This is a genomic window from Pseudomonas sp. SWRI81 (assembly GCF_014268545.1).
Taxonomy (GTDB): domain Bacteria; phylum Pseudomonadota; class Gammaproteobacteria; order Pseudomonadales; family Pseudomonadaceae; genus Aquipseudomonas; species Aquipseudomonas hamedanensis.
In genome coordinates this window covers 1-57,661 of the sequence record NZ_JABWQS010000041.1, presented here as the reverse complement: position 1 = coordinate 57,661, position 57,661 = coordinate 1, and the positions used below count along the sequence as shown (strand labels likewise).

The 57,661-nt window shown below is 59.6% G+C and carries 55 protein-coding genes; 37 read left to right on the top strand and 18 right to left on the bottom strand.

Annotation, left to right across the window (positions count from 1 at the left end):
* Positions 1-52 precede the first annotated feature (52 nt).
* The 4 genes from HU765_RS21490 to HU765_RS21475 all read right to left on the bottom strand — a co-directional run bounded on the left by HU765_RS21490 (position 53) and on the right by HU765_RS21475 (position 3,492).
* The gene (locus HU765_RS21490) at positions 53-244 is read right to left on the bottom strand and encodes a PLDc N-terminal domain-containing protein (RefSeq protein ID WP_016773784.1); all 192 of its coding nucleotides are present in this window, start codon (positions 242-244) and stop codon (positions 53-55) included.
* Positions 245-315: 71 nt separating this feature from the next.
* Positions 316-846, bottom strand: coding sequence for a hypothetical protein (locus HU765_RS21485; protein ID WP_186622812.1), 531 nt, complete (start codon positions 844-846; stop codon positions 316-318).
* 191 nt (positions 847-1,037) lie between these two features.
* Complete coding sequence (locus HU765_RS21480) at positions 1,038-1,556, bottom strand: ankyrin repeat domain-containing protein (RefSeq protein ID WP_186622811.1); 519 nt, start codon at positions 1,554-1,556, stop codon at positions 1,038-1,040.
* A gap of 97 nt (positions 1,557-1,653) precedes the next feature.
* Entirely contained in the window at positions 1,654-3,492 is a 1,839-nt protein-coding gene (locus HU765_RS21475; protein WP_186622810.1) for a long-chain-acyl-CoA synthetase, read from the bottom strand.
* 389 nt (positions 3,493-3,881) lie between these two features.
* Here HU765_RS21475 and HU765_RS21470 point away from each other — a divergent pair, with 389 nt between their 5' ends.
* Positions 3,882-4,160 carry a DUF3509 domain-containing protein gene (locus tag HU765_RS21470; RefSeq protein ID WP_016773780.1) on the top strand — a complete coding sequence of 93 codons (279 nt, stop codon included), beginning with the start codon at positions 3,882-3,884 and terminating at the stop codon, positions 4,158-4,160.
* Positions 4,161-4,281: 121 nt separating this feature from the next.
* On the opposite strand, the gene mtnC is transcribed toward HU765_RS21470, so the two are convergent.
* From mtnC to aroC, 5 genes are all read right to left on the bottom strand, one after another.
* A complete protein-coding gene (gene mtnC / locus HU765_RS21465; protein WP_186622809.1) occupies positions 4,282-4,965 on the bottom strand; it encodes an acireductone synthase in 684 nt (227 codons plus the stop codon).
* Between the two features lie 4 nt (positions 4,966-4,969).
* Positions 4,970-5,515, bottom strand: coding sequence for an acireductone dioxygenase (locus HU765_RS21460; RefSeq protein ID WP_186622808.1), 546 nt, complete (start codon positions 5,513-5,515; stop codon positions 4,970-4,972).
* A 91-nt stretch (positions 5,516-5,606) separates the two neighbouring features.
* A complete protein-coding gene (locus tag HU765_RS21455) occupies positions 5,607-6,233 on the bottom strand; it encodes a methylthioribulose 1-phosphate dehydratase (RefSeq protein WP_186551893.1) in 627 nt (208 codons plus the stop codon).
* Entirely contained in the window at positions 6,230-7,375 is a 1,146-nt protein-coding gene (locus HU765_RS21450) for an MFS transporter (protein WP_186622807.1), read from the bottom strand. The genes HU765_RS21455 and HU765_RS21450 overlap by 4 nt, the downstream gene beginning before the upstream one ends.
* Positions 7,376-7,409: 34 nt before the next feature.
* Positions 7,410-8,501, bottom strand: a complete 1,092-nt coding sequence (gene aroC, locus HU765_RS21445; protein WP_186551895.1) for a chorismate synthase — start codon at positions 8,499-8,501, stop codon at positions 7,410-7,412.
* Between the two features lie 130 nt (positions 8,502-8,631).
* On the opposite strand from aroC, the gene HU765_RS21440 reads away from it, so the two are divergent.
* On the top strand, positions 8,632-9,585 hold the full coding sequence (locus HU765_RS21440; protein ID WP_186622806.1) for an alpha/beta fold hydrolase: 954 nt from the start codon (positions 8,632-8,634) through the stop codon (positions 9,583-9,585).
* Positions 9,586-9,684: 99 nt separating this feature from the next.
* On the top strand, positions 9,685-10,476 hold the full coding sequence (locus tag HU765_RS21435; protein ID WP_186622805.1) for a hypothetical protein: 792 nt from the start codon (positions 9,685-9,687) through the stop codon (positions 10,474-10,476).
* A 158-nt stretch (positions 10,477-10,634) separates the two neighbouring features.
* Here the strand turns inward: HU765_RS21435 and prmB are convergent, their stop codons facing one another.
* Positions 10,635-11,543 carry a 50S ribosomal protein L3 N(5)-glutamine methyltransferase gene (gene prmB / locus HU765_RS21430; protein WP_186622804.1) on the bottom strand — a complete coding sequence of 303 codons (909 nt, stop codon included), beginning with the start codon at positions 11,541-11,543 and terminating at the stop codon, positions 10,635-10,637.
* A gap of 240 nt (positions 11,544-11,783) precedes the next feature.
* Between prmB and HU765_RS21425 the strand changes: the two genes are divergently transcribed.
* The 5 genes from HU765_RS21425 (at position 11,784) to HU765_RS21405 (ending at position 14,556) form a co-directional block, all read left to right on the top strand.
* Positions 11,784-12,374, top strand: coding sequence for a cysteine hydrolase family protein (locus HU765_RS21425; RefSeq protein WP_186534065.1), 591 nt, complete (start codon positions 11,784-11,786; stop codon positions 12,372-12,374).
* A gap of 131 nt (positions 12,375-12,505) precedes the next feature.
* A complete protein-coding gene (locus tag HU765_RS21420) occupies positions 12,506-12,826 on the top strand; it encodes a hypothetical protein (RefSeq protein ID WP_186551899.1) in 321 nt (106 codons plus the stop codon).
* Between the two features lie 74 nt (positions 12,827-12,900).
* Complete coding sequence (locus HU765_RS21415; protein ID WP_071171525.1) at positions 12,901-13,458, top strand: Smr/MutS family protein; 558 nt, start codon at positions 12,901-12,903, stop codon at positions 13,456-13,458.
* A 77-nt stretch (positions 13,459-13,535) separates the two neighbouring features.
* Complete coding sequence (gene folE, locus HU765_RS21410; RefSeq protein ID WP_011062625.1) at positions 13,536-14,081, top strand: GTP cyclohydrolase I FolE; 546 nt, start codon at positions 13,536-13,538, stop codon at positions 14,079-14,081.
* Between the two features lie 103 nt (positions 14,082-14,184).
* Positions 14,185-14,556 (top strand): glutathione S-transferase N-terminal domain-containing protein, encoded by a 372-nt coding sequence (locus tag HU765_RS21405; protein WP_186622802.1) that lies wholly within the window; start codon positions 14,185-14,187, stop codon positions 14,554-14,556.
* A 156-nt stretch (positions 14,557-14,712) separates the two neighbouring features.
* Here the strand turns inward: HU765_RS21405 and HU765_RS21400 are convergent, their stop codons facing one another.
* On the bottom strand, positions 14,713-15,879 hold the full coding sequence (locus tag HU765_RS21400) for a PLP-dependent aminotransferase family protein (RefSeq protein ID WP_186622800.1): 1,167 nt from the start codon (positions 15,877-15,879) through the stop codon (positions 14,713-14,715).
* An 81-nt stretch (positions 15,880-15,960) separates the two neighbouring features.
* Between HU765_RS21400 and HU765_RS21395 the strand changes: the two genes are divergently transcribed.
* From HU765_RS21395 to HU765_RS21375, 5 genes are all read left to right on the top strand, one after another.
* Positions 15,961-16,407, top strand: a complete 447-nt coding sequence (locus tag HU765_RS21395; protein WP_186622798.1) for a MarR family transcriptional regulator — start codon at positions 15,961-15,963, stop codon at positions 16,405-16,407.
* 289 nt (positions 16,408-16,696) lie between these two features.
* Positions 16,697-18,046, top strand: coding sequence for an NCS2 family permease (locus HU765_RS21390; RefSeq protein ID WP_186551904.1), 1,350 nt, complete (start codon positions 16,697-16,699; stop codon positions 18,044-18,046).
* Between the two features lie 87 nt (positions 18,047-18,133).
* Positions 18,134-18,763, top strand: a complete 630-nt coding sequence (locus tag HU765_RS21385) for a LysE family translocator (protein ID WP_186622796.1) — start codon at positions 18,134-18,136, stop codon at positions 18,761-18,763.
* Positions 18,764-18,964: 201 nt separating this feature from the next.
* Positions 18,965-22,552, top strand: a complete 3,588-nt coding sequence (locus HU765_RS21380; RefSeq protein WP_186622794.1) for a calcium-binding protein — start codon at positions 18,965-18,967, stop codon at positions 22,550-22,552.
* Between the two features lie 74 nt (positions 22,553-22,626).
* Entirely contained in the window at positions 22,627-24,474 is a 1,848-nt protein-coding gene (locus HU765_RS21375; protein WP_186622792.1) for a hypothetical protein, read from the top strand.
* Positions 24,475-24,608: 134 nt separating this feature from the next.
* On the opposite strand, the gene uraH is transcribed toward HU765_RS21375, so the two are convergent.
* A complete protein-coding gene (gene uraH, locus HU765_RS21370) occupies positions 24,609-24,962 on the bottom strand; it encodes a hydroxyisourate hydrolase (protein WP_186551908.1) in 354 nt (117 codons plus the stop codon).
* 420 nt (positions 24,963-25,382) lie between these two features.
* Here uraH and puuE point away from each other — a divergent pair, with 420 nt between their 5' ends.
* From puuE to HU765_RS21330, 8 genes are all read left to right on the top strand, one after another.
* Entirely contained in the window at positions 25,383-26,309 is a 927-nt protein-coding gene (puuE, locus tag HU765_RS21365; RefSeq protein ID WP_101157499.1) for an allantoinase PuuE, read from the top strand.
* Positions 26,306-26,821 (top strand): 2-oxo-4-hydroxy-4-carboxy-5-ureidoimidazoline decarboxylase, encoded by a 516-nt coding sequence (gene uraD, locus HU765_RS21360; protein WP_186622790.1) that lies wholly within the window; start codon positions 26,306-26,308, stop codon positions 26,819-26,821. The genes puuE and uraD overlap by 4 nt, the downstream gene beginning before the upstream one ends.
* An 87-nt stretch (positions 26,822-26,908) precedes the next feature.
* The gene (alc, locus tag HU765_RS21355; RefSeq protein WP_186551910.1) at positions 26,909-27,904 is read left to right on the top strand and encodes an allantoicase; all 996 of its coding nucleotides are present in this window, start codon (positions 26,909-26,911) and stop codon (positions 27,902-27,904) included.
* 119 nt (positions 27,905-28,023) lie between these two features.
* Positions 28,024-28,527, top strand: coding sequence for an ureidoglycolate lyase (locus tag HU765_RS21350; protein ID WP_007913973.1), 504 nt, complete (start codon positions 28,024-28,026; stop codon positions 28,525-28,527).
* Positions 28,528-28,578: 51 nt separating this feature from the next.
* Entirely contained in the window at positions 28,579-29,892 is a 1,314-nt protein-coding gene (locus HU765_RS21345; RefSeq protein ID WP_186622788.1) for a urate hydroxylase PuuD, read from the top strand.
* A 299-nt stretch (positions 29,893-30,191) separates the two neighbouring features.
* Positions 30,192-31,550, top strand: a complete 1,359-nt coding sequence (locus HU765_RS21340; protein WP_186622786.1) for a nucleobase:cation symporter-2 family protein — start codon at positions 30,192-30,194, stop codon at positions 31,548-31,550.
* A gap of 155 nt (positions 31,551-31,705) precedes the next feature.
* Positions 31,706-32,491: an outer membrane protein OmpK gene (locus tag HU765_RS21335; RefSeq protein WP_186622785.1), complete on the top strand. Its 786-nt coding sequence runs from the start codon at positions 31,706-31,708 to the stop codon at positions 32,489-32,491.
* 372 nt (positions 32,492-32,863) lie between these two features.
* Positions 32,864-33,649, top strand: a complete 786-nt coding sequence (locus tag HU765_RS21330) for an outer membrane protein OmpK (RefSeq protein WP_186622784.1) — start codon at positions 32,864-32,866, stop codon at positions 33,647-33,649.
* 91 nt (positions 33,650-33,740) lie between these two features.
* Here HU765_RS21330 and HU765_RS21325 read toward each other — a convergent pair whose 3' ends face one another.
* Entirely contained in the window at positions 33,741-34,913 is a 1,173-nt protein-coding gene (locus HU765_RS21325) for a patatin-like phospholipase family protein (RefSeq protein WP_186622783.1), read from the bottom strand.
* A gap of 34 nt (positions 34,914-34,947) precedes the next feature.
* Positions 34,948-35,880: a lipid A biosynthesis lauroyl acyltransferase gene (locus HU765_RS21320; RefSeq protein WP_186622782.1), complete on the bottom strand. Its 933-nt coding sequence runs from the start codon at positions 35,878-35,880 to the stop codon at positions 34,948-34,950.
* 116 nt (positions 35,881-35,996) lie between these two features.
* On the opposite strand from HU765_RS21320, the gene minC reads away from it, so the two are divergent.
* From minC to HU765_RS21280, 8 genes are all read left to right on the top strand, one after another.
* On the top strand, positions 35,997-36,734 hold the full coding sequence (minC, locus tag HU765_RS21315) for a septum site-determining protein MinC (RefSeq protein WP_186622781.1): 738 nt from the start codon (positions 35,997-35,999) through the stop codon (positions 36,732-36,734).
* Positions 36,735-36,903: 169 nt separating this feature from the next.
* The gene (gene minD / locus HU765_RS21310; protein WP_007913953.1) at positions 36,904-37,716 is read left to right on the top strand and encodes a septum site-determining protein MinD; all 813 of its coding nucleotides are present in this window, start codon (positions 36,904-36,906) and stop codon (positions 37,714-37,716) included.
* The gene (gene minE / locus HU765_RS21305; protein WP_003223146.1) at positions 37,716-37,970 is read left to right on the top strand and encodes a cell division topological specificity factor MinE; all 255 of its coding nucleotides are present in this window, start codon (positions 37,716-37,718) and stop codon (positions 37,968-37,970) included. The genes minD and minE overlap by 1 nt, the downstream gene beginning before the upstream one ends.
* Positions 37,971-38,061: 91 nt before the next feature.
* Entirely contained in the window at positions 38,062-38,697 is a 636-nt protein-coding gene (locus tag HU765_RS21300) for an RluA family pseudouridine synthase (protein ID WP_039763788.1), read from the top strand.
* A gap of 247 nt (positions 38,698-38,944) precedes the next feature.
* Positions 38,945-40,234: a M18 family aminopeptidase gene (locus HU765_RS21295; protein ID WP_186551919.1), complete on the top strand. Its 1,290-nt coding sequence runs from the start codon at positions 38,945-38,947 to the stop codon at positions 40,232-40,234.
* Between the two features lie 194 nt (positions 40,235-40,428).
* Positions 40,429-40,605: a hypothetical protein gene (locus HU765_RS21290; protein ID WP_186552479.1), complete on the top strand. Its 177-nt coding sequence runs from the start codon at positions 40,429-40,431 to the stop codon at positions 40,603-40,605.
* Positions 40,606-40,679: 74 nt separating this feature from the next.
* Positions 40,680-42,833, top strand: coding sequence for a mechanosensitive ion channel domain-containing protein (locus HU765_RS21285; RefSeq protein WP_186552480.1), 2,154 nt, complete (start codon positions 40,680-40,682; stop codon positions 42,831-42,833).
* A gap of 64 nt (positions 42,834-42,897) precedes the next feature.
* Complete coding sequence (locus tag HU765_RS21280; RefSeq protein ID WP_186622780.1) at positions 42,898-44,232, top strand: amidohydrolase; 1,335 nt, start codon at positions 42,898-42,900, stop codon at positions 44,230-44,232.
* Positions 44,233-44,834: 602 nt separating this feature from the next.
* Here HU765_RS21280 and HU765_RS21275 read toward each other — a convergent pair.
* A complete protein-coding gene (locus HU765_RS21275) occupies positions 44,835-45,548 on the bottom strand; it encodes a UTRA domain-containing protein (RefSeq protein ID WP_186552482.1) in 714 nt (237 codons plus the stop codon).
* A 350-nt stretch (positions 45,549-45,898) separates the two neighbouring features.
* Between HU765_RS21275 and HU765_RS21270 the strand changes: the two genes are divergently transcribed.
* The 6 genes from HU765_RS21270 (at position 45,899) to HU765_RS21245 (ending at position 51,335) form a co-directional block, all read left to right on the top strand.
* On the top strand, positions 45,899-46,966 hold the full coding sequence (locus HU765_RS21270) for an ABC transporter substrate-binding protein (protein WP_186622778.1): 1,068 nt from the start codon (positions 45,899-45,901) through the stop codon (positions 46,964-46,966).
* 180 nt (positions 46,967-47,146) lie between these two features.
* Positions 47,147-47,953: an alkaline phosphatase family protein gene (locus HU765_RS21265; protein ID WP_186622776.1), complete on the top strand. Its 807-nt coding sequence runs from the start codon at positions 47,147-47,149 to the stop codon at positions 47,951-47,953.
* 5 nt (positions 47,954-47,958) lie between these two features.
* Positions 47,959-48,795, top strand: a complete 837-nt coding sequence (locus tag HU765_RS21260; RefSeq protein ID WP_186552493.1) for an ABC transporter permease subunit — start codon at positions 47,959-47,961, stop codon at positions 48,793-48,795.
* The gene (locus tag HU765_RS21255) at positions 48,782-49,582 is read left to right on the top strand and encodes an ABC transporter permease (protein ID WP_186552485.1); all 801 of its coding nucleotides are present in this window, start codon (positions 48,782-48,784) and stop codon (positions 49,580-49,582) included. The genes HU765_RS21260 and HU765_RS21255 overlap by 14 nt, the downstream gene beginning before the upstream one ends.
* Entirely contained in the window at positions 49,579-50,568 is a 990-nt protein-coding gene (locus HU765_RS21250) for an ABC transporter ATP-binding protein (RefSeq protein ID WP_186622774.1), read from the top strand. The genes HU765_RS21255 and HU765_RS21250 overlap by 4 nt, the downstream gene beginning before the upstream one ends.
* Before the next feature lie 113 nt (positions 50,569-50,681).
* Positions 50,682-51,335 carry an HAD family hydrolase gene (locus tag HU765_RS21245; RefSeq protein WP_186552487.1) on the top strand — a complete coding sequence of 218 codons (654 nt, stop codon included), beginning with the start codon at positions 50,682-50,684 and terminating at the stop codon, positions 51,333-51,335.
* Positions 51,336-51,449: 114 nt separating this feature from the next.
* Here HU765_RS21245 and HU765_RS21240 read toward each other — a convergent pair whose 3' ends face one another.
* On the bottom strand, positions 51,450-52,412 hold the full coding sequence (locus HU765_RS21240; RefSeq protein ID WP_186622772.1) for a zinc-binding dehydrogenase: 963 nt from the start codon (positions 52,410-52,412) through the stop codon (positions 51,450-51,452).
* A 138-nt stretch (positions 52,413-52,550) separates the two neighbouring features.
* Here HU765_RS21240 and HU765_RS21235 point away from each other — a divergent pair, with 138 nt between their 5' ends.
* Positions 52,551-54,635, top strand: a complete 2,085-nt coding sequence (locus HU765_RS21235; protein ID WP_186622770.1) for a carboxy terminal-processing peptidase — start codon at positions 52,551-52,553, stop codon at positions 54,633-54,635.
* Between the two features lie 118 nt (positions 54,636-54,753).
* Complete coding sequence (locus HU765_RS21230; RefSeq protein ID WP_186622767.1) at positions 54,754-56,544, top strand: bifunctional diguanylate cyclase/phosphodiesterase; 1,791 nt, start codon at positions 54,754-54,756, stop codon at positions 56,542-56,544.
* A 20-nt stretch (positions 56,545-56,564) separates the two neighbouring features.
* Here the strand turns inward: HU765_RS21230 and HU765_RS21225 are convergent, their stop codons facing one another.
* Both HU765_RS21225 and HU765_RS21220 read right to left on the bottom strand, forming a co-directional pair.
* On the bottom strand, positions 56,565-56,981 hold the full coding sequence (locus HU765_RS21225) for a hypothetical protein (protein ID WP_186622765.1): 417 nt from the start codon (positions 56,979-56,981) through the stop codon (positions 56,565-56,567).
* The coding region (locus tag HU765_RS21220) for an RHS repeat-associated core domain-containing protein (RefSeq protein ID WP_276569400.1) at positions 56,981-57,661 on the bottom strand (681 nt) is incomplete at its 5' end. The genes HU765_RS21225 and HU765_RS21220, both read right to left, overlap by 1 nt.

The following is a 57,661-nucleotide window of genomic DNA, read 5'->3' as shown; positions in this document are numbered from 1 at the left end:
GATAGACAGCAATCGCGAGCAGGCTCACTCCTACAATGGGATGCGGTGTTTATCAGATTCGGACGTTGCCCCGCGGCCCGGCGATCGCCCAGATGATCAGGCCCAGCACCGGCAGGAGGATGATCAGCAACACCCAGACGATTTTCATCCCGGTGGAGGCGCCGCTTTTCAGCACGTTGATGATGGCCCAGATGTCGAGGGCGAGGATGATCAGGCCGATCAGACCATTGAAGGTGGAACCCATGGTGTCGCTCCAGAATAGTGGCATGCACTTTTAGGATAGACGGTCGCGCGCAGGGTTCCCTTTTATTGCGTTCAGACGTGAACGGCGACCTTCAAGGCTTCCAGCGCTGGCGCAGCGGCGATGCCGACTTCGGCACACAACTCCAGCACCCGAGGGACGTCATTGCCGTAGACCAGCACCATTTGCAGCTCATCGTCGAGCAACTGGCTGAAGTTCATCAGCGTGTAACCGCCGTTTTCCTTGCTCAGGCTGCTCATCTGCACCTGAATGCGGTTGAGTGCGGTCAGCGCTTCGGTCCTGGCCAGTTGCTTGGGCTTGAGATTGAAGTTCACACCCGGGCCGAACGAGGCGACGATTTGCGCGAACAGATCGACGTAAGTGTCGGCCTGGAACAGCACGGTTTCCGGCAGACTGCCGACCACCACCCACTCGCCCAGCGGAATCGGGAAGGTGTCGTCGTAGTTGATATCCGGGTTGGCGGCCAGAAAAGCGTCGGCATCGGCGTAAGCCTGCGCCGCTTCATCGGCCACTGTCAGGATCTCGTCCTCGCCCATGCAGCCGGAGCTGATTTTGCTGATGAGTTCGACGAGTGCGGCTTTCATTAGGGCGGATCCTGTGGCGAAGATGGATTTCGAGGGCGCGAAGGATAACGCATTCTTCAGCGCACCCGACACCCGTGGCGAGGGAGCTTGCTCCCGCTGGGCTGCGTAGCGGCCCAAAAAAAATCCGAGGGGCCACTCTTTTTGCCAGCGCTTCGCACTGAAGCGGGAGCAAGCTCCCTCGCCACAGGCCTTCAGGCCAGCAGTTTTTCCAGCTGCGCCGTGGTGTCCACTGCGCCCATCGTACGAGCCGCATCCAGCGCCGTGACGCCATTGGCGTCCTTGGCTTTCGGATCGGCGCCTTTGCTGATCAGGTAATCCACGATTTCAACGCGGTTGAACATGGCCGCCATCATCAACGCCGTGCGGCCATCAAACGACGAGCCTTCAAGGTCAGCGCCTGCTTCGACCAGCGTCTTGACCACCGCCAGATCGCCTTTGAATGCTGCACCGGCAATCGGACTCTGGCCGTTGCCATTACGCATCTCAGGGTCGGCCTTGTGTTTAAGCAAGACCTTCACGGCATCAACATGGCCGTAGTAGCTGGCAAGCATCAGCAACGTGTCGCCCTTGCTGTTTTTCAGGTTCACCGGCAAACCGGCGGTCACCAGGCGATCGAGCATTTCGGCATCACCGTCGCGCGCCTTGTTGAAAACCTGCTCGGTGAATTCGGCAGCTTCTTCAGGGGTCATCTGGCGGCTTTGGTCGGACATGAGGCAACTCCACTTCGGTCAATCGGAAAGGCGACAGTTTCCCGAGCGCGGCGATAGCTGTCACCCCCTTTTTCTCATCACCGGGCAATAGCCAGATTCAATAACGGTATTGGCCTTGCTGAATTTCGGTTAACAATTGCTCATTGAGCTGAACGTAAGTTTCGCTGCCGGGCAACCAGGCAAAAATCGGATCGCCCCCGGTCTGGCCGGGGTCGAAGCCTTCTTTTTTCAAACGGGTTTTCTGGTATTTGAAGGTGCCGGTGGTTTCCATCTTGACCTTGACCCGCAGGAACAGCGGCACGGCGTAGGCCGGCATTCGCTGGCGGAGGAAGCTCAGCAGCTCGGCGAAATCCAGGGTCGCCAGAGATTCGGCCGGGGTAATCGCCGCCATGCCGGCGCGTCCATTGGTGTTGCAAATCTCCACGCCATACGCCACCGCCTCGGAGATCTGCGGGTGTTGCAGCAGCAGGTTTTCGACTTCGGTGGTGGAGACGTTCTCGCCCTTCCAGCGATAGGTGTCGCCCAACCGATCGACAAATTGCGCATGGCCAAAGCCAATGTTGCGTAACAGGTCGCCAGTGTTGAAAAACCGGTCACCTTTGTTGAACACGTCGTGCAGTACGACGCGGGCGGTCTTCTGCGGATCGGTGTAGCCATCGAGCGGCGCCTTTTCGTCGATCCGGGCCAGCAGCAGACCCTGCTCGCCCTTGCCAACCTTGCGCATGAAGCCGTCGTCGCTGCGCAGTGGCTCGCCACTGTCATGGTCGTACGCGACCAGCTCCCAGGCCATCAGCGAGAAGCCGACGGTGTTATCGAAGTTGAGGATGTTGGTGAATCCGATGTTGCCGTCGCTGGCCGCATACAGCTCACAAATATGGTCGACGCCGAAGCGCGTCTTGAACTCGGCCCAGGCGCCGGGGCGCAAGCCGTTGCCGATCATCTTGCGCACGTCATGCCGGTTGTCGTCGGCGCTCACTGGCTGATCGACCAGGTAACGACACAACTCGCCGACATAGCCGAGGGTCGTCGCGCGGTAGCGGCGCACGTCGCTCCAGAACTGGCTGGCGCTGAATTTGCGGCGAATCGCGAAACCCGACGCGCCGTTGATCGCCGAGCCCCAACACACACAAAGCCCAGTGGCGTGGTACAGCGGCAAGGTGCAATAGACCACGTCGTCAGGGCGCATATCGAGGGCGATCATGCCGAAGCTCGCCGAACTGCGCATCCAGCGGCCATGCTTGAATACCCCGGCTTTCGGCAGCCCGGTGGTGCCAGAGGTGTAAATATAGAAACACGGATCATCGCAAAACACCTGGCGGCTGCTCGGCGGGTTATCGCTCGGTGCGTCGGCACTGGCGCTGATCAGGTTGACGTAGCCCTCGGGCGCAATGCCCGGGTGGCTGTAGGTGTCCTGATCGGCAACGAACCAGGTGCGCTGCGGCGCAATCGACACCTGCTCGCGCACAGCAGCAAATGCCGGCACCAGCTCCCCGCCGACGATCAGGGCGACCGGCGCCACCAGATTCACACTGTGGATTAGCGTGTCGCGCGTCTGAGAGGTATTGAGCAACGCGCTGACCGCGCCGACCTTGGCCAGCGCCAGAATCGTCACCAGCAGTTCGGGACGGTTTTCGATAAACACCGCGACCACATCGCCCTTGCCGATGCCCTGCCCGCTCAGATAATGGGCGATACGGTTGGCCCACTGATTAACCTGCGCGTAGGTCAGCAGCACCTCCCCCTGCATTAACGCCGGGCCATCGGGATTGCGCAGGGTCGCTTGCTCAAAGGTCCAGCCAAGGCCACAGCTTTGGGTCGGGTCCGTGACATTCGCCACCTTCATGCCCTTGACCACCCGCGGCAGGGCCTTGGCAATCATCGGCAGCTTGCGGAGCATCATGCCCCAGGTAATCGTGTCGCTTGGCACGTGACGCATGAATGCTCCCCGGTCGGCCTTATCTCGGGCCGGTGTTCTTATTTTTTCGGGCAAAGGCTTGAGGCAACCGGCGCAGTCGCAGCGCGGTTCGAGAATGAAAATACGTCAGCCCTTCTCGGCCTGTACATGCGGTTTTTGCAATGTTTTGTATCTGCTGGTGCGCTGCCAACGCCGGAGATTCTGGTACGAGCGTTTGGTTCCGTAACGCTGGCAAGAATCACGCAAAATGCAGGATGCACGATGGCCATTCATGCAGTTTGCACGACGCCTGCAAAATGCATTGCTTGTAACTCGTTGAAATTAAAGACTTTTTAAAGTTTTCGATGCTGGCACAATCGCTGCAACTACCTCCGCATGCTTGCCATTCAAGTACACACGGAGCTGATGACATGAGCCTGATCCAAGAAAAATTTACATCGCTGTTCTCCAACTACGAAGTCAGCACTGCGCCACGTCCTGACGGTGGCATTCTGTTGACCCTGCGTAGCAGCGACGGCAAAGTCTTCAAACGTGCACTCTCGTATCAACAACTGCACGCCGGTGACCAGCTGTCGTGGGCGATCAGCGCTATCCGCCGAGACTTGGCCGAACAGGCCAGCGAACTGCCGCAAATCGCCATGCTGCAGAGCCAGCAGCGCTTTGCACTGCCGACGTATCATTCGCTGTAATTGCATTTAACAAAACGTGTGGGAGCGAGCCTGCTCGCGAAACGGTGTGTCAGTCGACAGATGCTGACTGATACACCGCTTTCGTGAGCAAGCCCACTCCCACATTTTTGTTTGAGGTGAGTCAGAAAGCTTCCGGTTCAATCCCGGTAAAGCTGTCGACTGTTACATGCCCCGCTAATTCCCCACCTTCGCGGGCCAGGCCACAGGTCTGCAGGCCGGCTGACTGGGCAGCGTCGAGTTCTTCGACGATGTCCGACAGGAACAGGATTTCTTCTGCTTCAACAGCCACCGCCTGCTGAATGTTGCGATAGGACTGCGCCTCACGCTTCGGTCCCGAGGTGGTGTCGAAATATCCGCTGAACAGCGGCGTCAGGTCTCCCGCCTCCGAGCAACCGAAAATCAGCTTCTGCGCCTGGATCGAGCCGGACGAGTAAACAAACAGTTGATAGCCCGCAGCATGCCAGCGCCGCAGCGCCTCAACGGCATCCGGATAAACGTGTCCCTTCAACTGCCCGGCCTGATAACCCTGCGCCCAGACCATCCCTTGCAAGGCCTTGAGCGGTGTGGCTTTGCGGTCTTCGGCGATCCAGCTCAACAGGATTTCAACCACCCGTTCAACATCGGCTGCCGGTTCGCTGCTGTCACGGCGTACCGCGTCAAGCTGTTCAGCGACATCGGCGCGCGAAGCGTTCTGGCGCACGAAGTCCGGCAGGTGTTTGGCCGCATACGGAAACAGTACGTCGAAAACGAAGCTGACGGCGCTGGTGGTGCCTTCGATGTCGGTGAGAATGACTTTGATCGACATCGGCTCAGTCCTCCAGACGCGGGAAGCGGCCGGCGATGTCTTCGCCAGTGAAGTTGGCCACCCAGCCTTCCGGGTTGTTGAACAGACGGATCGCGACAAAGTGCGGATGCTCGCCCATGTCGAACCAGTGTTTGGTGCCGGCGGGAACCGAGATCAGATCGTTCTTCTCACAGAGCACGGCGTAAACATAATCGTCGATGTGCAGCGTAAACAGCCCACGGCCGGCGACGAAAAATCTGACTTCGTCTTCACCATGGCGGTGTTCTTCCAGAAACCTGGCACGCAATTCGGCCTTTTGCGGGTGATCGCTGTTCAGGCTGATCACATCGACGGTGATGTAACCACGCTCGGTCATCAATTTGTCGATCTGCTCTTTGTACGCGCTGATCACTTCGTCCTGGCTGGCGCCGGGCTGAATCTTCGCGGCGGCTTGCCAGCGGTCGAAGCGCACGCCCTGCTCGGCCAGGGTCGAGGCGATGTCTTCGAAATGGGTCAGCACCTTGTTGGGAATTTCAGGGTTGGAAACGTGATAAACGGACAGGCTGCTCATGGGGCAATTCCTCGTATCGGCCTTGCCGTCCGGCTCTTGCAGACCGGTCGGGCACAACCTTCTATCAGGCAAACGGCGGCTTCTGCTGAAGTCAGCCGTGACGGTTCATGACGCTGCGGGTTTTCAACTCGCATTCAAACAGAAATTCAAAGGCCTCGATCTGCCGCAGTGCGTCGCTCATTTGCGCGCCCCAGGTGTAGAGGCCGTGGCCGCGAATCAGATAGCCGACGCAATCGGGGTGGGCGTCGAGCCACGGCTGCACCTCGGCGGCGAGGCGCGCGATGTCCTGGTCGTTGTCGAAGATCGGAACGCGCACCCGCGATTCGTGGGTGGAAATACCGCTGAAGGCTTTTTGCAGTTCGTAGTCTTCGAACTCGATGAAGTCTTGCGGGGTCAGGCGCGACAGCACCGTGGCATTCACCGAATGGGTGTGCAGCACCGCGCCGATCTCCGCGCGCCAAGCGTAGAGCTGGGTGTGCAGCAGAGTTTCGGCGGACGGCTTCTTGCCCGGTTCCAGGCTGTTACCGGACAAGTCAGTGGCGAGCACATCATCCAGACCCAACTGGCCCTTGTGCTTGCCGGAGACGGTCAGCAGCGCTTCGGTTGGCGACAGGCGAGTCGAATAATTACTGCTGGTGGCCGGGGACCAGCCGCGGCCATAAAGAAAGCGCCCGGCGTCGACGATCTGCCGGGCGAGCTGTTCACGGGTAAGGCTCATGGCCTGTCCTCTTGCATACGTGTGGCAATGATAACCGCAGCAGCGAACGCCGCGAGACTGGCAATACTAAAGGTCAATGGCGCGCCGAGGGCATTCCAGCTGTAACCGGCATACAGCGCGCCGAGCGCCCCGCCGGTGCCGGCCAGCGCCGCGTACAGCGCCTGACCCTGGCCTTGCTGGCGTGGGCCGAAGCTACGTTGCACGAAGGCGATGGCAGCGGCATGAAAGCTGCCGAACGTCGCCGCGTGCAGAATCTGCGCAAACAGCAATATCCAGAGAAATTCGGCGAACGAGCCCAGCAAGACCCAGCGCAACGCCGCCAGCAGAAAACTCGCCAGCAGCACCCGGCGCAGGGAAAACCGCGCCAGAATTCTGCTCATCGCCATAAACATCAATACTTCGGCGACCACGCCAACCGCCCAGAGCATGCCGATCACGCCACGACTGTAGCCGAGCCGCTCAAGGTGCAAGGTCAAAAACGTGTAATACGGACCGTGGCTCATTTGCATCAGCGCGACGCAAGCGTAAAACGCCAGCACCCCGGGACTGCGCAACTGCTTGAGAAACCCTTCGCCGCCAGGTCGATTGCCTTGTGGTGGCTGAGCATTCGGCACCCACAGACTGCTGAGGACGATGCCGGCCATGATCAGCACCAGCGCTGCCGGATAGATGTCCAGGCTGAGCCATTCGAACAACCGCCCCAGCGCAACCACGGTGATGATGAAACCGATCGAGCCCCACAAACGGATCTGGCTGTACCGCGAGGTCTGCCCCTGTAAGTGCGCCAGGGTAATGACCTCGAACTGCGGCAACACCGCGTGCCAGAAGAACGCATGCAACGCCATCACCAGCGCCAGCCAGGCGTAGCTCTTGCTGACGAAAATCAGCGAAAAGGTCAGCAGCGTACACACCGCGCCAAAACGCACGATCGCCAGCCGCCTGCCGGTGTAATCGCCAAGCCAGCCCCAGATATTCGGCGCGACGCAGCGCATCAGCATCGGAATCGCCACCAGTTCGCCGATACGTGCGGCGCTGAAGCCGAGGTGATCGAAGTACAGCGCCAGGAACGGCGCTGTCGAACCGAGCAAGGCGAAATAGAACAGATAGAAACTGGACAGCCGCCAGTACGGAACCGCCGCCACGCCGGTTATGCCGCGACAGCGTCAAAGCCAGCCATCAAAGCTGGCCCAGCACCGGCGTGCTGACGCGCACATCGGCGTTCTGCCCACGATGACGCAGCAGGTGGTCCATCAGCACGATGGCCATCATCGCTTCGGCGATCGGTGTCGCGCGGATGCCGACGCAAGGGTCATGGCGGCCCTTGGTAATCACGTCGACCGGGTTGCCGTGGATGTCGATCGAACGCCCCGGGGTGGTGATGCTCGACGTTGGCTTGAGCGCCAGATGAGCGACGATCGGTTGACCCGACGAGATACCGCCGAGGATGCCGCCGGCGTTGTTACTGAGGAAACCTTGCGGGGTCATCTCATCGCGGTGTTCGGTGCCGCGTTGGGCAACCGAGGCAAAACCGGCGCCGATTTCCACGCCCTTGACCGCGTTGATGCTCATCAGCGCATGGGCCAGTTCGGCATCGAGGCGATCGAAAATCGGCTCGCCCAGGCCCGGCATTACCCCTTCGGCGACCACGGTGATCTTCGCGCCGACCGAGTCTTGATCGCGCCGCAGCTGGTCCATGTAGGCTTCCAGCTCCGGCACTTTGTCCGGATCGGGGCTGAAGAAGGCATTGTCTTCCACCGAATCCCAGGTCTTGAAGGGGATTTCGATCGGGCCGAGCTGGCTCATGTAGCCGCGAATGACGATGCCCTGGCTCGCCAGATACTTTTTCGCAATCGCACCGGCTGCTACACGCATGGCGGTTTCCCGCGCCGAACTGCGACCGCCACCGCGATAATCGCGCTCGCCGTATTTGTGGTGGTAGGTGTAGTCGGCGTGGGCCGGGCGGAACAGGTCCTTGATCGCCGAGTAGTCCTTGGACTTCTGGTCGGTGTTGCGGATCAGCAGGCCGATCGCGCAGCCGGTGGTGCGCCCTTCGAACACGCCGGAGAGGATTTCGACTTCGTCGGCTTCCTGGCGCTGGGTGGTGTGGCGGCTGGTGCCGGGCTTGCGGCGATCGAGGTCGCGCTGCAAGTCTTCGAGGGAAATCTCCAGGCCCGGCGGGCAGCCGTCGACAATGGCGACCAACGCCGGACCATGGCTTTCGCCAGCGGTGGTGACAGTGAACAACTTGCCGTAGGTATTGCCGGACATGCAGGACGCTCCGTGAAATCAAACCCGAATTCGTGATGCGCGCCAGTATACGCAGGCTAACCGAGTAGTTCATCCTCGAACCTTAGCGGTGTAGGTGAGTCCAACCGGCACCTTGGCGAATGATGGCGTGATGATGCTGCGAGTTTTGATCTTGAGTCTTACCCTCTTAACGGGCTTTGCCCAGGCAACCGTCCTACAACGCCCGGTATCTCTGGATACCGGTACAGGCGAGCTTTTCGGCTCGCTATTGCTACCCAAGTCCGACAGTCCGGTGCCGATTGTTCTGATCATTTCTGGCTCGGGTCCTACCGACCGTGACGGAAACAACCCCGACGGTGGGCGCAATGACAGCCTGAAACGCCTGGCCTGGGTGCTGGCCAAACACAATATCGCCAGCGTGCGCTACGACAAACGCGGGGTCGCCGCGAGTCTGGCGGCAACACCGGATGAGCGAAATTTGTCGGTCGAAGCCTATGCGGCGGACGCCGTGGCATGGGGGCAGAAACTCAAGGCCGATCCGCGCTTCGGCCCGCTGATTCTGCTCGGTCACAGCGAAGGCGCACTGATCGCCAGCCTCGCCGCGCCGACATTGCAGGCGGCAGCGGTGATTTCCCTGTCCGGCAGCGCGCGGCCGGTCGATCAGGTGATCCGCGAGCAACTGGCGCGCAGCCTGCCGCCGCCGCTGATGCTGCGCAGCAACGAACTGCTCGACAGCCTCAAGGCCGGCCGCACCGATGACAACGTGCCGCCACCGCTGCAGGTGATTTTCCGCCCGAGCGTGCAGCCGTACCTGATTTCGCTGTTCCGCCAGGACCCGGCCAACGCCTTCGCGCGGTTGGACATGCCGGCGCTGATCGTTCAGGGCAGCAACGACATGCAGGTCGGTACGCAAGATGCGCAGCGGCTCAAGGCTGTGAAACCGGACGCGCAACTGGTGATCATCGAAGGCATGAACCATGTGTTGCGCATCGTGCACAACGACATGAAGCGGCAGTTGGCCTCGTACAAGGATCCAGATTTGCCGCTGGCAGCGGAACTTGGTTCGGCGATCATTGAATTTATTGGCGGACTTCGCACCCGTTAACTGCTTTTTGCCCTCCAGTCCCGCAGAAAACGGCCGATAAGCCTTTGTCGCCAGCGTATCGGCTGGCGACAAGCAGGGCTTGGACAGGATCTCGCCGTTATGACTGATACCCCGACTTCACCCGACACCACCGCTGAAAAAGACGCACCGCCAGTGGTCGAACTGCCGTGGGCGGACGTTCAGGCCGAGCACCACAAGATGCTCCGCCTGGCGCCGTTGCAGACCGACCGCAACACGGGTGGCCGGCCGTTGCGTTTTGTCGAATTCGGTTACGCCGAGCGCAACAGCAAAGAGCGCAGCCTGATGCGCATGGCGATCAAACTGCCGAACCAGCGCGTGCGCAAAGAGCAGAATCATCTTGATGTATGGGTCGATCACGCCAGCAAACGCGTGAGCTTCGGCCCGGACAGCGGCTTGCAGATCGAACCGCTGAATCGCGGCATCGGCCGCTTCATGGCCGCGCAAGGCATCAACTGGGCGAAAAAGCGCTGGCCCGCCTACACCGTCGACGGCATGGACCTGAACAACAAGGACGCGCTCAACGAAGACACGCGCCTGCGTCGCGATCATTTCCTGCGCGTACACGGTTTCGATGTCGCTTACGCCGATGCTCAGCATTTGAAGGGCAGCGTCAAGGCCGCGCAGGTCGGCGACTTGCTCGGCGACTGGAACAGCGAGAAGTTGCAGGTGGTCGAGATTCTGGAAGCGGCGCAGATGCTGCAGCAGGCCGAGCAGAACCTGGCCGAACAGGAAGTGAAGCTGAAAAAACAGGAGGAGAAAGTCAGCAAGTTCAAGCGTGAAGACGCCGGGCTGCGTTTCACCATTACTTGTCTGGTGGCGTTTGCGGTGTTTCAGGCGGGATTGTTGATCTGGATTGCGACACACCGCTGAAATCAGCGATGACCTGTGGCGAGGGAGCTTGCTCCCGCTCGGCTGCGAAGCAGCCGTAATCATGCACATGCGGTGTGTCTGGCTCACCTTCATTGCATGTTTGGGGCTGCTTCGCAGACCAGCGGGAGCAAGCTCCCTCGCCACATAAGTCAGTCAGGTCAGACGCGGGACGCGAACAAGGCCTGATGCGCGCGGCACTGCTCCGCCGTCAGCATGAACACGCCATGCCCGCCGCGCGCAAATTCAAGCCAGGCGAAGTCGACTTCCGGGTACAACGCTTCAACGTGCACCTGGCTGTTGCCCACCTCGACAATCAGCAAGCCCTTCTCGGTCAAGTGGTCCGCCGCTTCAGCGAGCATCCGCCGCACCAGATTCAAACCATCATCGCCACAGGCCAGGCCCAGCTCCGGTTCGTGCTGATACTCATCCGGCATGTCAGCGAAATCTTCCGCGTCGACGTAAGGCGGATTCGACACGATCAGGTCGAAACGCTGCCCCGGCAAACCATCGAAACCATCGCCCTGCACCGTGTAAACCCGCTCATCGACGCCATGGCGCTCGATGTTCTGGTTGGCCACTTCCAGCGCTTCGAACGACAGATCCGCCAGCACCACTTCGGCGTTCTGGAACTCGTAGGCGCAGGCAATGCCAATGCAGCCGGAGCCGGTGCACAGGTCGAGAATCCTCGCCGGTTCGTCGCCGATCCACGGGGCGAAGCGGTTTTCGATCAGTTCGCCAATCGGCGAACGCGGGATCAACACGCGTTGATCAACGATGAACGACATGCCGCAAAACCACGCCTCGCCCAGCAGGTAAGCGGTGGGAATACGTTCTTCGATGCGGCGCTTGAGCAGGCGCTGCAAGTTGACCAGTTCGTCATCCTCCAACGCGCAATCGAGGTAACTGTCGGCGATTTCCCACGGCAGGTGCAGCGCACCGAGTACCAGTTGCCGGGCCTCGTCCCAGGCATTGTCGGTGCCATGGCCGAAAAACAGATCCTCCCCATGGAAGCGGCTGACGGCCCAACGGATGTGGTCGCGCAGGGTACGAAGGCGGGAAGTGATCACGGCGTGCAACTCCAGAAAAAAACGACTGGCGATTCTAACAGCCAAAACCGGCGACGACGACGCAGGAAAAACATCGCGCGACGGGTAGGAGCTTTCTGTTTTTTGCATCAGCTATTGAACAGAACGTGTAACTTGACAAGGCTGCAGGCCAGCAACGACGGTGTTTACGATGGTAGCGATTCACAGAACCGCTCAGCCAGAGGACAATGTCGCAAAAGCCCCACCCCGAGGAGCCCCAGAATGTCCGTTCCAAAAACGATGTTTCAACTCAGCGGTCGCGGTTACGCAGCGGCCACACTGAGCCATGCCACCGTGGTCATCATCGATGCCCAGAAAGAATACCTCAGTGGCCCGCTGGCCCTGAGCGGCATGGACGCGGCCGTCGCGAACATCAAACAAGTGGTTGCCGCAGCCCGTGCCGCCGGTCGGCCGATCGTGCACGTGCGTCATCTCGGCACCGTCGGTGGCCTGTTCGACCCGCAGGGCGAGCGCGGTGAATTCATCCCCGGTCTCGAACCGCAGGGCGATGAAACCATCATCGGCAAATTGCTGCCGAGCGCGTTCCATGGCACCGAGCTGCTCGATCGCCTGCAAAACCTCGGTTCGCTGGACCTGATCGTGTGCGGTTTCATGAGCCATTCCAGCGTCAGCACCACCGTACGCGCGGCGAAGAACCTCGGTTTCCGCTGCACCCTGGTCGAAGACGCCTGCGCCACGCGTGACCTGCCGTTCAAGGGCGGCGTGCTCAGCGCCGAACGCGTGCAGGAAGCGGAAATGGCGATCATGGCCGACAACTTCGCGACACTGGCCAAGACCCAGGATCTGGTCTGAGCCTGCCCTTATGAGCGGCGCAGACCGCCGCTCATCCGCAATCTCCGCTGATTTGCCGCAAATGCCATAGCCTCAGGAACAACCCGGTCAACTCCCGGTCGAAGGGCCGATACCCATTGAGGAAGGTCGGAATGAAGTTATCCGATGGATTTGACGCACGCCGTTTGCGGCCCAAAGGCCAAAGCAACTGGCGTTTTCGATTTGGCGCTGCGTTCGCCGCATTGCTGGCAACCTTTGGCGTGCTGCTGGCCATGGCCGGCGCCGCCAGCCTGCTCGGCCGCCCGCCGGCGCTGGGTGACTTGAATGCTTCGCCGATGGGCTCGGCGATCATGCTCGCGGTCGGCTTGCTGTTTCTGTATTTCGGTGTCGCCCTGTGGCGTCGCTGCCGCCGTCGCGCACGGCAGTCGCGGGAGCTGAACATGTCCCCGCACCTGATGAAAAAACACGACTGAACCACCGGCCTGGCTTTTTGCCGGGCCGTTTTGTTTCGACTTGGGTAAACTGGCCGCCCTTCGCGGAGGCTGACATGCAAGACGACGATTTTTCCCTGTTCAAAAGTGCGATCCAAGGCGTCAAGCCGATCAAGCACGACCGCGCCGACACTGGCAAACCCAAGGCTGACCGCGCGCAGATCGCCAAATTGCGCCAGTCCGCCACCGTGCGCAGCGACACCACCATCATTGACGGCCTGTCTGATCAGTTCGTGATTGACGTCGGCCCCGAAGACGAGTTGATGTGGTCCCGCGACGGCGTGCAGGAAAGCCAGATGCGCAAACTCAAGGTCGGGCAGATTCCGTTCGAAGGCAGCCTCGACCTGCACGGCATGAGCGTGGAAAAGGCCCGGGAAACGCTCTGGGCCTTTCTCGCCGAAGCGACCAAATTCGAAATCCGCTGCGTGCGCGTGACTCACGGCAAAGCCGTGCGCCTCGATGGCAAGCGGCCGATGATCAAAAGCCACGTCAACACTTGGTTGCGCCAGCATGCGCAAGTGCTCGGTTTCTGCTCGTGCCAGGCGAAACATGGCGGTGCCGGCGCGGTTTACGTGATGCTCAAACGCACCATGATGGAAGGGCGCGACGAATAATCGCGTTACACCGAACTTGCAGGGTTGTGTCCGCCACCGTACCCTTGCCCTTTGCGAAAATCCCCACAGGTAGTTTCATGTCCCTGGAACAGAATTACACCGCGATTCTCGGCCAATTGGGCGAGGACGTCTCCCGCGAGGGCCTGCTCGACACGCCAAAGCGTGCCGCCAAAGCCATGCAGTACCTCTGCCGCGGTTATGCACAGACGCTCGAAGAGGTCACCAATGGTGCCTTGTTCAGCTCCGACAACAGCGAAATGGTGCTGGTCAAGGACATCGAGCTGTACTCGTTGTGCGAACACCACCTGCTGCCGTTCATCGGCAAGGCGCATGTCGCCTATATCCCGAGCGGCAAGGTGCTGGGCCTGTCGAAGGTTGCGCGAATTGTCGACATGTATGCGCGCCGCCTGCAGATTCAGGAAAACCTCAGCCGCCAGATCGCCGACGCGGTCCAGCAAGTCACCGGCGCCCTGGGCGTGGCGGTGGTGATCGAGGCCAAGCACATGTGCATGATGATGCGCGGTGTCGAGAAGCAGAACTCCTCGATGATCACTTCGGTGATGCTCGGCGAGTTCCGGGAAAACGCCGCAACCCGCAGCGAATTCCTCAGCCTCATCAAGTAATTCGCGGCACGAAGAAAACCGGCAGTCATCGCCGGTTTTTTTTCGCCCGTGAAAAATCGGGTAAGCTGCGCGCCTTCTTCTCTGTCCCTGTGAGGCTTGTAACGTGTTCGTCAAAGCGCTTCGTGTCGGCCTCGGCCAACTGGTCATCTTCATCGACGTCCTGACCCGCCCGGGCAAGAAAAAACGCCCCGCCGCGGCTCAGGCGCAAGTCGACGCCGCCGCCAAAGGCCTGACCCTGTATCAGTTTCACGCCTGCCCGTTCTGCGTGAAGACCCGTCGTGCCTTGCATCGCCTGAATGTGCCCGTCGCGCTCAAGGATGCGAAGAACAACGAGCAGGACCGCCAGACCCTGCTGGAGCAAGGCGGCCGGATCAAAGTGCCGTGCCTGCGCATTGAAGAGAATGGGGAGACGACCTGGATGTATGAGTCCAAGGCGATTATTGATTATCTGGATAAGCGGTTTGCTGCGATCTGATGTTTTGGGGTGAAGCCAAATGCGTTATCGCGAGCAGGCTCACTCCTACAGTGCAACCCATTCCAACTGTAGGAGTGAGCCTGCTCGCGATGAGGCCATTACAGGCCGCCACAATCTCAGACAAAAATAAACCGGCCCTCAGCCGGTTTATTGTTTTCATGCCGCCCTCGCCATCTGCGCCCGCCGCACCACCGCCGCCAGCCGCTTCAGCCCTTCATCCAGCCGCGCCGGATCAATGTGGCTGAAGTTCAAGCGCAAGTGCCCATGATGCTTGTCCGGCTGAGGAAAAAACGGCTCGCCCGGCATAAACGCCACGTCATTGGCCAACGCCTCATCGAGCAAGGTCCGCGTATCCAGCGGCTGCTTGAGCGTCAGCCAGAAAAACAGCCCGCCCTGCGGCATGCTCCAGTCCGCCAGATCGGTAAAATGCGTTTGCAGCGCCAACTGAAACGCATCGCGCCGCTGCCGATAGAAATCGCGCAATGCGCTTAAATGTTGCTGATATTTTTCCGTGCCGATCCATTGCAGCGCCTGCCATTGACCTATGCGATTAGTATGCAGATCGGCCGATTGCTTGAGTTTGAGCAGATGCGGGAACAGGTCGGGGCTGGCGATCAAGTAGCCGACACGCAAGCCCGGCAACAGGGTTTTTGACACGGTGCCGGTGTAGATCCAGCTGGACCGCTTCAGGCGTGCGGCAATCGGTTTCGCACTGCCGCCGTCGAAAGTCAGTTCGCGGTAGGGCTCGTCTTCGATCAAGGTGACGCCAAATTCGTCGAGCAACGCGGCAACCGCGGCGCGCTTGGCCTCGCTGTAACGCACCGCGGACGGATTCTGAAAGGTCGGGATCAGGTAGATGAATGCCGGACGGTGTTGCTCCAGACGCTCGCGCAATTGCACCAGGTTCGGGCCATCGGACTCCTGCGCGACCGTCAGGCAATCGGCGCCGAACAGTTGAAAAATCTGCAGCGCTGCCAGATATGTCGGCGCTTCCAGCAGAATTTCCGTGCCGTTATCGATATACAGTTTGGCCGCCAGATCCAGGGTTTGCTGCGAGCCACTGACCACCAGCACCTGACTCGCCTCACAATCGAGACCAAGCGCCCTCGCCTCTGCCGCCAGGGCCTCGCGCAACGCTGGCTCGCCTTCGCTCATGCCGTACTGGCCGAGCGGCAGCGGCATGTCGGTCCAGTCGACCTTGGGCAGCATGCCTTCGGCGGGCAAGCCACCGGCAAACGACATCACCTCGGGACGCTGCGCGGCGGCAAGGATTTCTCGGATCAAAGAACTTTTAAGGCGCGAGACACGTTCGGAAAAAGCCATGGAAGTCACCGTAGCGAGGCGTACAAGAAATGAGTCAAACTCATTGACTGAAATTACGCCAGCTTGAGCGAGTACGTCAATATGCTTGACCTTAAAAACCCTACCAGCCAGCAGCAGGCCATGGAAGCTTTCTTCTTCGGCTATCAGGCGTTTACCGCCAAGGCTGACGAAATGCTTGAGCGTCGCGGCCTGTCGCGGGTGCATCAGCGCATTGTGTTTTTCATCGCACGCTATCCGAACCTGAGCGTGAAGGAGTTGCTGGCCTTGCTCGGCGTCAGCAAGCAAGCGTTGAACATGCCGCTGCGCCAGTTGCAGGAAATGCATCTGGTCGACAGCGTGGCCTCTGAAACGGACAAGCGTAAGCGCCTGTTGGAGCTGACGGTGGAAGGCGCGAAGTTCGAGCAGGCGTTGCGGCGTGAGCAGGTCAAATTGCTGGAGCGGGTGTTTGCCGAGGCTGGCGAGGCGGCGGTGAATGGGTGGCTGGCGGTGAACCTGGCGTTGGGGAAAAGTCAGACCGTTTTCGATTGATCGGGCTAGCCCCTTCGCGAGCAGGCTCGCTCCCACATTTGAGCGCACTTCCCTGCGGGAGCAAGCTTGCTCGCGAAGGGCCAGGATTCGCCATATATCCCTATCTGCAAAAAAATCGCAGACAAAACATAAAACAATATTTGCTTTCTTTGTACACAAAAGCATAATCCACTGCGTGCGAGTTCCTGACCATACAGTCAACAAATTCGCGTATGCCTCAAAGGGCCGCTGCCACCCCTCATGGGTCCGGCCCTGGAAATAACAATAAAACTCTTGAGGAGTACTCGCTGTGGAAAGCCGCAAATCCGAAGCACCGCCGCTCGAGCTCACGCCGCCATTACGCAATGGCCTGCTGGAGCGTCTGTTCAAACTCAGCTTGCATGGCACCACGGTGAAGACCGAGCTGATTGCCGGTCTGACAACCTTCATCACCATGGCCTACATCATTTTCGTCAACCCGAACATCATGGCCGATGCCGGGATTGACCATGGGGCGGCGTTCGTCGCCACTTGCATCGCCGCCGCGCTGGGCTGCCTGTTAATGGGCCTCTACGCGAACTGGCCGGTGGGCCTCGCGCCGGGCATGGGCCTCAACGCCTTCTTCACTTACACCGTGGTCGGCACCATGGGCTACAACTGGGAAACCGCACTCGGTGCGGTGTTTGTCTCGGGCGTGCTGTTCATGATTTTGACCTTCTCGCGCATTCGCGAATGGCTGCTCAACAGCATTCCCGTCAGCCTGCGCTATGCGATGGGCGCCGGTGTCGGCCTGTTCCTCGGCCTGATCGGTCTGAAAACCGCCGGCATCGTCGTCGACAGCCCGGCCACGCTGATCAAGCTTGGCTCCCTGCGCGAACCCGGCCCGCTGCTCGCGGCCATCTGCTTTCTGATGATTGCGATCCTCAGCTACCACAAAGTCTTCGGTGCGATTCTCATCAGCATCATTACCGTGACGCTGGCCGGTTGGGGCCTGGGCGTGGTGCATTACGCCGGGATCATGTCCGCCCCGCCGAGCCTGGCACCCACCTGGATGGCGATGAATGTCGCTGGCGTGTTCAACATCAGCATGATCAGCGTCGTGCTGGCGTTCCTCTTTGTGCACATGTTCGACACTGCCGGGACCCTGATGGGCGTTGCCCAACGGGCCAATCTGGTGGCCGCTGACGGGCGAATCGAAAACCTCTCGCGGGCGATGAAGGCCGACAGTGCCTCCAGCGTGTTCGGTGCGGTGGTCGGTGTTCCGCCCGTCACCAGCTATGTGGAAAGTGCCGCTGGCGTGGCCGCTGGCGGTCGGACTGGTCTTACCGCCGTCACCGTAGGTGTGCTATTTATAGCGGCAATGTTTTTCGCCCCGCTGGCCGGCATGATTCCTGCCTATGCCACCGCCGGTGCACTGATTTACGTTGCGATGCTGATGATGGGCGGCATGGCCCATATCGAGTGGGACGAAGCCACCGATGCGATTCCTGCCATCGTCACCGCAATCATGATGCCGCTGACCTTCTCGGTCGCCGACGGCATCGCGCTGGGCTTCATCACCTATGTGGCGCTGAAGGCCGGGACCGGCAAGTACAAGGAAATTTCCGTCAGCCTGTGGGTACTTTGCGCGATCTTCATCGCCAAGTTCATCTACCTGTAAGCAACTGCGCGGTTCAGGTTTCCACCAGCCCCACCCTCACCGGTGGGGCTTTTGTGCATTTCGACAACAAGAGAAAGGAGCAAAGTGATGAGTCTGGAAACCTGGCTGCTGTTCAGCGGTGCTGCACTGGTGGTGATCCTGATTCCGGGGCCGCTGTCGTTGCTGATGATCAGCAACAGTCTGAACTACGGGTTGCGCCGCTCTTACCCGGCGTTCCTCGGTGGCGTGATTGCCTCGATCTGCCTGCTCAGTGCATCGGCCCTGGGGCTGGGCGCGTTATTGCTGGCGTCGGAGCAGTTGTTCAGTGCGCTGAAGATCGTCGGCGCCCTGTATCTGTTCTACCTCGCCTGGCAGAGCTGGCAGCAATCGCGCCAGCCCGCGGTGGGCGCCGAAGTCCCGAAGGCGGCGGCCGTACCGCGTTTTCGCGCCTTGTTCGGCCGCGCGTTTGTGCTGGGCGCCAGCAATCCGAAAGACATCCTGTTTTTCGCCGCGTTTCTGCCGCAGTTTCTCAGTGCCGAACAGCCCTTCCTGCCGCAGTTGCTGATGATGATCGCGACCTGGACCGTGCTCGATCTGCTGTGCAAGCTGGCCTACGGACTTGGCGCGCACGGCGCCGCACGTTATTTGCGCAGTGGCAAAGGTCAGAGCTGGTTCAACCGGATCAGTGCCGGTCTGTTTGGCGGCGCCGGGGCAGCCTCGCTACTCAGCAGCCACTGAGCGTTTCAAAGTGCAACTTGATTGGCCGTCAACGCCCACCATCCTGATGTAAACATGCTCATCAGGATGGCCTCTGCGCGGACGAAGTTTGCCTGGTATTACACGCAATACACCGCAACAACCCATCGATATACTTTCGCTAAATTCCCCCCTTATTATCGCGCTGACTTTCAATAAAACTGCCTGAACAAGGATGTTCAAATGGCCACGCTTATCAGCGACGCATTAATACACGACGACTCCGTCATCATTACCGACATGGACATTGGCGTTAATGAACATGATGCATCGACGCTCGACCTGTCAAAAAACAAGCCCACCGGCCATTCCGGAAACAAACATAAAACCGACCAACTGACCATCACCGATGGCCTCTTCGGCCCCCTGCAGATGGGGTCCATTTCAATCACCCGCGTGTCACTCGACGCCTTGGGCGCCACCCTTGGTGGTCAGCGCCTGACCGGACAGAACACCTTTTTTCGCACGCCCAGGCGCTCATTCATCAACGCCTTGCAGTTCAATGCCAACGAAGTAGACAAACAGATCCGCACAGCCAGCGCACCGGACAGTTATCTGTTAACGACACTTCTGTTCGAGCTGGCCAGCCGACGCCCGCTGACTTCCCCACCGATCCTCTGGTCAAGCGACGAGACACAAGCCGATCCCGGCCAATATCGCCGCAAACTTTCAAAACTTCTAAGCAGCGCGCACAAACTCGACTTGCGCCATGCACATCTTCCCGACAACAACCCGCGCTGGGTCGGTGTACTCAAGAGCAATGCAACGCTTGGCTCAAGTGTAGGTATTCAGGGGTTTGGCATATTCATGGGATTGCGCGGAGTGGTCGATGCAATCAAAAGCAATAACAGCGCCGAGATCGTCATTAATACCGCCGGCATTGCTTCGGAGTTCGGGTCCATTGCCGCCGATGTCGCGGTCAACAAAGTGGCCAGCGAGATGATTACGGCCGGGCAGACCGCCTACAAGGATTTTGCCAAAACCCGATTCGCCGTCAGATTGGGCCGCTCCGGAGGCCTGATTGGCGGTGCGTTGACACTTCCTTTCGATATCTACACCGCAATCAGGTCCCTCAACGCCGCTGACAATGCGGCCGGCAAGGAAGCCCTGGATCATTACGTCAGCGCCGGCTTGAGTATCACCAGTGCCGCCATGACCGTCATCCTTGGCGGCGCAGCGATGGCCGGATTCTCTTTTGCCGGCCCGGTGGGCCTCGCGGCGGGAGCGATCCTGGCAATCGGATCACAGGTGTACGGCGCGGTGAGAATCGTCGATGACATTGATGATTACATCGAGCTCACCACCGAAGAGCGTTGGCGTACCGGCTGGTTCTCATTCTGTTTCATGAACCCAGACCAGGACGTGCAGAACCGCTATAGCCTGGCAAAAGCCAGGACCGAACACCTGAAACAGCTAAAAGCGACCGCCCGGAAGTTGCTGGATGGAGAACTGCAGGACGCTACCGAAGCCGTCGTGAACGGCACATTTGAAGTACATCTCACACAGAAGCAGGTCTGGACGCGCAATTGGTGGACCAAGCAGGATGGCTGGGAAACCGTCAACGTGCCGCAGATAAAAGGTGGCGATGACACCATCGATGCCCGCGCGGGCGTTACCGCCAGCACACCAGGTGCAGAACTGGGTAAGGCGGCGGAAAACAAGGGCGTATTGTGGTTGATCGGCGATGGCCGGGATTCGATCGTCGGCGTTGAGAAAAAAACCAACACGTTCCACTACAAGTCAGGGAAAAAACACCTGACGGGGGGCGAAAAAGATGACCGTTTCGTCTTTGAAGGCGCGGCCGATTTGCTCAGGCAAGGGGGTAGCGTTCTCGACGCTTCGACATTGCAGGGTGGCGCAGGCAGCGACACTCTGGTCCTGGGCGGGGCAGATTACAGCGCCAGCGCCAAGGGTTCAGGCTATGACGTCAACCTGCCGGCCGGCACGCTTCATACAACGGTGGCCGACCCGACAGTCGCAGGTGAAAAAAAACGCGCCCTCCACAGTCGTCTGGACAGTATCGAAAACATCGAAACCGTGACCAATGGGCAATCCATTGTCACGGGCACCGAACAGCGCAACATCATTAAGTCCCGTGGCCGGGACACGATAAAGGCAGGCGCGGGCAACGACCAGATCCATCTCTTGCACGGCGGTGCTTCAGCCTCGGGCGAGGCAGGCGTTGACGAATATTTCGTTGCCCACCAGGCAGGCCGGATATCGATCACCGAAGACGGCGATCAGCAGAGCGTTGTCGTCTTGAACTGGCGGATGGACCTGATTGAAAGTTGGGTCATCGAAAACACAGCACTGATCATTACGTCCCGATTCGATTTTCAGGATTCGCCCAAAAGCGTGGTTGCCCTGCAAGACGTGTACATCCGCAACGATACGGAATCCGTTCTGAAGAACAACAAACTGACGTTTATGACCCGCGACGGTTTCGTGCTGATGCCGGACTTTCCGGAAACTCTCGAAAATGGCAGGACCGTCGAGCTGGAAATCATCGTCGCTAAACAGGGGCAAGCAGAAAAACCGATCATTCTCTACACCCCGACGTACTCGATCAGGCATCAGCAAGATGCGGGCTATTACCTGCCGCGATCGCCGCAGGACACTGCCCTTGAATTCGTCGAGCGCCGGGACGCGGTTACGCGAATTTACCTGGACTACGCCAGCGATGAACTGAAACAGGCCGACGCCCACTTCACCGCAAGAAAATCCGACAAGGACCACGACCTGATGGCCGGGTGTGATCTGCAATATCGGGTTGGCGAAAAAAAACTGACGCTTCGCCACTTTGCATTTGCCCGTGGCGGCACCGACCCGATGAACATGACGAAAATCCTCAGAACCATGGCCGCGAAGCCGCTCCAGAGAATCGTTCTGATATTCAATGACGGTGTCGCCTTCAATGCAAAACTGACAGCCGAAACCGATGTTGCCCCGGCGGACAACCACTACGAGATGCACGCGCTGAAGCACTGGACCACCCGAATGAACCTGCCCATGCCATTGCGTACAGGCCGGTTCACCTTTGACCTGCCTGAGAACGAAGCCTACAGGCTGGGTACACGTCGGGCCTGTGCCAAACTCGCTTCGCTACCGGCACAAACCGCAATGGAGAGTCTGGAAGGTCAGGGCTCGACCTACCTGGTGCATCTGGTTGCCGACATGACGATAAAACTCTCGACCCCGGGGGCTTTGGCCAATGCCGCCATCAGACTGCCCTACTCGTCGACCTGGGAACTTGATGCCACGGCGCTGGGCGCCGTAGCGATCAAACTGGAAAACAACAAGCTGCACATCGGCACCTGCACCATTCATCTGCCCGTTTACGACAGCGAAGATCTCATCGATCAGATCCGTGTCATCACCATAGAAGGGCTGGTCCATACCGTCGACCTGTCTTTCGATCGAGTCTATCCGGACGGCCTGGACGGCCGATTCTTCAAAGCACCAACGCCCTCGAAAGATCCGCTGCCACCCCCCTTCACCGCACTGGCAGACAAGGTGCTGAATGTACGAAATATCGTCGTGGCAGATAACCGCCCGGGGATATTGAGTTACAGCTTCCCCGAGCGCAGCTGGCGCTTGGACGCTGAAACCCTGTGCATTGATCATTCGCAGCTCAACGTCATCAATCGTTGCAGCCATCAGCTACCTCAGAGAGTGATGCCAGCGTCATTGCTGGACGTGGCCGAGCCTCCCCTGTCGCGCCCCGCTCAAGACCGATCATGCACGCACTCCGAGAGCGGCTTCGCGCACTGAACGCGCGCACCCGAAACATGTGTCGAGGCGCCACTTCGCGCCTTGAAAACGCCTATCCGAACGAGAATTCCCCCATGGCCAAACCGCCAAAAAGAACAGCTGTGACAACAACCACCGATGCCTCCGTAACGACACGAAAGACGGATCCCTCTTCCAGCCATCGCGTCACGACCGCTGACCTGCCTTCGCCTGGCGGCCTGCCGTTGACGGGTTCGGATCTGTCAAACCCCGCTGCGCTGCCAACAACTCGCCCTGCCGCTATCGTTGTCCACGAGATGCCTGGACGCGCGGCGGATAGCTTCAGCACTGCCCGCAATGAAATCGCCTGGCCACAGCACCGTTTGCACGAACTGGAACCTATTGGCGATCAGACGGGACTGTTTATCGGGCCGGATCAACGCACATACGCCCAGCTCGGCACCGAGGGCCGCTTCGTGGTTGAGCGCAATGCGCAAGGCAACTATCACGTCCCCCTGACCTTCGCCCCCGGCGTCGCCGGACCGCTGCTGGTGAAGAATGAAGGCCTGGCCAGTTGGCGCATCGAGCGACCGGGCTGGCATGCGACGCAGACGCCGGCAAGCACTTCGGGAGCGGCGCAGACGCCAACTTATCTGCTACCCGACGATGCCCGATCGTTGACCAAGGCAGAGGCGTCAACGGATGGCCTGCGCTACAACAAACTCAAGCAAACCTTTGTCGACACCGCCGAAGGCACGGTCAGGGTTCGCAAAAACCCTGAAGGGCAATACCAGCAAGCCTTTGCGACCACCCATGAGGCCCCGGAGATTTTTTTTGAGCGAATTCCCGACAGCCTGCTGTGGCGCCAAAAAATCTCCGGTTCGACATCCCATGAGCCGGCTCATCAGCAGCGCCTGCGTGATGTCGATGAATCCGCCCCCTCCTCAGGGCCGAGCAAGCGACCACGTCTGGACGAGCCGACACCGGCATCTTCAGCCACAGAGCCCGCTACACCCGCGGCCTATTCCTGGCTGCCGTGGGGCCACCTGAACAAACCTGCATCAATCGAAACCGTGCAGTTGGGCTGGCTTCATTACCCCATCGTGCCGATCGGTTCCGCACGCACGCTCACGACTTTTTTTGTGAAGCACCCTGACTTCGACCCAGCCGGTTTTGATGCTTTTGAACACATGCTGCGCACAGCCCCTTCCCTGCAGCCAATGGCGACCTTTCGCATCGGGCACGACCCCGGCGAAATCAATCCCGGCACGCGTTTTTTCGATGAACCCATAACGCAATCGGTCGCCAAGGCCTTTCCAGATCTGTCGCAGGTCAGCGCACAAGCCATCGCCAAAAAACTCTTCGAACTGGCCGACAACTCGCCCCTCGCCACGGCCACCGGACTGCTGAATATTCAGGCGGTGCTGCACCAGTGGAAACAGAAGCCGTTTCCGGTCACGCCGGCCTACGCCGATCCATTGATCATGCTGCCGGTTGCGCAAGCGATTGACCGACCTGAGGGGAAAATCATTGTGCTGCCACCTGGCCGCACCGGTGAGTTGCAACAGCTCATCTTTGATCCAAAGCGTTTTGCGATCGAATGGAATCACTACAAAACCTACCCTTCGGATTTGAACCTGAGACGACTGCTGGGCGCTTTACTGGTCCGCAGCGGCTACGACCTCTATCCCCTGACCCATGAGCATCGCAAGCCCACGCTGGTGTTCAGACGGGCGAGCCATGACCAGATGTTCTTCCTGAAGCTGGGTGCAGTCGAGAAGGTCGGACTTGTCCACCAGCCCGGTAACGAACTGGCCGATCCGCAATTGCCAGACAGAATAGGCAAGGACGCATTCAATGCCCTGAGCGCTGCGGCGGCACAGAACAAAGTGGTCTGGCTGATCGGCGGCGTGCTGAAGGTCAATTCCGCGCCCGATTCGGTGTTCATTCTCAAGGAACGCTGAACCGCCCCCGTCCCCTCGTCGCTCTGCCGGCGGGGCGGCTTAGGCCACCCAAAAAAAAGCCCGCAGTGTGAGCGGGCGAAAGACCAAAGAAGCTATATGCGCAGTCGCTTCCCGGTGGGGGCAGCCGCTTGGGGTCAGCTGCCCCGGTACGTGGAATAGCTGTAAGGCGAAATCAACAGGGGCACGTGATAGTGCTCCTGTTCGGCAGAGATACCGAAGCGCAGCACCACCACATCGAGGAAGGCCGGCTCGGGCAGTTGCACGCCACGGGCACGGTAGTAATCGCCGGCGTGGAACTGAAGCTGATAAACGCCGGTACGATAATCCTCGCCTTGCAGCAACGGCGCATCGACCCGGCCATCGCTGTTGGTCAGCGCGCTGGCGACCAGTTCCAGCTGCGACCCTTCAACGCGGTACAACTCGACCTTGATCGAGCTGCCCGGGCAACCGTGTGCAGCGTCCAAAACGTGTGTAGTCAAACGTCCCATTGATTCTGCGCGCCTGCCTGCCTTGAGCAGTCAGACCTCGCGCCTCCCGAAGTCAGATAAAAAGGAGACCGCACCGATTCGGAGCACGAAAAGCTGCGGCGAGCGACTGATTAAGACACTTTTCAAAAAAATTGTACACAATAAAAACGACATTTTTCGTCGCGCCCCCGCCAACCCGGCCTTTATCGCCAATTCACAGGCAAAGCGCCTGATCATTGAACCTTCTGTTCATTAGCTGACTGGTCAGGCAGGTTTCTTGCAGGCTTGAACCGTTAACCGTAAAAGATGACAGCCGGAGAAAAATGCGAAAATTCAGGCTTACAAATTGGCGATAAAGTTGTATACAATCAGCCCATCGCTGTGACGCCAGCCTTGCAGGCCGCCACACCCACCTGTCAACGAACAAGAAGGAAGACTGCAGTGAGCGCTGACTACCCTCGCGACCTGATCGGTTACGGCAGTAACCCTCCTCACCCACACTGGCCGGGCAATGCCCGCATCGCCCTGTCGTTCGTACTCAATTACGAAGAAGGCGGCGAGCGGAATATTCTGCACGGTGACAAAGAATCCGAAGCCTTCCTGTCCGAGATGGTGGCCGCTCAGCCGCTGCAAGGCGCGCGCAACATGAGCATGGAATCGCTTTATGAGTATGGCAGCCGTGCTGGCGTCTGGCGGATTCTGAAACTGTTCAAGGAATTCGACATCCCGCTGACCATCTTCGCCGTCGCCATGGCCGCCCAGCGCCACCCGGACGTGATCCGTGCGATGGTCGAGGCCGGTCATGAGATCTGCAGCCACGGCTATCGCTGGATCGACTACCAGTACATGGACGAAGCGCAGGAACGCGAGCACATGCTCGAAGCGATCCGCATCCTCACCGAACTCACCGGCGAGCGCCCATTGGGCTGGTACACCGGCCGCACCGGCCCGAACACCCGTCGCCTGGTGATGGAAGAAGGCGGTTTCCTCTACGACTGCGACACCTACGACGACGACCTGCCGTACTGGGAACCGAACAACCCGACCGGCAAGCCGCACTTGGTGATTCCGTACACCCTCGATACCAACGACATGCGCTTCACCCAGGTGCAGGGTTTCAACAAGGGTGACGATTTCTTCGAATACCTCAAAGATGCCTTCGACGTGCTTTACGCCGAAGGCGCCGAGGCGCCGAAAATGCTTTCGATCGGTCTGCACTGCCGCCTGATCGGTCGCCCCGGTCGCCTCGCTTCGCTCAAGCGCTTTATCGAATACGCCAAAAGTCATGAACAGGTGTGGTTCAGCCGTCGCGTCGACATCGCACGCCACTGGCACGAAACCCACCCGTACCAAGGGACTGCAAAATGAGCCGTTTTCAAACCCTGCAACCGTCGACCCTGAGCCGCGACGCTTTCGTCAAAGCCTTCGCCGACATCTACGAACATTCGCCATGGGTGGCCGAAAAGGCCTACGACCTCGGTGCGGACGCTTCGATCGACGAGATCGAAACCCTGCACCAGCGCATGAGCGACATCCTGTTGAGCGCCGATCATGCCAGCCAGCTGGCACTGATCAACGCTCACCCGGACCTGGCCGGCAAAGCCGCCGTCCAGGGCCAGTTGACCGAAGCCAGCACCCATGAACAGGCTGGCGCCGGTATTCACCAATGCACGGCCGAAGAGTTCCAGCGCTTCACCGAGCTGAACGACGCCTACAAAGCCAAGTTCAAGTTTCCCTTCATCATGGCGGTAAAAGGCAGCAACCGGCATCAGATCCTCGCGGCGTTCGAAACGCGCATTCATAACCCGGAAGAGACCGAGTTCAAATGCGCGCTGGCGGAGATCAACAAGATTGCCCTGTTCCGTTTACTGACCCTTTAGCAAGCTTGGCCCGAGCGTGAATGAACGCGTAATCGCCCAGGGCCCTGCAAGCATCCCCAGCCAACTTATCAAAGGCAGACAAGAAGAATGAAAGCTTACGCCGTACCTTTCGAAAAATACGTCAACCTGGCCGATGCCCGTCTGGGCACCAAGATCATTTCGGTCACCGATGACTGGTTCGCAGACGCCAATCGTCTGTTTCAACCGACTCCGGCCGTGTGGAAGGAGGGCGTGTTCGATGACAACGGCAAGTGGATGGACGGCTGGGAATCGCGCCGCAAGCGCTTCGAAGGTTTCGACAGCGCGGTGATCCGTCTGGGCGTACCGGGCTCGATCAAAGGCGTGGACATCGACACTTCATTCTTCACCGGCAACTACCCGCCGTCGGCCTCGCTGGAAGCCTGCTTCCTGGCTTCGGGCGAGCCTGATGAAAACACCCAGTGGACTGAAGTGCTGTCGGCCGTCGAGCTGCAAGGCAACAGCCACCACTACCATGAAATCAGCAACACCGAGGCGTTCAGCCACCTGCGTTTCAACATCTACCCGGACGGCGGTGTTGCGCGTCTGCGCGTGTACGGCGTTCCGTTCCGCGACTGGTCGGCGGTTGGCGATAACGAACAAGTGGATCTGGCTGCTGCCCTGAACGGCGGCCGCGCCCTCGCCTGCTCCGACGAACACTTCGGCCGCATGAGCAACATCCTCAACCCGGGCCGTGGCATCAACATGGGCGACGGCTGGGAAACCGCGCGTCGTCGCACGCCGGGCAATGACTGGGTCATCGTCGCGCTGGGCCATCCGGGCGAGATCGAAAAGATCGTCGTCGACACCCTGCACTTCAAAGGCAACTACCCGGACACTTGCTCGATCCAGGGCGCGTTCGTCAAGGGCGGCACTGACAGCCAGATCGAAACGCAGTCGCTGTTCTGGCGCGAACTGCTGCCAAGCCAGAAGCTGGAAATGCACGCCGAACACACCTTCGTCGAGCAGATCAAGGCACTCGGTCCGATCACCCACATCCGCCTGAACGTGTTCCCGGATGGCGGCGTGAGTCGCCTGCGAGTACTGGGCAAGGTCGCTAAATAAGCAGTGAAGCCATTCGCGAGCAAGCTCGCTCCCACATTTGGAATGCATTCCCCTGTGGGAGCGAGCTTGCTCGCGAAGGCGTCAGAACAGTCAACACAGATCTGGATAAGAAGAACAGCATGCGCACACTACAGATTGAACCGCTGACCAAAGAAGCCTTCGCCCCTTTCGGTGACGTGATCGAAACCGACGGCAGCGATCACTTCATGATCAACAACGGTTCGACCATGCGCTTCCACAAACTGGCGACGGTCGAAACCGCACAGCCTGAGGACAACGCGATCATCAGTATTTTCCGCGCCGACGCGCAGGACATGCCGCTGACCGTTTGCATGCTGGAACGCCATCCGCTGGGCAGCCAGGCTTTCATTCCGCTGCTCGGCAACCCCTTTCTGATCGTGGTCGCGCCACTTGGCGATGAACCTGTATCAGGCTTGGTCCGCGCCTTCGTCACCAACGGCAGGCAGGGCATCAATTACCATCGCGGCGTCTGGCACCACCCGGTGCTGACGATCGAAAAGCGGGATGACTTCCTGGTGGTTGATCGCAGTGGCACAGGCAATAACTGCGATGAGCATTTTTTCAAAGAGGATGAGCGTTTGATCCTCGCCCCCCACCAATAAGAGAAGGTCTGATCACTCGACAACAAGAGTGACAGGCGAGAGGTAAAGACTGTGGAAGCACATCTGTTGGAATGGCTGAACCTGAGCGTGCGCTGGGTTCACATGATCACTGGCGTGGCCTGGATCGGCGCGTCGTTCTACTTCGTCTGGCTGGAGAACAACCTCAACCGCGTCAACCCGAAAACCGGTCTGGCCGGTGACCTGTGGGCGATCCACGGCGGCGGTATCTACCACCTGGAAAAATACAAACTGGCCCCACCGTCCATGCCGGACAACCTGCACTGGTTCAAATGGGAAGCCTACTTCACCTGGATGTCGGGGATCGCGCTGCTGTGCGTGGTGTTCTACTCCAATCCTGTGCTCTATCTTGTTGCCCCCGGCAGCGGTCTCAGTGGTCCTGAAGGCGTGGCCATCGGTATCGGCTCGCTGGTGGTTGGCTGGTTTGTCTACGACTTCCTCTGCGATTCGGCGCTGGGCAAAAAACCCGCCCTGCTCGGTTTCATCCTGTTCGTGCTGATCATTGCCGCGGCCTATGGCTTCAGCAAAGTGTTCAGCGGTCGCGGTGCGTATCTGCACGTCGGCGCGATCATCGGCACCATCATGGTCGGCAACGTGTTCCGTATCATCATGCCGGCGCAACGTGCACTGGTGGCGGCGATCGCCGAGAACCGCACGCCCGATCCGGCGCTGCCGGCCAAGGGGCTGCTGCGTTCGCGACACAACAACTACTTCACCCTGCCGGTGCTGTTCATCATGATCAGCAACCACTTCCCGAGCACCTACGGCAGCCAGTACAACTGGTTGATCCTGGCCGGGATCGCGGTGTTGGCGGTGTTGGTGCGTCACTACTTCAACACCCGTCACGACAGCCACAAATTTGCCTGGACCCTGCCAGTGGCAGCGGTGGGCATGATCAGTCTGGCGTATGTCACCGGCCCGGCGCCGATGGCGACCGCACCTGACGTGGCGAAAGCTGCGGCGAAAATCGAGTACCAGCCGCTGCCGGAAACGGCACTGGGCGGTGGCGCGAAACCGGCTGACGCAGCTCAACCGGCGGCGCCCGCAGCGCCCGCAGCAGCTCCGGCGCAAGCCTCCAATGCCGGACCCGGTTTCGACAAAGTGCACAACGTGATTCAAGAGCGTTGCACGGTGTGCCACTCGGCCAAACCGACCAGCCCGTTGTTCAGCGCAGCGCCGGCGGGTGTGATACTCGACACCCCCGAGCAAATCCGCCAGAACGCCGCGCGCATTCAGGCGCAAGCCATCACCACGCAGATCATGCCACTGGGCAACATCACCCAGATGACCCAGCAGGAACGTGACCTGATCGGTGCCTGGATTGCCCAGGGAGCGCAGACCCACTAAGCCACACCAAAGCCTGTGTAAAAACAGGCTTTTTGAGGTGAAGGAATTTGCCTGTGCTTGAGGATTTACCTGTGGCGAGGGGATTTATCCCCGATCGGCGGCGCAGCCGTCGCAAAAACTGCAATTGCCATCTGCCTGATGTATTGCGATCGCAGGGTTTGGGGCTACTTCGTAGCCCATCGGGGATAAATCCCCTCGCCACAAAATCCCCTGGCCACACATACGAATGATGCAAAGAAACAGCTGCAAGCAACCCGGCAGCTGTTAATCACAAGAATAAAAAAGATCCGAGGTGTTGCATGTCCGAGCTGTCCAAAGCGCGCATACCCGACGCACCCGCCATTCAGCGTTTGCCCCTTTTGCAACTGATCCTGGTCGGTTTGCAACATGTTCTGCTGATGTACGGCGGTGCCATCGCGGTGCCGTTGATCATCGGACAGGCCGCTGGCCTGAGTCGTGAAGAAATTGCCTTCCTGATCAACGCCGACCTGCTGGTTGCCGGCATCGCCACCATCGTGCAGTCGCTTGGCATCGGCCCGATGGGCATTCGCATGCCAGTGATGATGGGCGCCAGTTTCGCCGCGGTCGGCAGCATGGTCGCCATGGCCGGCATGCCCGGCATCGGCCTGCAAGGCATCTTCGGCGCAACGATCGCCGCCGGTTTCTTCGGCATGATCATCGCCCCGTTCATGTCCAAAGTCGTGCGCTTCTTTCCGCCTCTGGTGACCGGCACGGTCATCACCTCGATCGGTTTATCGCTGTTCCCCGTGGCCGTGAACTGGGCCGGAGGCGGTGCGGACGCGGCACAATTCGGCTCGCCAATTTATCTGGCCATTGCCGCGTTGGTGCTCGCTACCATCCTGCTGGTGCACCGCTTCATGCGCGGTTTCTGGGTGAACATTTCCGTGCTGATCGGCATGTGCCTGGGCTACGTGCTGTGCGGCGTGATCGGCATGGTCGACCTTAGCGGCATGGCCAACGCGCCGTGGGTTCAGTTCGTCACCCCGCTGCATTTCGGCATGCCCAAGTTCGAGCTCGCGCCGATTCTGTCGATGTGTCTGGTGGTGGTGATCATCTTCGTCGAGTCCACCGGGATGTTCCTCGCGCTGGGCAAGATCACTGGCCAGGAAGTCTGCCCACGCATGCTGCGCCGCGGCTTGCTGTGCGATGCCGGCGCGTCGTTTTTCGCCGGATTCTTCAACACCTTCACCCACTCCTCGTTCGCGCAGAACATCGGCCTGGTGCAGATGACCGGTGTGCGCTGCCGTTCGGTGACCATCGTCGCCGGCGGTCTGCTGATCGTCCTCAGCCTGCTGCCGAAAGCGGCGTTTCTGGTGGCATCGATTCCACCGGCAGTGTTGGGCGGCGCGGCGATTGCGATGTTCGGCATGGTCGCTGCCACCGGTATCAAGATTCTGCAAGAAGCCGACATCGGTGATCGCCGCAACCAGTTGCTCGTCGCGGTGAGCATCGGCATGGGCCTGATCCCCGTGGTGCGCCCGGAGTTCTTCGCCCACCTGCCAATGTGGATGAGCCCGATCACCCACAGCGGCATCGCCATGGCCACCCTCAGCGCGCTGACGCTGAACCTGCTGTTCAACATCCTCGGCGGCAAGGAGCGTGCGGCGATCAACGATTGCCATGCTCACCAGCATTAACTGAAAAACGCTACCCCCCTGTAGGAGTGAGCCTGCTCGCGATCGCGGTATGACATTCAACACATGAGTTGATTGAAAGAACGCTATCGCGAGCAGGCTCACTCCTACAGGAACAGCTCTGCGCCTCAAACAATAAAAACAAGAGGGAGCAACAGATGATTCGCACGCACACCAACGTTCTGTTGGGTGGCGGCCTGCTGGCCGCCAGTCAAGCCATGGCCGGCGACCTGCTGCTGTGGCAGACCAACAGCCTCACCTACCTGTACGGCAAAAATTTCGCGATCAACCCGTCGTACCAGCAGACGATCACCTTCGAACACGCCGACAAATGGAAGTACGGCGACAACTTTCTGTTCGTCGACAAGATCTTCTACAACGGCAAGGAAGATCAGAACAAAGGTCCACACACCTTCTACGGCGAATTTACCCCGCGCTTTTCTTTCGGCAAGATCTTCGACCGCAAGCTCGAGTTCGGCCCGATCAAGGATGTGCTGCTGGCGATGACCTACGAGTACGGCGAAGGTGAAAGCGAGGCCTACCTGATCGGCCCCGGCTTCGACCTCAAAGTGCCCGGCTTCAACTACGTCACCCTGAACATTTTCCGCCGCCAGACCGAAGGTCCGCGGCCCGGCGACGGCGTCTGGCAAATCACGCCGGGCTGGTCCTACAGCTTCCCGCTGGGCAATTCCGATGTGCTCATCGACGGCTACCTCGACTGGGTCGTCGATAACGATGAAAACTCGCGCGGCACTTACCACGCCAACCTGCACATCAACCCGCAGATCAAATACGACCTGGGCAAAGCGCTGGGCTGGGGTCAGAAACAGGTGTACGTCGGCACCGAGTACAGCTACTGGAAGAACAAATACGGCGTCGAAAATACCCACTCGTTCGACACCAACCAGAACACCGCCAGCCTGCTGCTGAAGGTGCACTTCTAAGATGGCCCGCAACCGTGCCCCATGCCTGTCGTCGCTGCTCTGTTGCGGGGCACTTGAGCGCTGGCCGAGGAGTCAGTATTCTCCGCGGCCTTCTGAATTCGGTCTAAAAAAAAGCCCGGATTTAATTCCTGACCGAAAAGCCAACTTATCCCGGCCCCGGTCAGCACTGAGGCATCCCGAAAACACGCTCGATCGACTGTTTTTCAGCAGCCGAACGGGCGTTTTTTGTTTTTCCGAAAGCCTTGGCGCAGCTTTTGCTACCAGCATTCAAAGCTGACCGATCGGATGAATTTTGCGGTACGAAAAAAGGCGCCACATCAGAGCGCCGATCTTAAAAAAATAACGTGGAACACCTACTTTGGGAGCAACCGAATGAAACGTATGTGCACCAGCCTGATGCTGGCCGGATCGATGTTCGCCGGCGGCCAGGCCATGGCCGAAGGCCTGCTGCAGTGGCAGAACAACAGCCTGACCTACCTCTATGGCAAGGACTTCCAGGTCAACCCGCGCATTCAGCAGACCGTGACCTTCGAGCACGCCGATGCCTGGAAGTATGGGGACAACTTCCTGTTCATCGACAAGATCTTCTACAACGGCAAGGACGACGGCGGCGTCGGTTCCAACACTTACTACGGTGAGCTCAGTCCGCGCCTGTCGTTCGGCAAGATCTTCGATCAGAAACTGGCCTTCGGCCCGGTGACTGACGTGTTGCTGGCCATGACTTACGAGTTCGGTGAAGGCGACACCGAGTCGTACCTGATCGGTCCAGGCTTCGACCTGGCGATCCCGGGCTTCGACTACTTCCAGTTGAACTTCTATCAGCGTCACACCCAGGGCGCACGTGCGGGCGACAACGTCTGGCAGATCACCCCGGTGTGGTCCTACACCCTCCCGGTGGGCAAATCGAACATCCTGATCGACGGTTTCATGGACTGGGTGGTCGACAACGACTCCAACGCCAAGGGCGACTACCACGCCAACCTGCACTTCAACCCGCAAATCAAATACGACTTGGGCAAGGCGCTGAATGTCGGCGAGAAGCAGTTGTATGTGGGTGTGGAATACGACTATTGGTCGGACAAGTATGGGATCAAGGACAGCCAGTACTTCAAGACCGATCAGAGCACTACCAGCTTCCTGGTCAAGTTCCACTTCTGAGAGTAAAAAAGTTCGCGAGCAGGCTCGCTCCCACATTCGACCGGGTTCCAATGTGGAAGCGAGCCTGCTCGCGAAGGCCCCACCCCCGATCTCAGGCCGGAACCACCGCTTCGGATATCCCCAGAAACCGGCACAATTCCTCGCGCTTGGCCAACGCATCACGCCGCCCCAGATCGATCAATTCGCTGCAATACCCCGCTTCGAACAGCAGGTAACTCAACACCCCCGCCCCGCTGGTCTTGGTCGCTCCCGGTCCACGCAAAAACAGACGCAGCGCCGCCGGCAATTCCTGGCGATGCCGCGCGGCGATTTCGTCGATCGGCTGGCTCGGCGAAATCACCAGCACCTCCACCGGCGCCACGCCCAATTCGCGGGTCGGCGTGCCATCGGGGAGCAGGCGGCTGAACTGGTTCAGACGCTGCAATAACTCGATATCGCTTTCCAGAGAATCGATGAACGTGCTGTTGAGCATGTGCCCGCCGATTTGCGCCAGCGTCGGTTGCTGGCCGGTACCGGTGCGTTCCAGCGGCGCTTGCGGATCGCCGCCGCGCGGGTTGCCACTGACGCCCACCACCAGCACCCGACTCGCGCCCAGGTGCAACGCCGGGCTGATCGGCGCCGACTGGCGCACCGCGCCGTCACCGAAGTATTCCTCGCCGATTTTCACCGGCGCGAACAGCAACGGAATCGCCGAACTGGCCAACAGATGATCAACCGAAAGTTGCGTCGGCACGCCAATGCGCCGATGTCGGAGCCATGCGTCGATCGTGCCGCCGCCCTGATAGAACGTCACCGCCTGCCCCGACTCGTAGCCGAAGGCTGTCACCGCCACCGCCTGCAATTGCTGGCACGCGATGGCCTCGGCGATGCCGGGCAGGTGCAGTTTTTCATCGAGCAATTCGCGCAGCGGCGAACTGTTGAGCAGCGCCACCGGCATCTGCCGGCCGATGCCGAGCAGGCTGTGGCTGACAAAACGACTGGCCTGACGGATCACACCAGGCCAGTCACTGCGCAGCACGCGATGGCTGCGAAAGCCCTGCCAGAACAGCGTCAGGCGTTCGACGGCAGCGCGAAAGTCGGTGGCGCCGCTGGCGAGGCTGACGGCGTTGATCGCCCCGGCCGAGGTGCCGACGATCACTGGAAACGGATTGTCCGCGCCCAACGGCAGCAACTCGGCGATCGCCGCCAGCACGCCCACCTGGTACGCCGCCCGAGCCCCGCCGCCGGAAAGAATCAACCCTGTGACCGGTTCAGCCGGGCTCATCGCACCACTCCATCGAGTTTAAAAGTCAGGTGAATCAACCGCGTTTCGGGTACAGCTTCGGTTCGCCCGGTGGACGGCTCTTGAAGCGGCGATGCGCCCACAAGTACTGCTCGGGGCAGGCGCGCAAAGCGCTCTCGACCCACTGATTGATGCGGATGCAATCGGCTTCTTCGCTCTCACCGGGGAAATCCTCCAGCGGCGGGTGAATCACCAACCGATAACCGCTGCCATCGGCCAGACGCTCCTGAGTGAACGGCACCACCAGGGCTTTGCCCAGACGGGCAAACTTGGTCGTCGCCGTCACGGTCGCGGCCTGGATGCCGAACAGCGGCACAAAGATGCTCTGCTTGGCGCCGTAGTCCTGATCCGGTGCGTACCAGATCGCCCGGCCGGCGCGCAGCAACTTGAGCATGCCGCGCACGTCGTCGCGCTCCACCGCGAGCGAATCGAGGTTGTGCCGCTCACGGCCACGGCGCTGAATGAAGTCGAACAAGGGGTTTTTGTGTTCGCGGTACATGCCATCAATGGTGTGTTGCTGGCCGAGCAGGGCCGCGCCGATTTCCAGGGTGGTGAAGTGCACCGCCATGAGAATCACGCCCTTGCCTTCGCGCTGAGCCTTTTGCAAATGCTCCAGGCCTTCGACATGGGCCAGTTTTGCCAGGCGCTCGCGGGACCACCACCAACTCATCGCCATCTCGAAAAAAGCGATGCCGGTGGAGGCAAAGTTTTCCTTGAGCAGGCGTTTGCGCTCGGCGGCGGACTTTTCCGGGAAGCACAATTCGAGATTGCGCCGGGCGATGGCCCGTCGGTCGGCGGCCACGCGATACATCAACGCCCCCAGAACTCGACCGATGGTCAGTAGCGCCGGATACGGCAATTGCACGATCAGCCACAGAAGCCCCAGGCCGCACCAGAGCGGCCAGAAGCGTGGCGAGAGAAATGCTTTTCGAAAACGCGGGCGATCCATAAAGCTTCCGTAAATACAGTGGCCGCGCATTCTACATCGTTCGACCCGGCTTGCGGCCCGCGGGCGTTCTCGTTATAAGTCTCGGCACTTTTAGTGACAAGCCGTTGTATGCCGACATGAGCCAAACCGACCCGTTAGACCAAGATCCCGTATTCCAGCTCAAGGGCAGCATGCTGGCCATCACTGTGCTGGAACTGGCCCGTAACGACCTCGAAAGCCTCGATCGGCAATTGGCCGCGAAAGTCGCCCAGGCGCCTAATTTTTTCAGCAATGCACCGCTGGTCCTGGCGCTGGACAAACTGCCGCCCAATCAGGGCGCCGTCGACTTGCCGGGACTGATGCGCGTCTGCCGCCAGCATGGCCTGCGCACCCTGGCGATTCGCGCCAGTCGCATCGAAGACATCGCCGCCGCCATCGCCATCGACATCCTTGTGCTGCCGCCCTCGGGCGCCCGCGAGCGACCGCTGGAAATGCCCGAAGCCGAAGTCAAAAAGAAACCGGAAAAACCGCCTGAGCCGACCGTCAAACCGACCCGCGTGATCACCACGCCAGTACGTGGTGGCCAGCAGATTTATGCCCAGGGTGGCGATCTGGTGGTGGTCTCTTCGGTCAGTCCGGGGGCGGAACTTCTCGCCGATGGCAACATCCATGTATACGGTCCGATGCGTGGCCGGGCGCTGGCCGGCGTCAAAGGTGACACCAAGGCACGGATTTTCTGTCAGCAATTGAGCGCTGAACTGATCTCCATCGCCGGACATTACAAGGTCTCCGAAGATTTGCGTCGCGATCCGATGTGGGGCTCGGGCGTCCAGGTCAGCCTGTCGGGCGACGTGTTGAACATCATTCGGCTTTAACGGATACTGCCGCATTTTCCAAGCATCTCTAAAACGTAGCGAAAACGGCTCAAACGAAGTAGGAAAAAGGCCAAAAGCCAAATTCCAGCCAAGGCTGTCCGACTGCAGTAGTTTTCAAGAGATGTTTTTCAGGGGCTGAACAGTCCTTCTTCCTTAGGGGTGAAACACCTTGGCCAAGATTCTCGTGGTTACATCCGGCAAGGGTGGTGTGGGTAAGACCACCACCAGCGCCGCTATCGGTACCGGCCTCGCTCTGCGCGGCCACAAAACAGTGATCGTCGACTTCGACGTGGGCTTGCGTAACCTCGACCTGATCATGGGTTGCGAGCGCCGCGTGGTGTATGACTTCGTCAACGTGGTCAACGGCGAAGCCAACCTGCAACAGGCCTTGATCAAAGACAAGCGCCTGGAAAATCTTTACGTGCTGGCCGCCAGCCAGACCCGCGACAAAGACGCGCTGACCGTCGAAGGCGTGGAAAAAGTCCTGATGGAGCTCAAGGAACAATTCGAGTTCGTCGTCTGCGACTCCCCGGCGGGCATCGAGAAAGGCGCGCACCTGGCCATGTACTTCGCCGATGAAGCGATTGTCGTGACTAACCCGGAAGTCTCCTCGGTACGTGACTCGGACCGCATGCTCGGCCTGCTGGCGAGCAAATCGCGCCGCGCCGAACGTGGCGAAGACCCGATCAAGGAACACCTGCTGATCACCCGCTACCACCCGGAGCGTGTTGAAAAGGGCGAGATGCTCGGCGTTGAAGACGTCAAGGAAATCCTCTCCGTTACCCTGCTGGGCGTGATCCCGGAATCCCAGGCCGTGCTCAAGGCTTCCAACCAGGGCGTGCCAGTGATTCTCGACGACCAGAGCGATGCCGGTCAGGCGTACAGCGATACCGTCGACCGCTTGCTGGGCAAAGAAAAAGCCCACCGATTCCTCGATGTCGAGAAGAAGGGATTCTTCGAGCGCCTGTTTGGAGGTAGGTAATGAACCTTTTTGACTTCTTTCGTGCCAACAAAAAGCCAAGTACCGCCTCGGTAGCGAAAGAGCGTCTGCAGATCATCGTGGCGCATGAGCGTGGCCAGCGCAGCACGCCGGATTACCTGCCAGCCTTGCAAAAGGAACTGGTCGACGTGATCCGCAAGTACGTCAACATCGGCAACGACGACGTACACGTTGCACTGGAAAGCCAGGGCAGTTGCTCGATTCTGGAACTCAACATCACCCTGCCCGATCGCTGAGTCGATCCGGCAGGTACGACGGCGGCTCAGGGCCATTCCCCTTGTGGAATGGCCCTGAGCCGCCGTTGGCATTTGTTACGAGGCTGTTTTAATGCCGCTGTCCAACATCCGCATCATCCATCAGGACGCCGCCGTACTGGTGGTCGACAAACCGACGTTGCTGCTCTCGGTGCCCGGTCGCGCCGACGACAACAAGGACTGCCTGATCACCCGCCTGCAGGAAAACGGCTACCCGGAAGCGCGCATCGTCCATCGCCTGGACTGGGAAACTTCCGGCATCATCCTGCTGGCCCGTGATGCCGACACTCATCGCGAACTGTCGCGGCAGTTTCATGACCGCGAAACCGAAAAAGCCTACACCGCGCTGGCCTGGGGTCAGCCGGAACTGGACAGCGGCAGCATCGATTTGCCCCTGCGTTACGACCCGCCGACCAAACCACGCCATGTGGTCGATCATGAATTCGGCAAGCATGCGCTGACCTTCTGGAAGGTGCTGGAGCGTTGCGGCGACTGGTGTCGCGTCGAGCTGACGCCGATCACCGGCCGTTCGCACCAATTGCGCGTACACATGTTATCGATTGGCCATCCGCTGCTCGGTGACGGGCTCTATGCCCACGAGCAGGCGCTGGCGGCCTGGCCACGTCTGTGCCTGCACGCGAGCATGCTCAGCTTCACCCATCCGCAAACCGGCGAACGCCTGCGCTTCGAGTGCCCGGCGCCGTTTTGACAGGCATCACCAAGCCCATGTCGGAGCGAGCCTGCTCGCGAAAGCAATGTGTCAGTCAACCCGCGTGTTCCTGATACACCGCCTTCGCGAGCAAGCCCGCTCCCACATTGAATTGCGTCAGTCTGACAATGATCGGCCGGCTTCAAGACCGCAATCGCTGGCAAGCCAGCTCCCACAAGGATCTGCATCGGATTCAATTGTCCGGCCAATACGTTAAACTCCCGCCCATTGCTGTCTGGAGTTTCTTATGCGCGCAGAGTTGAACCAGGGCCTGATCGATTTTCTCAAGGCCTCCCCTACCCCGTTCCACGCCACCGCCAGTCTCGTTCAACGCCTGGAGGCCGCCGGCTACGTGCGCCTCGACGAGCGCGAGCCTTGGACCACCGAGGCCAACGGCCGCTATTACGTCACCCGTAATGATTCCTCGATCGTCGCGATCAAAATGGGCCGCAACTCGCCCTTGCACGGCGGCATCCGTCTGGTCGGCGCACACACCGACAGCCCCTGCCTGCGGGTCAAGCCGCAGCCGGAATTGCAGCGTCAGGGCTTCTGGCAACTGGGCGTCGAAGTCTACGGCGGCGCGCTGCTGGCGCCGTGGTTCGACCGCGACCTGTCGCTGGCCGGCCGTGTAACCTTCCGCCGAGACGGTAAAGTCGAAAGCCAGTTGATCGACTTCAAGGCGCCAATCGCGATCATTCCCAACCTGGCGATTCACCTCAACCGTGAAGCTAATCAGGGCTGGGCGATCAATGCCCAGACCGAGTTGCCGCCGATCCTCGCGCAATTCGCCGGCGACGAGCGTGTCGACTTCCGCGCGGTGCTCACCGATCAACTGGCCCGCGAACACGGTCTGAATGCCGACGTGGTGCTCGATTACGAGCTGAGTTTCTACGACACGCAAAGCGCTGCGGTGATCGGTCTGAACGGCGATTTCATTGCCGGTGCACGCCTGGATAACCTGCTGTCGTGCTATGCCGGCCTGCAAGCCTTGCTCACCGCCGAAACCGACGAAACCTGCGTATTGGTGTGTAACGACCACGAAGAGGTCGGCTCCTGCTCGGCCTGCGGCGCCGACGGCCCGATGCTCGAACAGACCCTGCGCCGCGTGCTGCCGGACGGTGACGAGTTCGTCCGCACCATCCAGAAATCCCTGCTGGTCTCGGCCGACAACGCCCACGGCGTGCACCCCAACTACGCCGAAAAGCACGACGCCAACCACGGCCCGAAACTCAACGCCGGCCCGGTGATCAAGGTCAACAGCAATCAGCGCTACGCCACCAACAGCGAAACCGCCGGTTTCTTCCGCCATCTGTGCATGGCCGAGGAAGTCCCGGTGCAGAGCTTCGTCGTGCGTAGCGACATGGGCTGCGGCTCGACCATCGGCCCGATCACTGCCAGTCATCTGGGCGTGCGCACCGTCGACATCGGCCTGCCGACCTTCGCCATGCACTCGATCCGCGAACTGTGCGGCAGCCATGACCTGGCGCACCTGGTCAAAGTGCTCAGCGCGTTCTATGCCAGTCGTGAATTGCCGTAATGGCTGAAAAGCTTCGCGAGCAAGCTCGCTCCCACAGTTGAACTGCATTTCAAATGTGGGAGCGAGCCTGCTCGCGAAAGCGCCTTTGCAAACAGCAGAATCATCCCTGACTTGATGCAATCCTGAGCCACATCACGCCCCCGCTTCGAAACCCGCCTAGACTGCAACCATCCCTCCCAGACAAGGCCGTCTCCATGATTTCGATGTCCTCCTTCCACGCCATGCTCGTCCCGATTCTCTCGGGAATGATCCTGCTGGCCATCGGCTTCAATTTCCGTGACAAGAACGCCGGTGTCTTCGCCATGTGGGTCGGCATGCTGATGATCCTCGCCACCGTGGTCTACAAGATCCTCGCCAAACTGAACGAATGACCGAGCCCGGCTCGCATTGCGCCATAGGGCCTCGTACACTCCAGCGCATCCGCCCCTCGCGAGGTTGTCCCCTGGTGTTTGCTCGTCTTTTCGCTTTGCCCGGTCTGTTTCTTGTCTGCCTGATGACGCTGCTGCCGCTGGCGCCCGCACAAGCGGTCGGTTTGCCCGGCCTGCTCAATACTTCCAAGCCGCAACCAGAAGCCCAGGAACCCCTCGGTCAGTCGCTGGATGAAGTCATCAAGTCGCTGGAAAACGACAAGCAACGCGCACAACTGCTCAGCGACCTGAAGAAGCTGCGCGACGCCACGAAACAAGCCCAGGCCGCGCCGGAAGAAGGTGTGCTGGGCCTGATCGGCGGCACCCTGGCCAACTTCGAAAAACAGTTTTCCGGCGCCGACAGCCCGATCACCCGCTGGTCCAACGAGATCGATCTGGCCAAGGACGAACTGACCGGCATGTTGCTGCCGGCCAACGAATGGCTGCCGATCATCTTCGGCTTCGCCATGATTCTGATGCTGTGGAGCCTGCTCGCTGCCGCCCTGATCTGGCTGGGTCACCGCGTGCGCCTGCGCTTCGGTCTCACCGAAGAACTGCCGCAACACCCCAAGGCCCTCGACATGCTGCGCTTCGCGCTGCGCAAGCTCGGACCGTGGCTGATCGCGCTGGTGATGACCGTCTACATGAGCTATGCGCTGCCCTCGTCATTGGGCAAGAGCCTGGCGATGGTATTGGCCTATGCATTGGTGGTCGGCACCTGTTTCTCGGCGATCTGCGTGATAGCCTTCTCCCTGCTCGACGGCCCGCACCGCCATCGCGCGTTGTACATCCTGCGCCATCAGGCTTTTCGACCTTTATGGCTGATCGGCAGCTTTGCCGCGTTCGGTGAGGCATTGAGCGATCCGCGCCTGATCGAAAGCCTGGGCGTACACCTGGCCCATACCGCGGCGACCACCGCCAATGTACTCGCCGCCCTCTCGACCGGGCTGTTCATTCTGCGCTTCCGCCGACCGATCGCGCATTTGATCCGCAACCAGCCGTTGTCTCGACGCCTGACGCGCCGCGCCCTCAGCGACACCATCGAAATTCTTGGGACCTTCTGGTACGTACCGGCGCTGGTGCTGGTCGGCGTCTCGCTGTTCGCCACCTTCGTCTCCGCCGGCGACACCAGCACGGCGTTGCGCCAGTCACTGATCTGCACGGTTTTGCTGGTCTTGTGCATGGTCATCAACGGCCTCGTGCGTCGCCATTCGCTGAAGCCGCAACGCGGGCCGAAACGTCATGCGCTGTACTCTGAGCGACTGAAAAACTTCTTCTACACCCTCGCGCACCTGCTGGTCTGGCTGGTGTTCATCGAACTGGGCCTGCGCGTCTGGGGCCAGTCGCTGATCGCTTTTGCCGACGGCGAAGGCCATGACATCAGCGTCAAGCTGTTCAGCCTGATCGGCACGCTGATTTTCTCCTGGCTGATCTGGATCCTCGCCGACACCGCCGTGCACCACGCCCTCACTCGCTCGCGCAAAGGCCTGGCCAATGCTCGCGCGCAGACGATGATGCCGCTGATCCGCAACGTCCTGTTCGTGGCGATTTTCATCATCGCGTTGATCGTCGCGCTGGCGAACATGGGCATGAACGTCACGCCGCTGTTGGCCGGTGCCGGTGTGATCGGTCTGGCCATTGGTTTTGGTGCGCAGTCGCTGGTCGCCGACCTGATCACCGGGCTGTTCATCATCATCGAGGACTCGCTGGCCATCGATGATTACGTCGATGTCGGCGGCCACCTCGGCACCGTCGAAGGCCTGACCATTCGCACCGTGCGCCTGCGCGACATCGACGGCATCGTCCACACCATTCCGTTCAGCGAAATCAAAAGCATCAAGAACTACTCGCGGGAATTCGGCTACGCAATCTTCCGCGTCGCGGTGCCGTACAACATGGAAATCGACGACGCGATCAAACTGATGCGCGAAGTCGGCCAGAAAATGCGCACCGACCCGTTGCAGCGTCGCAACATCTGGTCGCCACTGGAAATTCAGGGTGTGGAAAGTTTCGAATCCGGCAGCGCGATTCTGCGCGCACGGTTCAAGACCGCGCCGATCAAGCAGTGGGAAGTGTCCCGGGCTTTCAATCTGTCTTTGAAACGACATCTGGATGAAGCCGGGCTGGATCTGGCAACGCCGCGCATGAGCGTACAAGTGATCACAGCCGGTGGCGGTCAGCCAAAGGAATAGCACTCAAGCGCGCCGCCGCAGTCACAGGCAAGGAAGCCCGACAACAATAATCAAGGAGAATCCGATGCAACTGACGCGCATTGCCCAGACCGTTTTGCTCAGCCTGATCGCCGGCCACGCCGGCGCTGCCACTCTGGAAAGCACCCGCTCGGAGATCGCCGAACAGGCGCAGAAGCTGGAGCCACAACTGCTGGAAACCCGCCGCGACCTGCACGCCCACCCGGAACTCGGCAACACTGAAAAACGCACCGCCGAGCTGGTCGCCAAGCAACTCGAGGCAATGGGCCTTGAGGTGAAAACCGGTGTCGCCCGCACCGGCGTGGTCGCCATCCTCAAGGGCGCCCTGCCCGGCCCGACCGTGGCCCTGCGCGCCGACATGGACGCCCTGCCGGTCAAAGAAGTGTCCAACCTGCCATTCGCCTCGAAAGCCAAGGGCACTTATCTGGACAAGGAAGTCGACGTCATGCACGCCTGCGGCCATGACGCCCACACCGCGATCCTGCTCAGTGCCGCGAAAATTCTGACGGGCATGCGCGAGACCTTGCCCGGCACCGTGGTGTTCTATTTCCAGCCCGCCGAAGAAGGCCCAAGCGATTTCATCCCCGACGGCAAAAACACCTGGGGGGCCAAAATGATGGTGCAGGAAGGCGTGATGAAATCGCCAAAACCCGACGCGGTCTTCGGCCTGCACGTCTGGGCCGGCATCCCCGCCGGCCAGATCGCCTACCGCCCCGGCCCGACCCTGGCCAGCTCCGACGACCTGCGCATCAAAATCCTCGGCAAACAAACCCACGCCGGCCGCCCCTGGGACGGCATCGACCCGATCACCGTCAGCGCGCAAACCCTGGTCGGCCTGCAAACCGTGGTCAGCCGCCGCACCGACATCTCCTCATATCCCTCGGTGGTGAGCATCGGCACCATCAATGGCGGGACGCGTTACAACATCATTCCCGAATCGGTCGACATGACCGGGACAATCCGCTCCTACGACTACGGCATCCGCCAAAAACTGCACGCCGACGTCCGCCAGACCGTTGAGAAAATCGCCGAAAGCGGCGGTGCGAAAGCCGATGTGACCATCATCGAAAAATACGACCCGACCATTAACAACCCGGCGCTGACGGAAAAAATGCTGCCCACCCTGAAATGGGCCGCCAAGGACGACGTCGTGCAAGGCCCGCTGGTGGGTGGCGCGGAAGACTTTTCGTTTTTTGCCAAGGAAGCGCCGGGATTGTTTGTGTTTCTGGGCGTCACCCCGAGAGATCAAGACATGAGCAAGGCCGCCCCCAATCACAATCCCGGGTTCTTCGTGGACGAGTCGGCGTTGGTAGTCGGGGTCAGGACACTGGCTTCGTTGGCGACGGATTATTTGTATGCGAATGCGGGGGTGGGCAAATAGAGACGGGGTGACTTCGCGGACCTCTTCGCGAGCAAGCCCGCTCCCACATTTGAACCGTGTGCAGCCTGTCAAAAATGGCTGGACTGACAGGCCGCCATCGCGAGCAGGCTCACTCCTACAATTGGCTCGAGTTCATCCTCAAGAAACAGGTCGGCTGTCAGGCCGCCTTCGCGAGCAGGCTCGCTCCCACAGAAGAGCAAAACCAAACCAGAGCAAAGCAGACCGCTTTTGCTTCTCACCACTCAACACAATGAGCGTTAGCTCGAGTAAGGCTCTTGATCTTGAGCTCAGCGCCCGTCGGCAGGCTGAGCGGAGGGATTGATCCGGGCGTGGGAGCGCAGCGACCGTTTGGCGCAGCCAAACACAGCGAGAGGAGGTGCAGCGAAGCAAACCGGAGACGCTGCGCCCGGAACAATCCCGCAGCGAAGGCACCCCGAGCCCCAGCGAGCGGGCCGAACGTCAGGGCAAAGCCTTTTTGGGTACTTTTTCGGCGTCTGGAAAAAGTGCCTCGCCGTAAGGGCGAAACCATAAGAAGCCATCACCGCAGCAACGGATATTCACCCAAAACCCCAAGAACCTGGTCGGCCCAAAGGCCGCCAAGGTCAAACCACATCAACCCCTACGTGAATCGCATCGTGCCGCCAAAACTCCAGATCACAATCGATCAACCGCCCATGCTGATCATAATTGACCCGCGCAATCCGCAACCCCGGACTCCCCACCGACACCCGCAACGCCGCCGCCGCATCCACCGACAATGAAGTCGGAACAATCTCGAACCGCACCCGCCCATAGTGCAAATCGTAATGCCGCGCATACAACTCGGTAATCGACTGATTCAAATCAAACGCCAGAATCCCCGGAAAAAACTGCGGATTCAAATAGTGCTCCACATACAACACCAGTCGCCCGTCAATCCGCCGCGACCGGCAAATCTGAATCACGCTCGACAACGCCGGCAACTGCAACCACGCGCAGACCGCCGCCGAAGCCGGTTGCAACCGCGCCGAAATCACCTCCGTCGAAGGCTCGCGCCCCTGCGCACTGACCATCGCGTGGAAGTGACTGCGCTGCATCAGGTTATAGGCCAGACGCGGCGGCGAAACGAACCAGCCGCGCCGCTCCTCGCGATAAATCTGCCCCTGCGCCTCCAGCTGCAATAACGCCTCACGCACCGTGATTCGCGTCGTGCCAAACAGCTCACTGAGCTTGCGTTCGGCCGGCAACTTGCTGCCCGCTGCCAACAAGCCATGATCAAGCTGCTCCTGCAACACCTGGCCAATCGCTGTCACCGCTTTGGTTGCCTCATCACGCATCAACGTTACCTATCTGGACTAGACCAGCACTATTTCAGGGCAAGACCGACCGGTAAATGAACCGTTTTCGTCTGTTGCAAGCCTAGGCAGCGTAGATGAACAACAGATGACAAAACGGCTCAACGGTCTTGCTCACGACTTGCAATACATCGGCCAAGTCCCTTGTCTGCCGTGGCTTGAACATGGTCTACGCTTATCTGGCACCTGCCGACACCGGGCAAGCAAGAGCCCCGCAAACAGGCCCTCGACATCAAAGTGTCATCCAGCGCCCTTAAATTGGCTCAGGTATTGCTGACCTAGACCAACACAAACCGCAATCGCAGCGTTGAACACGACCAAGGAGCTTCGGAATGAAACAGCTTTTCCTGGCAACACTGTTAGGCTCGACCATTGCTATGTGCAGCGCCGCCATGGCGGCCGACACCGACCTGAAAACCCTCGAAGCCGCTGCGAAGGCGGAAGGCGCCGTCAACAGCGTCGGCATGCCCGATGACTGGGCCAACTGGAAAGGCACCTGGGCGGATCTGGCCCAAAAGTACGGCATTAAACACATCGACACCGACATGAGTTCGGCCCAGGAAATCGCCAAGTTCGCCGCCGAGAAAGACAACGCCACCGCCGACATCGGCGACGTCGGTGCCGCCTTCGGCCCGATCGCGGTCAAGCAAGGCGTGGTGCAGCCGTACAAGCCAAGCACCTGGGATCAAATCCCCGACTGGGCCAAGGACAAGGACGGCAACTGGGCGCTGGCCTACACCGGCACCATCGCTTTCATCGTCAATAAAAAGTTGCTGCACGGCTCCGAAGTACCGACCAAATGGGCCGACCTCAAGGGCGGCAAATATAAAGTCTCCATCGGCGACGTGAGCACCGCCGCCCAGGCCGCAAACGGCGTACTGGCTGCTGCTCTGGCCAACGGTGGCGACGAGAAAAACATCAAACCTGCCCTGCTGCTGTTCGCTGACATCGCCAGACAGGGTCGTCTGTCGATGGCCAACCCGACCATCGCCACCATGGAAAAAGGCGAAATCGAAGTCGGCGTGGTCTGGGACTTCAACGGCCTGAGCTACAAGGCCAAGATGGCTAACCCTGATGACTACGTGGTGCTGATCCCGTCTGACGGCTCGGTGATTTCCGGTTACACCACGATCATCAACAAGTACGCAAAAAACCCTAATGCCGCCAAGCTGACCCGCGAATACATCTTCAGCGACGCCGGCCAGACCAACCTTGCCCGCGGCAATGCCCGCCCGATCCGCGCCGAGCATCTGCAACTGCCGGAAGACGTGAAGGCCAAGCTGCTGCCGAACGAGCAGTACAAAAAAGTCACGCCGATCAAAGACGCCGATGCGTGGGAAAAGACCTCCAAAGCCCTGCCGCAGCAGTGGAACGAAGAGGTTATTGTCGAGATGAAATAAAGCGGCTGATCACCATTGCGTGATCCGCTGGAGATCCCCTGTAGGAGTGAGCCTGCTCGCGATAGCGGTAGTTCAGTCAACACTGTGTTGAATGTTCAACCGCTATCGCGAGCAGGCTCACTCCTACAAAGGGACCCGGGTTGAATCTGAAATTTCCTGTTTCGCGGAGTTTTTGCCCCTATGAAGCACAACGTCATCCTTGTCGTGCTCGACGGCCTCAACCACGAGGTTGCGCGTCACGCCATGGGGCATCTGCAGGCTTATGTTGGCGCAGGACGCGCGGCGCTCTATCAGCTGGAGTGCGAACTGCCCGCCCTGTCCCGACCGCTTTACGAATGCATTCTTACCGGCGTGCCGCCGATCGACAGCGGTATCGTCCACAACAATGTCTCGCGCCTCTCCAATCAACGCAGCATCTACCATTACGCCCGCGATGCCGGGCTGAAAACCGCCGCGGCGGCGTACCACTGGGTCAGCGAGTTGTACAACCGCTCGCCATTCGTCGCCGCACGCGATCGCCACACCGACGATCCGTCGCTGCCAATCCAGCACGGCCATTTTTACTGGAACGACCACTATCCGGATTCGCACCTGTTCGCCGACGCGGAAAACCTGCGCCTGCGCCACGCACCGAATTTCCTGCTGGTCCACCCGATGAACATCGATGATGCCGGGCACAAACACGGCCTCGACTCTGCGCAGTACCGCAACAGCGCCCGCTCGGCCGACATCATTCTTGCCGACTATCTGCACACCTGGCTCGACAGCGGCTATCAAGTGCTGGTGACCGCCGACCACGGCATGAACAACGACCGCTCGCACAACGGCCTGCTGCCAGAAGAGCGTCAGGTGCCGCTGTTCGTCCTCGGCAGTGCTTTCAGCCTGAACGCCGACGCGGCGCCGAAGCAGACCGAACTCTGCGGCTCGGTGTGCGAACTGCTCGGCGTGCCCCACGACAAACCTGTGTGCCGGGAGCTGCTCAAGTGAATTCAATGATTCGCGGCAAATGGCTCGCAGCCCTGTGTCTGGTGCCCTTCGCACTGTTCTTTATCGTCTTCGAAATCGCCCCGCTGGTCTGGGTGATGATCAACAGCCTGCAGTCGGAAGAGTTCGGCTGGGGCTTCGCCAACTTCAGCAAAATCTTCAGTTCGAAGTTTTATTTGCAGGCGATCCAGTACAGCCTCGAGATCAGTTTCTGGTCGAGCGTATTCGGCATCATCATCGCCGTGCTCGGTGCGTACTCGTTGCGTCGGGTTGACTCGAAGCTGCGCAACTTCGTGAATGCCTTTGCCAACATGACCAGCAATTTCGCCGGCGTACCTCTGGCGTTCGCCTTCATCATCCTGCTCGGTTTCAACGGCAGCATCACCATCATGCTGAAACAGTCGGGGATCATTCAGGACTTCAACCTGTACTCGAAAACCGGGCTGATCATCCTCTACACCTACTTCCAGATTCCCCTCGGCGTGCTGCTGCTCTACCCGGCTTTCGACGCCTTGCGTGAAGACTGGCGCGAGTCCGCCGCGCTGCTTGGGGCCAACGGCTGGCAGTTCTGGCGGCACATCGGCCTGCCGGTGTTGACGCCGGCCTTGCTCGGCACGTTCGTGATCCTGCTCGCAAACGCCCTCGGCGCTTACGCGACGGTTTATGCGCTGACCACCGGCAACTTCAACGTCCTGCCGATTCGTATTGCAGCGATGGTGTCCGGAGACATTTCCCTGGATCCGAACCTGGCCAGCGCCTTGGCCGTGGTGCTGGTGGCGCTGATGACCATCGTCACCGTTGTGCATCAACTGCTGCTGAAGAGGAGCTACCATGTCTCGCGCTGAATCCGGCCCGGCCGGCCTCTACCACCGCGTCGTGGTCTACCTGCTGTTCGCCATCCTGTTGCTGCCGCTGGTGGGCACGCTGATCTATTCGATCGCCAGCAGTTGGTCGGCGACCATTCTGCCCAGCGGCTTCACTTTCAAATGGTACTTGCAGCTGTGGAGCGATCCGCGCTTTCTGCACGCGTTCGGCCAGTCACTGATCGTTTGTGTCGGCGCCCTGGTGCTGTCGGTGGTGCTGATCCTGCCATTGCTGTTCGTCGTGCACTATCACTTCCCGAAACTCGATGCGCTGATGAACATCCTGATCCTGCTGCCCTTCGCGGTGCCGCCCGTGGTGTCCTCGGTGGGACTGTTGCAGCTCTACGGTTCCGGGCCGATGGCGATGGTCGGCACGCCGTGGATTCTGATCGGTTGCTACTTCACCGTGGCGCTGCCGTTCATGTACCGCGCAATCACCAACAACCTGCAAGCAATCAACCTGCGCGACTTGATGGACGCCGCGCAACTGCTCGGCGCCAGCACCTTTCAGGCTGCATTCCTGGTGGTGCTGCCCAATCTGCGCAAGGGCCTGATGGTGGCGTTGCTGCTGTCGTTCTCGTTCCTTTTTGGTGAGTTCGTGTTTGCCAACATCCTCGTCGGCACACGTTACGAAACCCTGCAGGTTTACCTGAACAACATGCGCAACAGCAGCGGTCACTTCACCAGCGCGCTGGTCATTTCGTATTTCTTTTTCGTGCTGGTCCTGACCTGGATCGCCAACATCTTGAACAAGGACAAAAGCGAATGAGCTACGTCAGCGTCCAACACCTGCAAAAAAGCTATGCGGGCACCACCGTGTTCAGCGATATCGATTGCGAAATCAACAAAGGCGAGTTCGTCACGCTGCTCGGCCCATCCGGATGCGGCAAGTCGACCCTGTTGCGGTGCATCGCCGGGCTGACGCCGGTGGATGGTGGGCAAATCCTGCTGGATGGCGTCGATATTGTGCCGTTGAGTCCGCAGAAACGCGGCATCGGCATGGTGTTTCAAAGCTATGCGCTGTTTCCCAACATGACCGTCGAACAGAACGTCGCCTTCGGCCTGCGCATGCAAAAGGTCAATACCGATGACAGCCACAAGCGCGTGGTGGAGGTATTGAAACTGGTTGAACTGCACGACTTCGCCAAACGCTACCCGCATCAATTGTCTGGCGGTCAATGCCAGCGTGTCGCCCTCGCCCGCTCGCTGGTGACCCGCCCGCGCCTGTTGCTGCTGGATGAGCCACTGTCGGCACTCGACGCGCGGATTCGTAAACACTTGCGCGAACAGATCCGCCAGATCCAGCGCGAACTCGGCCTGACAACCATTTTTGTCACCCACGATCAGGAAGAAGCGCTGACCATGTCTGACCGGATTTTCCTGATGAATCAGGGAAAGATCGTACAAAGCGGCGATGCCGAAACCCTCTATACCGCACCGGTCGATGTGTTCGCCGCCGGCTTCATTGGCAACTACAATCTGCTCGACGCCGAGGCCGCTTCCAAGCTGTTGCAGCGGCCGATCAACCACCGCATCGCCATCCGCCCGGAGGCTATCGAACTGAGCCTCAACGGCGACCTCGACGCGCAAGTACGCAGCCACAGCCTGCTCGGCAACGTCATTCGTTATCGCATCGAGGCGCGCGGCGTCGAACTGGTGGTCGATGTACTCAACCGCTCGGCCGCCGACCTGCACCCCGACGGACAGCGCCTGGCACTTTCCATCGATCCGACGGCGTTGTGCCAGGTAGCCTGAAAGCAGCTGCAAGCTTCGAGCTGCAAGCCCCAAGCTGTAGACTGCGGTGCACGTGATTTTAATTCTTGCAGCTCGAAGCTTTGAGCTTCGTAGCTGTTCTCGGAGAGAACCCGATGGCTTTGGCAATTTTTGATCTGGACGAAACGTTGATCCACGGCGACTGCTCCTCGCTCTGGAGCGAGCAAATGGTCCGCCTCGGCTGGGTCGATGGCGAATCGTTCATGCAGCGCGACAAGGAATTGATGGACGCCTACGGCCGTGGCCACCTGGCGATGGAGGACTACATGGCCTTCAGCCTTGAACCTCTGATCGGCCGCACGCCGGCAGAAATCGAGCACCTGGTTGGCCCATGGGTAGAAGATTTCATCGAACCGATCATCTTCAGCGACGCGACCAAAACCATCGCCGCGCACCGCAAGGCCGGCGACCGGATCCTGGTGATCTCGGCGTCGGGTACGCACTTGGTCAAGCCGATCGCCGAACGCCTGGGGATCGATGAGGTACTGGCCATCGAGCTGGACGTCGCCCATGGCGTGTACAGCGGTAATACCGTCGGCACCCTGACCTACCGCGAAGGCAAGATCACCCGCTTGCTGGAATGGCTGGACGCCGAAGAAGAGAACCTGGAGGGCGCGAGCTTCTATTCCGACTCACGCAATGATCTGCCGTTGTTGCTGAAAGTCGATTTCCCGCACGTGGTCAACCCGGACCCGGTGCTGCTCGAGCAGGCAGAAAAATCCGGCTGGCCAATCCATCTCTGGAAGTGACACAGATCCAATGTAGGAGTGAGCCTGCTCGCGAAAGCGGACTTTCAGCGACGAATATGTTGCCAGACATTCCGCATTCGCGAGCAAGCCCGCTCCCACAGTGGCTTTGTGTTGTCAGCTCAGGCTCTCGTCAATCACCAACACCAACTTTCCCGCCACGGTGTTACTCGCCAACTCGGCAAACGCCGCCTCGGCATCCTTCACCGCAAACGCCTTGGCCAGTTGCGGACGCAACCGGCCTTCTGCAAACAACGGCCACACCTGCTGGCCGAGATCGCTCAGCAGATCCGCCTTGAACTGATCACTGCGGCTGCGCAACGTCGAACCGAGCAGTTGCACGCGCTTGGCCAACACCTGCGCCAGATCCAGTTTCGCCTCACGCCCCCCCATCAGGCCGATCAACACCCAGCGTCCATCCAGCGCCACCAGTTTCAGATTCAGCGCCGAATAGTTGCCACCGACCGGATCGAGGATCACATCGAACGGACCTAAATCGCGCAGGCTTTCCAGATCGTCAGTGCGCAGCACACCGCCCTGCGCGCCCAACGACTCGCAGTAAGCCAGACGCTCGGCCGACCCGACGCTGACCCAGCAGGGGTTGCCAAAGGCCTTGCACAGCTGAATGGCGGCTGAACCGATTCCACTGGCGCCAGCGTGCAAGAGAACTTTCTCACCCGGTTTGAGCGCCGCAAGCTGAAACACATTCAGCCAGACTGTTGCGTAAACCTCAGGCAATGCCGCCGCCTCGATCAGCGAAACGCCTTCGGGAATCGGCAACACGTGCCGCCCGTCGACAACCACTTCCTCAGCCATGCCGCCCCCGGCCAGCAAGGCGCAAACCCGATCGCCGACCTGCCAGGACGAGCCCGCGCCGACCTCGCTGATCACCCCGGAACACTCAAGACCGAGCACTTGGCTGGCGCCTGGCGGTGGTGGATAAAGCCCCGCCTTTTGCAATAAATCGGCACGATTGAGGCCTGCTGCCGCCACGCGGATGCGGACTTGTCCTACATCGCACGTAGGACTCGGCTCTTCAACCCATGCCACTTGACCTTCAACGCCTTGCAATGCCTTCACAGTGCCTCCATAGTGAGTCTGGACTGAGCCCGAAGCGGTAGCGCCGGGCTTTTTGCATTATGCGACCGGATCTCAAAGAACCGGCGACTTCAAAGACGGCCTAATATGCGTTATCAATTGTCCCCGCGTCGAATCAGCATGAAGCATCTGCTCCCCAGCACCGCCCTCGCTCTTTTCATCGGTATCGGTCTGTTGCCGGTGTCGGGCACCACATTCGCAGCCAACAGCTGGGACAAGTTGCAGCCTGATCGCGATGAAGTCATCGCCAGCCTGAACGTCGTCGAGTTGCTCAAGCGTCACCACTACAGCAAGCCGCCGCTCGACGATGCGCGCTCGGTGATCATCTACGACAGCTACATCAAGCTGCTCGACCCGTCGCGCAGCTACTTCATGGCCAGCGACATCGCTGAATTCGACAAGTGGAAAACCCAGTTCGACGACTTCCTCAAGAGCGGCGATCTCAACGCCGGGTTCACCATCTACAAGCGCTATCTGGACCGCGTCAAGGCGCGCCTGGACTTCGCCCTTGCCGAGCTGAACAAAGGCGTCGACAAGATGGACTTCAACACCAGGGAGACCTTGCTGATCGATCGCAAGGACGCGCCGTGGCTCAAGTCCACCGCTGAACTCGACGACCTGTGGCGCAAACGCGTCAAGGACGAGGTGCTGCGCCAGAAGATCGCCGGCAAAGAGCCGAAGCAGATCCAGGAAACCCTGACCAAGCGCTACAAGAACCAGTTGGCGCGCCTGGACCAGACCCGTGCCGAAGACATCTTCCAGGCCTACATCAACACCTTCGCCATGTCCTACGATCCGCACACCAATTATCTGTCGCCGGATAACGCGGAAAACTTCGACATCAACATGAGCCTGTCCCTCGAGGGCATCGGCGCCGTGTTGCAGAGCGACAACGATCAAGTGAAGGTCGTGCGCCTGGTACCGGCAGGTCCGGCTGACAAAACCAAGCAAGTCGCCCCGGCCGACAAGATCATCGGCGTTGCCCAGGGCAACAAGGAAATGGTCGACGTGGTCGGCTGGCGTCTGGACGAAGTGGTCAAGCTGATTCGCGGCCCGAAAGGCACCGTCGTGCGCCTGGAAGTGATTCCGGCGAGCAATGCGCCGAACGACCAGACCACCAAGATCGTGCCGATCACCCGTGAAGCGGTGAAGCTCGAAGACCAGGCCGTGAAAAAGTCGATCCTCAACCTGAAACAGGACGGCAAGGACTACAAACTTGGCGTGATCGAAATCCCGGCCTTCTACCTCGACTTCAAGGCGTTCCGTGCCGGTGATCCTGACTACAAGAGCACCACGCGCGACGTCAAGAAACTGCTGACAGAACTGCAGAAAGACAAAGTCGACGGCGTGGTCATCGACCTGCGCAACAACGGCGGCGGTTCCCTGCAGGAAGCCACCGAACTGACAAGCCTGTTCATCGACAAGGGTCCGACCGTACTCGTGCGTAACGCCGACGGCCGTGTCGACGTGCTCGAAGATGAAAACCCGGGCGCCTTCTACAAAGGCCCAATGGCGCTGCTGGTCAACCGCCTGTCCGCCTCGGCTTCGGAGATCTTCGCCGGTGCCATGCAGGACTACCACCGTGCGCTGATCATCGGTGGCCAGACCTTCGGCAAAGGCACCGTGCAGACCATTCAGCCGCTGAACCATGGCGAACTGAAACTGACCCTGGCCAAGTTCTACCGGGTGTCCGGGCAGAGCACCCAGCATCAGGGCGTGCTGCCGGACATCGACTATCCATCGTTGATCGACACCAAGGAAATCGGCGAGAGCGCCCTGCCGGAAGCCATGCCGTGGGACACCATCCGCGCGGCGATCAAACCGGCGGCCGACCCGTTCAAGCCGTTCCTGGCCCAGTTGAAGTCCGAACATGACGCGCGCACCAACAAGGATGCCGAGTTCGTGTTCATCCGCGACAAACTGGCCCTGGCGCAAAAACTGATGGAAGAAAAAACCGTCAGCCTCAATGAAGCCGAACGTCGTGCCCAGCACGCCGACATCGACGCCAAGCAACTGGCAATGGAGAACATCCGTCGCAAGGCCAAAGGCGAAGAACCGCTCAAAGAGCTGAAGAAAGAAGACGAAGACGCGCTGGCCGCCGCCGAGCCGGACAAGGTCAAACCGGAAGATGATGCCTACCTGAGCGAAACCGGGCGCGTGCTGCTGGATTACCTGAAACTCAGCAACCAGGTGGCCAAGAAGTAAGTGATGGCAATTTAGTGTTGGCGATCCGCGGATCGTCATCAAACAGTCATCATTCTGTCGTGCAATAAAGGACTGGGAGCCAACGCTCCCAGTCCTTTTTTTATCGCCAGAGATCGCCATGACCACGACCGAACAGCTGAGCGCCTTGAGCTCGATCCTGACTCAAAGCGGCTTACACAGCCTGTTCCAGCCGATCATCTGCCTCTCCGAACGGCGCATCCTCGGTTACGAAGCCCTCACCCGTGGCCCGTCCAACAGCCCGTTGCACTCGCCCATTGCGCTGTTCGCCGTAGCGCGTCAGGCCGGCCGACTGAGCGAACTGGAAATCGCCTGCCGCCAAAGCGCCTGCCGCCGCTTCAACGAGCAGCAGTTACCGGGCAAGCTGTTTCTCAATGTCTCCCCGGAATCCTTACTCGAAGCGGCGCACCAACCCGGACGCACGTTGCAGTTGCTGCAGGATTTCGGTATTCCGCCAAGCCAGGTGGTGATCGAACTCACCGAGCAGACACCAATCGATGACTTTCAGTTACTGCAAACCGCCCTGCATCACTATCGGGCGATGGGCTTTTCCATTGCGCTGGACGATCTGGGCGCCGGGTATTCAAGCCTGCGCTTGTGGTCCGAGCTGCGCCCGGATTACGTGAAGATTGATCGACACTTTATCGATGGCATTCATCAGGACGCGCTGAAGCGCGAATTCGTCGGTTCGATCCTGCAAATCGCCAAGGCTTCCCGCGCGCAAGTCATTGCCGAGGGTATCGAACTGCCGGAAGAACTCGCGGTGCTGACTGAAATGGGCGTCGATCTGGTTCAGGGCTACCTGCTCGGCCGCCCTCAGGAACACCCATCCCGCGACGCTCGCGCCATGATGCCCAAACACGACAGCAGCGCCGTCGCGCTGAACGATGAAGGCAGTGACCTCAGCGCCCTGCTCAACGACCAACCGGCCGTGCAGCGCAATATTCCGACTGCCACCGTACTGGAAGCCTTCCGTCGTCAGGCCAACCTCAACTCACTCGCCGTGCTCGACGAACAAGGCCAGCCCTGCGGCATCGTCCATCGCCACTCCCTGTCGGACGCCTTGCTCAAACCGTTCGCCACCGATCTGTTCGCCCGTAAGCCGATCAGCCGCCTGATGAACGACGATTTTCTCGCCGTGGAAATGAGCCAGTCGCTGCAACAAGTCAGCCGCCTCATCACCAGCCGCGCCCGCCAGCGCATCGAAGAAGATTTCATCATCACCCTCAACGGCAGCTACCTGGGCCTCGGCCGGGTCATCGACGTACTCAAACTGATCACTGAACTGAAAATCCAGCAGGCGCGGTACGCCAATCCACTGACCTTACTGCCGGGCAACGTGCCCATTCAGCAGTGCCTGACGCGATTGCTGCAACAGGCCCGCGAATCGATCATCTGCTATGTCGACATCGACAGCTTCAAACCCTTCAACGACATCTACGGCTACGGTCGCGGCGACGAAGTCCTGCTCTGCCTCGCGCAATGCCTGAACGAGCGCGTCGACCCCACCCGCGACTTCGTCGGCCACATCGGCGGCGACGACTTCCTCCTCGTCCTCGGCCCGGAAGACTGGCGCAAACGCCTTAACCAATTGCTCGACGACTTTCAGAGCCAATGCCGCCGGTTTTATCGGCCCGAGCATCTGGAGGCAGGACGCTTTGTTGCTCCGAACCGGCAAGGGGTTCGGCAGGAGTTTCCCCTACTGTCGCTATCGATTGGTGTAGTTCACTTGCGGCCCGAAGCATGTGCAACGCTTGATGCCAGCCAACTTGCCGAGATGGCGTCGCAGGCGAAGCATCATGCGAAGGGTGTTGTGGGGTTTAGCGTTTACCTTATCGACAGTATGAATGCTCTACCTTTTACCGAAGCACTCGTTTCGGGCCATCGTTAAATTTTCGAATAAATCCGAAGCTACCATGCAGAACGATCTTCACTAGCGGCCTTTGCAAGATCCAGCTCCCAAACTTCTAGCGCCAACTTATAGATATCCAAGAAAAAACTGCGTGGATTATCTAGTGAGTCCCACTCTCCACGAGGCCAACTTGCGGCTTCGCACGGGTCGATCTCGAACAAAACCTGAAAGTCGTATGTCGGATCTTCCAGTTTTACTTTCAGGTATTCAAGTAATACCAGCCTATGCCTATAGGAGAGGTACGGCAGATTCAGACAATACTTTCTGATCAGAACCTCCCGATCACCAGACTCATTGGGGTTATAGACACCGAGTTCTACCCCTCGAGTTTCTTCTCGATCATAAACATCGAATACACCAATAAACCACATTAGCCCCGGTTCAAAAGGCTTTTTTAAGAACGGATCTTTCAACATTACTTACCCTCGGCAGGAAATCCTGTAAATGGCCTCTGTGTATTTTCCTGATCGAATTTCACTTCAAACCAATTCATACCCTCATTGAGGTTCGGATTTTGCTGATCTGCCCTATTCGGCTTATACCCACGCCCCGCCCCTGGCAGCTCCAACCTAACTATTGGGTTACGCGTTTGATCTCTCCCCGTATGCATAATTAAACCATCTTTATCCTTTGTCATCGCTTTATTCAAAGCCCCCAGATGCATCCGCCAGTTATGAAACTGCGAGCTAAGATTTCCTCTGGCACGCACCGGGACAATTCCGGTGTGAGGATCTGCGCCATTAATGCCACGCTGCCGAATGGCTCGATCGGGAATTTCCGAACTATGTTTTTTTACAGTGTGCATATCATAAAGATCTTCATATTCATGTACCCGACGCTTTGCATTCTCCTCAGCCACTTCATCAATCCTCGCCCGTCGTTCCTGCGCCGTCATTTTTGGCAGCGGGGGCGCTCCCTCTTCAACGACCACGCGACCAGCCTCGTACCGCATCGGACGTCGCGGCGCTGACGGCGGACAATTGCAGCTCAACCCCAACGGATCCACCCACCCCGTCGGATTCGGCACGTACTGGTACTGATTCAACCCACCGGCCAGCTTCACCGGATCCGGGGTCAGATACCTTCCCAACCTCGG

Bases quoted from the DNA above. Each gene is read 5' to 3' on its own strand.
- aroC (WP_186551895.1), bottom strand. From the start codon at position 8,501: ATGTCCGGCAATACCTACGGCAAGTTGTTCACTGTCACCACCGCTGGC.
- HU765_RS21375 (WP_186622792.1), top strand. From the start codon at position 22,627: ATGGCCAAACCGCCAAAAAGAACAGCTGTGACAACAACCACCGATGCC.
- HU765_RS21340 (WP_186622786.1), top strand. From the start codon at position 30,192: ATGTCCGAGCTGTCCAAAGCGCGCATACCCGACGCACCCGCCATTCAG.
- uraH (WP_186551908.1), bottom strand. From the start codon at position 24,962: ATGGGACGTTTGACTACACACGTTTTGGACGCTGCACACGGTTGCCCG.
- HU765_RS21395 (WP_186622798.1), top strand. From the start codon at position 15,961: ATGCTTGACCTTAAAAACCCTACCAGCCAGCAGCAGGCCATGGAAGCT.
- mtnC (WP_186622809.1), bottom strand. From the start codon at position 4,965: ATGTCGATCAAAGTCATTCTCACCGACATCGAAGGCACCACCAGCGCC.
- HU765_RS21275 (WP_186552482.1), bottom strand. From the start codon at position 45,548: ATGCGTGATGAGGCAACCAAAGCGGTGACAGCGATTGGCCAGGTGTTG.
- HU765_RS21280 (WP_186622780.1), top strand. From the start codon at position 42,898: ATGCAACTGACGCGCATTGCCCAGACCGTTTTGCTCAGCCTGATCGCC.
- HU765_RS21490 (WP_016773784.1), bottom strand. From the start codon at position 244: ATGGGTTCCACCTTCAATGGTCTGATCGGCCTGATCATCCTCGCCCTC.
- HU765_RS21290 (WP_186552479.1), top strand. From the start codon at position 40,429: ATGATTTCGATGTCCTCCTTCCACGCCATGCTCGTCCCGATTCTCTCG.
- HU765_RS21460 (WP_186622808.1), bottom strand. From the start codon at position 5,515: ATGAGCAGCCTGTCCGTTTATCACGTTTCCAACCCTGAAATTCCCAAC.
- HU765_RS21230 (WP_186622767.1), top strand. From the start codon at position 54,754: ATGACCACGACCGAACAGCTGAGCGCCTTGAGCTCGATCCTGACTCAA.
- HU765_RS21400 (WP_186622800.1), bottom strand. From the start codon at position 15,879: ATGGCTTTTTCCGAACGTGTCTCGCGCCTTAAAAGTTCTTTGATCCGA.
- HU765_RS21330 (WP_186622784.1), top strand. From the start codon at position 32,864: ATGAAACGTATGTGCACCAGCCTGATGCTGGCCGGATCGATGTTCGCC.
- HU765_RS21420 (WP_186551899.1), top strand. From the start codon at position 12,506: ATGAAGTTATCCGATGGATTTGACGCACGCCGTTTGCGGCCCAAAGGC.
- HU765_RS21300 (WP_039763788.1), top strand. From the start codon at position 38,062: ATGCCGCTGTCCAACATCCGCATCATCCATCAGGACGCCGCCGTACTG.
- HU765_RS21325 (WP_186622783.1), bottom strand. From the start codon at position 34,913: ATGAGCCCGGCTGAACCGGTCACAGGGTTGATTCTTTCCGGCGGCGGG.
- HU765_RS21335 (WP_186622785.1), top strand. From the start codon at position 31,706: ATGATTCGCACGCACACCAACGTTCTGTTGGGTGGCGGCCTGCTGGCC.
- HU765_RS21245 (WP_186552487.1), top strand. From the start codon at position 50,682: ATGGCTTTGGCAATTTTTGATCTGGACGAAACGTTGATCCACGGCGAC.
- HU765_RS21255 (WP_186552485.1), top strand. From the start codon at position 48,782: ATGTCTCGCGCTGAATCCGGCCCGGCCGGCCTCTACCACCGCGTCGTG.
- HU765_RS21480 (WP_186622811.1), bottom strand. From the start codon at position 1,556: ATGTCCGACCAAAGCCGCCAGATGACCCCTGAAGAAGCTGCCGAATTC.
- HU765_RS21475 (WP_186622810.1), bottom strand. From the start codon at position 3,492: ATGCGTCACGTGCCAAGCGACACGATTACCTGGGGCATGATGCTCCGC.
- HU765_RS21380 (WP_186622794.1), top strand. From the start codon at position 18,965: ATGGCCACGCTTATCAGCGACGCATTAATACACGACGACTCCGTCATC.
- HU765_RS21385 (WP_186622796.1), top strand. From the start codon at position 18,134: ATGAGTCTGGAAACCTGGCTGCTGTTCAGCGGTGCTGCACTGGTGGTG.
- HU765_RS21350 (WP_007913973.1), top strand. From the start codon at position 28,024: ATGCGCACACTACAGATTGAACCGCTGACCAAAGAAGCCTTCGCCCCT.
- alc (WP_186551910.1), top strand. From the start codon at position 26,909: ATGAAAGCTTACGCCGTACCTTTCGAAAAATACGTCAACCTGGCCGAT.
- HU765_RS21470 (WP_016773780.1), top strand. From the start codon at position 3,882: ATGAGCCTGATCCAAGAAAAATTTACATCGCTGTTCTCCAACTACGAA.
- minC (WP_186622781.1), top strand. From the start codon at position 35,997: ATGAGCCAAACCGACCCGTTAGACCAAGATCCCGTATTCCAGCTCAAG.
- HU765_RS21415 (WP_071171525.1), top strand. From the start codon at position 12,901: ATGCAAGACGACGATTTTTCCCTGTTCAAAAGTGCGATCCAAGGCGTC.
- HU765_RS21265 (WP_186622776.1), top strand. From the start codon at position 47,147: ATGAAGCACAACGTCATCCTTGTCGTGCTCGACGGCCTCAACCACGAG.
- HU765_RS21435 (WP_186622805.1), top strand. From the start codon at position 9,685: ATGACTGATACCCCGACTTCACCCGACACCACCGCTGAAAAAGACGCA.
- HU765_RS21425 (WP_186534065.1), top strand. From the start codon at position 11,784: ATGTCCGTTCCAAAAACGATGTTTCAACTCAGCGGTCGCGGTTACGCA.
- HU765_RS21225 (WP_186622765.1), bottom strand. From the start codon at position 56,981: ATGTTGAAAGATCCGTTCTTAAAAAAGCCTTTTGAACCGGGGCTAATG.
- HU765_RS21295 (WP_186551919.1), top strand. From the start codon at position 38,945: ATGCGCGCAGAGTTGAACCAGGGCCTGATCGATTTTCTCAAGGCCTCC.
- HU765_RS21455 (WP_186551893.1), bottom strand. From the start codon at position 6,233: ATGAGCCTTACCCGTGAACAGCTCGCCCGGCAGATCGTCGACGCCGGG.
- folE (WP_011062625.1), top strand. From the start codon at position 13,536: ATGTCCCTGGAACAGAATTACACCGCGATTCTCGGCCAATTGGGCGAG.
- HU765_RS21440 (WP_186622806.1), top strand. From the start codon at position 8,632: ATGATGCTGCGAGTTTTGATCTTGAGTCTTACCCTCTTAACGGGCTTT.
- minE (WP_003223146.1), top strand. From the start codon at position 37,716: ATGAACCTTTTTGACTTCTTTCGTGCCAACAAAAAGCCAAGTACCGCC.
- HU765_RS21250 (WP_186622774.1), top strand. From the start codon at position 49,579: ATGAGCTACGTCAGCGTCCAACACCTGCAAAAAAGCTATGCGGGCACC.
- uraD (WP_186622790.1), top strand. From the start codon at position 26,306: ATGAGCCGTTTTCAAACCCTGCAACCGTCGACCCTGAGCCGCGACGCT.
- HU765_RS21260 (WP_186552493.1), top strand. From the start codon at position 47,959: ATGATTCGCGGCAAATGGCTCGCAGCCCTGTGTCTGGTGCCCTTCGCA.
- HU765_RS21320 (WP_186622782.1), bottom strand. From the start codon at position 35,880: ATGGATCGCCCGCGTTTTCGAAAAGCATTTCTCTCGCCACGCTTCTGG.
- HU765_RS21270 (WP_186622778.1), top strand. From the start codon at position 45,899: ATGAAACAGCTTTTCCTGGCAACACTGTTAGGCTCGACCATTGCTATG.
- HU765_RS21485 (WP_186622812.1), bottom strand. From the start codon at position 846: ATGAAAGCCGCACTCGTCGAACTCATCAGCAAAATCAGCTCCGGCTGC.
- HU765_RS21235 (WP_186622770.1), top strand. From the start codon at position 52,551: ATGAAGCATCTGCTCCCCAGCACCGCCCTCGCTCTTTTCATCGGTATC.